Here is a 57,528-nt window from a genome sequence, read left to right as displayed (position 1 = left end):
CTGCTATGGAAGGTGGAGAATTGGCTCTAGGTCAAAATCCATTGATTGCCTTCATGACATGGAACATGTACAACTACGAAGATGCTATCGTACTATCAGAAAAACTTGTTCGTGAAGATGCTTATACTTCAATCCATATCGAAGAGTATGAATCAGAAGCACGTGATACAAAACTTGGACCTGAAGAGATTACACGTGAGATTCCTAACGTTGGTGAAGAATCACTCAAGGATCTTGATGAGTTCGGTATCATCAGAATCGGTGCTGAAGTTCGTGATGGCGACATCTTAGTTGGTAAAGTCACACCTAAGGGTGTTACTGAACTATCAGCTGAGGAACGTCTATTACACGCTATTTTCGGTGAAAAAGCTCGTGAAGTTCGTGATACTTCACTTCGTGTACCACATGGTGGTGGCGGAATTATCCAAGATGTCAAGGTCTTCACTCGTGAAGCTGGTGACGAATTGGATCCCGGTGTTAACATGTTAGTCCGTGTTTATATTGCTCAAAAACGTAAGATTCAAGTTGGTGACAAGATGGCCGGACGTCATGGTAACAAAGGTACCGTTTCAATCGTTGTGCCACAAGAAGATATGCCATATATGCCAGATGGTACTCCAGTAGATATCCTATTGAACCCAATGGGTGTTCCATCACGTATGAATATCGGACAAGTTCTAGACCTTCACTTAGGAATGGCTGCTAGAAAACTTGGAATTCACGTTGCTACACCTGTTTTTGATGGTGTTCAAGATGATGAATTATGGGATATTGTTAAAGAAGCTGATATGGACACAGATGGTAAGTCGATCCTTTATGATGGACGTACAGGTGAACCATTCAAGAACCGTGTTGCCGTTGGTGTCATGTACTACATGAAGTTAGCCCACATGGTTGATGATAAGCTACATGCTCGTTCAATCGGACCATACTCACTAGTTACTCAACAACCACTTGGTGGTAAAGCACAATTTGGTGGACAGAGATTTGGTGAAATGGAAGTTTGGGCACTTGAAGCATATGGTGCTGCTTATACACTTCAAGAAATCTTGACATACAAGTCAGATGATATCGTAGGTCGTGTGAAGACATACGAGGCTATCGTTAAGGGTGAAAGTATTCCTAAGCCAGGTGTTCCGGAATCATTCCGTGTTCTGGTTAAAGAATTACAAGCTCTAGGACTTGATATGAAGGTTCTCGATGCTCATCAAAAAGAAATCGAACTTAGAGATATGGATGAAGATGAAGATACTGTAAGTATTGACGCTCTATCTAAGTTTGCTAAACAACAAGAACAAAAACGTGCTGAAGAAGAAGCTAAGAAGCTTGAAGAACAACAATCAGCCGAATCACAAAGTACTAAATCAGAAAAATAGTAATAATTTAGATTTAGGGAGGTTACCTTTTGATAGACGTTAATAAATTTGAAAGTATGCAAATTGGTTTGGCATCTCCTGACAAGATTCGTAGCTGGTCTTATGGAGAAGTTAAGAAACCTGAAACAATCAACTACCGTACTTTGAAACCAGAAAAAGATGGTCTATTCGACGAAAGAATTTTTGGACCAACTAAAGACTGGGAATGTGCCTGTGGAAAGTACAAACGTATCCGTTACAAGGGTATTGTTTGTGACCGCTGTGGTGTTGAAGTTACTCGTTCAAAGGTTCGCCGTGAACGTATGGCTCACATCGAATTAGCTGCACCAGTTACACATATCTGGTATTTCAAGGGAATCCCATCACGTATGGGACTTGTATTGGACATGAGTCCAAGAAACCTTGAAGAAGTAATTTACTTTGCATCATATGTTGTTATCGATCCAGGTGAAACAGACCTAGAACAAAGACAACTACTTACAGAATCTGAATATCGTAAGAAGCGTGAAGAGTTTGGTAACAAGTTCGTTGCCAAGATGGGTGCCGAGGGTATCAGAGATCTTCTCAGCAAAGTCGATATGAACTCTGAAGTTAAAGAATTGCGTGAAACATTGAAGACTGCACAAGGTCAAAAACGTACACGTGCTATCAGACGTTTGGATATTATCAGTGCTTTCCAAAAATCTGGTAACAAGCCTGAGTGGATGGTAATGGAAGCTATTCCTGTTATCCCACCAGACTTACGTCCAATGGTTCAACTAGAAGGTGGTCGTTTTGCCACTTCTGACTTGAACGACTTGTACCGTCGTGTGATCAACCGTAACAACCGTTTGAAGAGATTGTTGGATCTACATGCTCCAAACATCATCGTTCAAAACGAAAAGAGAATGCTTCAAGAAGCTGTCGATGCCTTGATCGATAATGGTCGTCGTGGCCGTCCTGTTACAGGACCTGGTAACCGTCCATTGAAGTCACTCTCACATATGCTTAAAGGTAAGCAAGGACGTTTCCGTCAAAACTTACTTGGTAAGCGTGTTGATTACTCTGGTCGTTCAGTTATCGATGTTGGTCCTACATTGAAGTTCTATCAATGTGGACTTCCACGTGAGATGGCACTTGAATTATTCAAGCCATTCGTTATGCATGAATTAGTTAAACGTGAGATCGCTTCTAACGTAAAGAACGCTAGAAGAAAGATCGACCGTCAAGATGATGATATTTGGGATGTACTAGAAGACGTGATCAAAGAACGTCCAGTACTACTTAACCGTGCCCCTACACTTCACAGACTTGGTATTCAAGCCTTTGAACCTGTATTGGTTGATGGTAAGTCAATCCGTCTACATCCATTAGCTTGTGAAGCTTACAATGCCGATTTTGATGGTGACCAAATGGCTATCCACGTTCCTCTATCAGACGAAGCTCAAGCTGAAGCACGTATGTTGATGCTTGCTGCTCACCATATCCTTGCTCCTAAAGATGGTAAGCCTATCGTTACACCATCACAGGACGTTGTTTTGGGTAACTACTACCTAACAATCGAAACAAGACATATGACTGGTGAAGGTAAGATCTTCAAGGATTCAAATGAAGTTCAAACTGCATTGTTAAATGGTGATGTTCATTATCATACAAGAATTGGTTTGGCTGTTTCATCAATGCCAACTAAGCCATTTACTGATGACCAACGCGATAAGGTTATGTTAACTAGTGTTGGTAAAGTTATCTTCAATGAGATCCTTCCAGAAGACTTCCCATACTTAAATGAACCAACTGATGATAATTTGGAAAACGGTGTTCCTGATAAGTACTTCCTAGGCAAGGGTGAAGACATCAACAAACTTCTCGATGAGATGGATCTAGTTGACCCACTCAAGAGTGGTTACATGTCAGATATCATTGCTAAGGTATTCAAGGTTTACCGTGTTCAAAGAACATCATCACTACTTGATGATATGAAGGAATTAGGTTACACAATCTGTACTATCTCTGGATTGACAGTTGGTGTTACTGATGTTCCTAACTTGACTGAAAAGCCTGAAATCATCGAAAAGGCCCACAAACAAGTTGCTTCTATTTCTAAGCAATTCCGTCGTGGTCTGATCACTGATGATGAACGACATGATCGTGTTATCAGTGTTTGGAATGACACAAAAGATGAAATTCAACAATTGTTGATCGATTCATTTGATCCAACAAACCCTATCTCAATGATGTCGGACTCAGGTGCCCGTGGTAACATCTCAAACTTTACTCAGCTAGCAGGTATGCGTGGACTTATGGCTGCCCCTAATGGTGGTATGATGGAAATCCCTGTTATTTCTAACTTCCGTGAAGGACTATCTGTCTTGGAAATGTTCATGTCAACCCACGGTGCTCGTAAAGGTATGACTGATACGGCTTTGAAGACAGCCAACTCAGGTTACTTGACTCGTCGTTTGGTTGATGTTGCTCAAGATGTTATCGTTCGTGAAGAAGATTGTGGTACTGACCGTGGACTTCTCGTAAGTTCAATCATGGAAGGTACAGATATGATCGAACCATTGTATGACCGTCTAGTTGGACGTTATACACAAAAGACTGTTAAAGATCCTCAAACTGGTGACGTTCTGGCTGAGCGTGGAGTTCTTATGGACGAAAACTTGGCACAAAAGATCGTTGATGCTGGTGTTAAGGAAGTAACAATCCGTTCTGCATTTACATGTGATACAAAACATGGTGTATGTAAGAAATGTTACGGTCGTAACCTTGCTACTGGTGAAGAAGTTGAAATTGGTGAGGCAGTTGGTACAGTTGCTGCTCAATCAATCGGTGAACCCGGTACACAATTGACTATGCGTAACTTCCATACCGGTGGTGTTGCTGGTGGCGACGATATTACACAAGGACTTCCTCGTGTTCAAGAAATCGTTGAAGCTAGAAACCCTAAAGGTCTTGCAATTATTTCTGAGGTTGATGGTATTATTACAGCAATCAACGAAAACCCTGCAGAACATACTAAGGAAATCACTGTCGAAGGTGGCATTGATTCTAGATCATATAGTGTTCCTTATACATCCAGTGTTGCTGTTGCCGAAGGTGATCATGTAACTCGTGGTGGTAAGTTGACACAAGGTTCAATCGATCCTAAGGAATTGATCAAGGTTACAAATGTTCAAATAACAGAAAACTATCTACTTGCTGAAGTTCAAAAGGTTTACCGTATGCAAGGTGTTGATATTTCTGATAAGCATTTCGAGGTTATGATCAGACAAATGCTACGTAAGATCAGAATCCTTGATCCAGGTGATACTGATGTATTACCAGGTCAATTAATGGATATTTCCCAATTCACAGATCACAACCGTGAGACATTGTTCAGCGGCGGTATCCCTGCTACGGGACGTCCAGTATTACTTGGTATTACTAAGGCATCTCTTGAAACTAACAGTTTCTTGTCAGCTGCTTCCTTCCAGGAAACAACTAGAGTTCTTACTGATGCATCTATCAGAGGTAAGAACGATCCACTTCTTGGACTTAAGGAAAATGTTATCATTGGTAAACTTATCCCTGCTGGTACAGGTATGGCTAAGTATAACCACATGGAACCTAAGAAGACTGGTCCTATGGCTGATAACTCGCTTAATGGTGCTTATACAATTTCAGACATCGAAGCTCAAATGAAAGCTGAAGATGCTTCAAAACAAAGTAACAACTAGAATTAAATAAGTTATTCAAAGGATCTGAGTTTTTAGCTCAGGTCCTTTTTTGTTCACATTTTGATTTAATTTTATTTAAATTGTGAACAATACGAATCGTCTATGGTTTAATTAAGGTTATTGATTAAATATAATGTAAAAATAAATAATTAAGTTTAGAATAGATGTATAAACATCTTTATAAAGAGGCATGTTTTGAAGAAACAAACGTTGACATACAACGGTCATGAATTCGTGATCGATACGTATTGGTTAAATCCAATCGAAGATTTCGAAGCTGAAGTTAAGCATCCACTCGCAATTATTTTTCCGGGTGGAAGATTTACCTTTCAAACCGATCGAGAAGCACAGCCAATTGCTTTAAAGTTCGCCGCTGAAGGATTTCATGCGATTGTTTTACATTATCAATTAATAGAGTCTGACAGACCAGTTTATCCACTAGCATTACAAGAAACAGCTACAACTTTAAATTGGCTATCAACACAGGCCGACGGACATCATATAGATCTGAGCAAAGTGCTCTTAGTCGGTTTTTCAGCTGGTGGGCATGTAGTAGCTAATTTTAATTCGATCATGACTGATTTGAATTTACAAAATCAAATAATTTCTGAAGAACTCAAAGTTTTGCCAGCCGCCAATTTCCTATGCTATCCAGTGATTGATCTAACAGCTGGTTACCCACGTACGGAGGAACATAGAATGTCGGTCACTAAAAATGAGTTCTATTGGCGTTCACAAGATCATCTGACGGCCAGTGCTAAACCAGCATTTATTTGGCAAACGGTCAATGATAAAACCGTACCAGTGAAGAACTCACTACTGTACGCTGAAAAGATGGAATATTTAAAATTACCATTTGAGTTGCACTTATTTGCTTCTGGAAAACATGGACTGTCTCTGGGCACACCGGTCACTCAACAACCAGGAAACGAATTGCATCTGAATAAATCTGTAGCAATTTGGTGGGAATTGGGAATGAACTGGTTGAAGACGATTGATTTCTTATAGCAAATTGGAATGAAAGTCCAAGGAGATGTTCTCTATGAATACACAAGAGTTGTTATATAAAAATGTTGAATTCAGTATTGATACGTACTGGTTGGATCCCATTGCCGATTTCACTTCGGAAGTTAAACGTCCTTTGGTAGTAATCTTTCCGGGCGGGGGTTTCACTTTTCATTCAGACCGTGAAGCACAACCGATTGCCTTAAAATTTGCGGCAGCGGGTGTCCATGCGATCGTCTTACATTACAAGTTGATTGATGACGGTAATCCTGTCTATCCGTTAGCACTTCAAGAGACAGCAGCCACTTTGAATTGGATCCATAGCCAAGCGGAGGCTCATCAAATTGACTTAGACAAAGTTTTTTTGATCGGCTTTTCAGCGGGAGGTCACATCGTAGCCAACTACAATTCGTTGATGACTAATCCTGATACGTATGAAGAAATATACGGCGAACCGATAAGTGTCGATCCATGCGCAATAATTCTCAGTTACTCAGTCGTTGATTTGACGATGGGATATCCGGAGGATGTCGATTACGCGACTGAAATAAGTCCAGAGATTTTTTATTGGCAGTCGCAGGAGCATTTGACAAAATATGCCAAGCCAACTTTTATTTGGCAGACGGTGAGTGATGAGACGGTGCCAGTCATGAATTCAATCGTCTATGCACAAAAAATGGATCTATTGAACTTGCCGTATGAATTACATTTGTTCGCGACTGGACGTCACGGATTGGCACTATCTAATCATGTTACGGAGGATCCGGGTGAGAGCTCTTACGTCAACTATGCGGATTCCAAGTGGTGGAGCATGTGTTTGAATTGGTTAAAATTACAAAAAGTCCTACCAAAATAATAATCAAGAGATCAGATAGACGATCCCAGTTGCTGCAGTGATATACGGGATAAATCTAAATGATCTTTTTTTGTGTCTGAAAAAATTAGCTATGCACAGTAGGCACGCTATCAAAATGATCTTGAGAATATCTTGATAGCCAAACAGGATGGCTAGTAGACCTAGTAGCTCTATATCACCTAAGCCGATACCGTGGTAGTTATAGTTAAAGATAAACAAACCACCATAGGTTATTGACCCAGCTAAAAAATAAAGTGGCGAGTGCTGGATCAAGGTATATCCAAAGGCTGGTACCATTATTAGATAGAAAACAGGATAGATGTAGCCGTAAAAGTGATCCATCAGACTTAAAACGACTAGTGTGAGCATTAACGGAATAGCAATATAAAGATTTTTGTTCATAGTTACTATTAGGAGCATGAATAAACCGCCGATAGTCTCTGTTAGCGGGTAGAGTATCGGGATGTTGCTTCTACAATTTTTGCATCGTCCATTTAATAAGAAAAAACTAAAAACCGGAATTAATTTATACCATTGCAAAACTAGGTTACAGTTGTTACACTTTGAGCGTCGAAATGTGATTTCAGGGAAATCATATGCGATAACAGTCAAAAAAGAAACTAAGCTAGCACCTAGCGTGAATATCGTTAAATAGAATAAATATGTCATTTTATCACCTCAAGTTAAATTACGTATTTTATTTGAGTCTTTTCTTGGATAGTTCATTGACATGTTCATTTTAAGATGATATTCTAATAGACGTGCTTTTATTAGCAGAGTAGTAGTTTGTTTAAGTATAAGCTCATATCGTATGCCACTTAGGTGGTTTATTATTTTACAAAATTATGAACCACCTGGATGTGTGTACTTAAATTTTTAGGAGGAACCTTGAATGCCTACAATTAATCAATTGGTACGTAAAGGCCGTAAGTCACAAGGGTCAAAATCTGATGCCCCTGCATTGAACTACGGTTACAACAGTATGAAGAAAGTTGCTACAAAGAACCCAGCACCACAAAAACGTGGTGTAGCAACTCGTGTCGGAACAATGACACCTAAGAAGCCTAACTCAGCCCTACGTAAGTATGCCCGTGTTAGACTATCAAACCTTATCGAAGTTACAGCATATATCCCAGGTGTTGGTCACAACTTGCAAGAGCATAGTGTTGTTCTTGTTCGTGGTGGACGTGTAAAGGATTTACCTGGTGTTCGTTATCACGTTGTTCGTGGTGCTTTAGATACAGCCGGTGTTGATGGACGTATGCAAAGTCGTTCAAAATATGGTGCTAAGAAGCCTAAGAAATAATTAAATCGCAAACAATGAAATAAGTAATAACGGAGGAATTTAATATGCGTAAAGGTAGCGCTCCAAAACGTGATGTTTTACCTGATCCAATGTACAACTCAAAATTAGTTACACGTTTGATCAACCATTTAATGTACGATGGTAAGAGAGGAACTGCTTCAACTATTCTCTACCGTGCATTTGATATTATTAGAGATAAGACTGGTAATGAACCATTGGATGTCTTCGAAGAAGCTATGACCAATGTAATGCCAGTTCTTGAAGTTAAGGCTCGCCGTATCGGTGGTTCTAACTACCAAATTCCTATTGAAGTACGTCCAGATCGTCGTACAACATTAGGTCTTCGCTGGATCGTTAGTTATGCTCGTCTACGTGGTGAACATACTATGGACCAACGTCTAGCAAATGAAATTATGGATGCAGCTAATAACACAGGTGCAGCTGTTAAGAAACGTGAAGATACACATAAGATGGCTGATGCTAACCGTGCATTTGCTCATTATCGTTGGTAATTAACAGTAAATTGAGAGGAGAAACAAAGTTTAATGGCTAATAAACGTGAATTCCCACTAGAAGAGACTCGTAATATTGGTATTATGGCTCATATCGATGCCGGTAAGACTACAACTACAGAACGTATTTTGTACTATACTGGTAAGATTCATAAGATCGGTGAAACACATGATGGTGCTTCACAAATGGACTGGATGGCCCAAGAACAAGAACGTGGTATTACTATTACATCTGCTGCTACAACAGCTGAATGGAAAGGTAACCGTATTAATATCATCGATACTCCAGGACACGTTGACTTCACAATCGAAGTTGAACGTTCATTGCGTGTGTTAGATGGTGCTATTACAGTTCTTGATGCTCAATCTGGTGTTGAACCACAAACTGAAAATGTTTGGCGTCAAGCTTCAACATACGGCGTTCCTCGTATCGTCTTCGTTAACAAGATGGACAAGATCGGTGCTGACTTTGACTACTCAGTATCAACTCTTCATGAAAGACTAGAAGCTAACGCTCATGCTATCCAAATGCCTATCGGTGCTGAAGATAACTTTGAAGGTGTTATCGACTTGATCGAAATGAAAGCTGATCTTTATGACGAAGATGAGTTAGGTACAAAGTGGGATACAGTTGATGTTCCTGATGATTATCTTGAAGCAGCAAAAGCAAAACGTGCTGAATTAGTTGAATCAGTTGCTGATGTTGATGATGACATCATGGAAAAATACCTAAATGGTGACGAAATTAGCAATGATGAACTTCGTAAGGCAATCAGACAAGCAACTATTGACTTGAAATTCTTCCCTGTACTTGCAGGTTCTGCCTTCAAGAACAAGGGTGTTCAAATGTTAATGGATGCTGTTGTTGATTACTTACCATCTCCACTTGATGTTCGTCCTTATAACGCTACAAATCCTAAGGATGACAGCCAAGTAGAATTAGCTGCTGACGATAGTAAACCATTTGCTGGTCTAGCATTTAAGATCGCTACTGACCCATTCGTTGGACGTCTAACATACATCCGTGTATATAGAGGTTCACTAGAATCAGGTTCATACGTTCTTAACGCTACAAAAGACAAGCGTGAACGTGTTGGTCGTTTGCTACAAATGCATTCTAACCACCGTAAAGAAATCCCTGAAGTTTTCTCAGGTGATATCGCTGCTGTTATCGGTTTGAAGAATACTACAACTGGTGACTCACTTACAGACCCTGACGAACCATTAATTCTTGAATCATTGGATATTCCAGATCCAGTTATCCAAGTTTCTATCGAACCTGATTCTAAGGAAGATAGAGATAAGATGGATCTTGCTATCCAAAAACTTTCTGAAGAAGACCCTACTTTCCAAGCAGAAACAAATCCTGAAACTGGTGAAACATTGATCGCCGGAATGGGTGAATTGCACTTGGATATCATGGTTGACCGTATGAAACGTGAATTCAAGGTTGCCGCTAAAGTTGGTGAACCACAAGTTGCTTATCGTGAAACATTCACTAAGTCAACAAGTTCACAAGGTAAGTTCGTTCGTCAATCTGGTGGTAAAGGTCAATACGGTGACGTATGGATCGAATTTGCACCAAATGAAGAAGGAAAAGGCTTCGAATTCGAAGATGCCATCGTCGGTGGTGTTGTTCCTCGTGAATACATTCCTTCAGTTGAACAAGGCTTGAAAGAATCAATGGAAAACGGTGTTCTTGCTGGATACCCATTGATCGATGTTAAGGCTAAGTTGTATGATGGTTCATACCACGAAGTCGATTCATCAGAAGCTGCTTTCAAGATTGCTGCTTCACTTGCATTACGTAATGCTGCTAAGTCAGCTGGTGCCGTAATCCTTGAACCTATCATGAAGGTTGAAATTGTTACTCCAGAAGATTACTTAGGTGATGTTATGGGACAAGTTACAGCTCGTCGTGGTCGTGTTGAAGGTATGGAAGCACGTGGTAATGCTCAACTTATCAACTCATTTGTTCCACTTTCAGAAATGTTCGGTTACGCTACAACACTTCGTTCAGCTACACAAGGACGTGGTACTTTCACAATGACATTTGATCATTACGAGAAGGTTCCTAAGTCAATTCAAGCTGACATTATCAAGAAAAATGGTGGAAACCCAGAAGAATAATTCTAATATTCAAAAAAAGCAAATCCTGTAAAATGGGTTTGCTTTTTTTTGTGGGTCTAAGTCAAAATGAAGCACTTTACTATCGCGTTGCTACCAATGAATTTGTTAGTATAGGTAATGCAGACGAATACGTTCGTTAACCTGCAATGACATTTACTGGAGGAATTGTATGAAGAAAAGTTTGTTCGTTTTTGATTTTGACAATACCGTGGCGCAATCCTTACCACTCTGTTTTGAATGTTTTCGGATCGTATTTTATACTTACAATAAAGAGACTTTGAGTGATGAAGAGATCGAAGCCTTGTTTGGACCATCAGAAGTCGACATCATTCGCAAGCGAGTTGCAGAGGACGTGGCTGATGAGGCGGTGGAACTTTACTACTGGTTGTATCGGGATCTACACGAACACTATATGCAGTCAGCTGACAGTCAAGGAATAATCGACTTAGTTCACCAATTAAAACAACGTGACAAGACGGTAGCGATGTTCACTGGTAAAGCTAGACGGAGTTTAGAAATCAGTCTCGACAAATTAGGATTGAATCCATACTTTGACTTCGTGATTACTGATGATGAGATCGTCAAGTCCAAACCTGACCCTGAAGGTCTCTTCAAAGTAATGGAACACTATCAGGCTACTAAGGCTGAAACGGTCTTTGTAGGTGATTCGGACGGTGATATGATTGGTGCTCGAGATGCAGGCGTAACCTCAGTTGGTGTCAACTGGTTTGCCAAACGTGATTTTCAAGTTGAACCAGATATTATTTCCAATGTTCCAGAAGATTTCCTAGATAATTTTTCATAAAAAAAGAGTTACAGATCATAAAAAAATCTGTAGCTCTTTTTAATTTAGTCGAAGACGTTAATTTGAGATTCTCGCCTTTGAGTGGCGCTGATTAAGAAGTATCCAATCAAGACGAAGATGATTGCTTCTATAATAATGCCTATCCAGTCACTAGGATTAATACCATTGGTCATGATTATCTCTGAAGTCATAGCAAATTGGAGAATATCCAAGGCTGAATGAATGATCATCGTTAAGTGTATCTGTTCAGTATAAAGGTAGAGTCCAGCAAAGAAAATTCCCACTCCAAAGGCTGCTATGATTTGGGTAAGTGTATTACTAAGGTCCTGACCAGCGGATAGATTGACCAAATGTGTTAGGCCGAATAGCAGACTACTGACTAAAGCTGCCAGCCAAAGCGAATTACGATAACGTTTGAAAGCGGCAATTAAAATAGTCAGTAATCCATAACGAAAGCAGATCTCTTCAGCCAGTCCAGCCTCCAGGCCATTCATAAATTTTAAGCTGGTCAATTTGAAACCAGTGAAGTCGTACGAAAGTAATGATTTGAAGAAATTCTCGTCACCGGTGGCGTTCCAGATGACGTACCAAGTTGACAATACTAATAGAAGAAAGACGATCCATTTGTTAGCTTGTGCAGCCAGGCGAACCTTGGGTAAGGCATATCCCCAAAGGTACATGGTGAAGGGGATAATGATTAAGGCCATCAAAGCCCCGATCATATTGGCGCCAATAAGGTCAGCGAGAAACTTTAACTTGATGTTATCAGGATGTTCAAAGAGAATCTCGGTCATAGCACCACTGGTCAGGAAGGTCACTTCATATAGAAGAACCAGCAGTTGTGATAGTTTGTTCTTGATCTGCCGAAATAGTAGATAGATGAGTGGTAAGTACATAACTAGCAAATAGAGACAAATCAAGATGACGACTGGAGTAGCATAGAGACTAACATGGAAGTAATTGAGCAATAGGACAATGGATAGTGGCAATAGAATGGTTTGTACAATTAGTTGCACGATGAGATTGAGTCGATGCAAATGCTTGAAACGGGTCGGCCAATCGACCAGCAGGTTAATCAACAATAGGAAGAATAGTGCAGGTTGCTTGAGTCCAGCGAGTATGATTGCTAAAGAATCGAAACCAAGTTGAAAGTTAAAACTGTAGCGCAATATTTTATCCTGATTCAAAACGGATCCCCCAATAAAATAATTTCAATTTTTTTAGATTTATAGTGCAATGTTGTGGTGAATATTATATCATGTAAAACCGAAGGCAAAATCAGACATTTTGTCACAGCAATGATTCTCATGAAAAGCCAACTTGGCTTAAATTATTCAGTTGAATTTTAGATTTTAAAGGCTATCTGTGCATAGAGATGTGCAGTTAATTTTTTTAAATTAAAAATGAAAAACAACTTGATAATGAGGACTTCGGCGTGTATTATTATAAGAGTGCTTATTTCCAGGAGAAGTATGTGCTTAGAGGTATTTAAATAAATATCGACGGCTTAGAAGTGAGAGGTTGCGACACACCCGGCCGCTTTGCCACGGCAGGGCTGTTGGATATTTTCACGGAGCCGGTCATCTTGAAAGAGACAAAAAGGAGGTAACCCCATGGCAAGTCAAAAAATTCGCATTCGTTTGAAGGCTTATGAACATCGTATTCTAGATCAATCAGCTGACAAAATTGTGGAAACAGCAAAAAGAACTGGTGCTAAGATTTCAGGTCCAATTCCTTTGCCAACAGAACGTTCATTATATACAGTGTTGAGTTCACCACATAAGCATAAGGATTCTAGAGAACAATTCGAAATGCGTACACATAAAAGACTTATTGACATCGTTAATCCATCACCAAAGACGGTTGATTCATTAATGAAGTTAGATCTACCATCAGGCGTAGATATCGAAATTAAATTATAATTATTAAAAATAAATTATTGGAGGTGCAAACATGGCCAGAAAAGGAATTCTTGGTAAAAAAGTCGGAATGACTCAAGTTTTTACTGACAACGGTGAATTAGTTCCCGTAACAGTTGTAGAAGCAACACCAAACGTTGTTATGCAAGTTAAAACAGTAGAAACTGACGGTTATGAGGCCGTTCAACTAGGTTTTGAAGATAGACGCGAAGTTCTATCAAACAAACCTGCCAAAGGTCATGCAGATAAGGCAAACACAGCTCCTAAACATTACATTCGCGAATTCCGCGATGTTGAAATGGGAGACTACGAATTAGGTGGAGAAGTTAAAGTAGATTCATTTAATTCTGGTGATGTTGTTGATGTAACAGGTATTACAAAGGGACATGGAATGCAAGGTAACATTAAGAGATTTGGACAAGCTCGTGGTCCTGAAACTCACGGTTCTAGATATCACCGTGTAGCAGGTTCAATGGGTGCCATCATCAACCGTGTATTTAAAGGTAAGATGCTTCCCGGACGTATGGGTAACAACCGTGTTACTACACAAAACTTAACTGTTGTTAAAGTTGATACAGATCGTAATGCAATTATGATCAAGGGTAATGTACCCGGAGCAACAAATTCATTAGTTAAAATTCAAACAGCTATTAAAGCTAATCAAAAATAGGAAGGAGGAAATGAGTTATGACAAAAATCACAGCTTACAAAGATAGCGGTGCTGAAAACGGTACTGTTGAAGTAAATGATGCAATTTTTGGCATCGAACCAAACGACAACGTGATCACAGATGCAGTTATCATGCAACGTGCCTCATTAAGACAAGGTACACATGATGTTAAAAACCGCTCTGAAGTACGTGGTGGTGGAAAGAAGCCATGGCGTCAAAAAGGTACAGGTCGTGCTCGTCAAGGTTCAATTAGATCACCTCAATGGGTAGGTGGTGGTGTCGTATTCGGCCCAACACCAAGATCTTATTCATATCACCTTCCTAAGAAGGTTAGCCGTTTGGCATTGAAGTCTGTACTTTCACAAAAAGCTGCTGACGGTAACCTAATCGTTATTGACTCAATTTCATACGACAAGCCAAGTACAAAGAACTTTGCACAACTACTTAATAAGTTAGATGCAGACAAAGCTCTTGTAGTTGTAGAAGATGGTAACGACAACGTTGCTTTATCAGCTAGAAACATTGATAAAGTTACAGTTGTTGCACCAGAAGGTGTTAACGTTCTTGACGTTATTAACGCTAAGAAGTTAGTTGTTACACAAGCAGCACTTTCTAAGATTGAGGAGGTGCTTGGATAATGAGCGCAAGAGACGTAATTATTCGCCCAGTTATCACTGAAAACTCAATGGATGCTATGAGTGACAAGAAATATACTTTTGATGTTGCACTTGATGCAAACAAAGTACTTGTTAGACAATCTATCGAAGAAATTTTCGGTGTTAAAGTTAAAAAAGTAAACATCATGAATGTTGCCGGTAAGAAGAAGCGCCAAGGTCGTTATGTTGGTACAACAGCAAAACGTCGTAAGGCTATCATCACACTTACAGCAGATTCAGATGAAATCAAAATTTTTGATGAAGAATAAATAAGGAGGTCAAATAATGGCGATTATCAAGTATAAGCCAACCACAAATGGTCGTCGTAATATGACAGGTTCTGACTTTTCAGAGATCACAAAGACAACTCCTGAGAAGACACTTCTAGAATCACAAAGCCATACAGCTGGTCGTAATTCATACGGTCATATTACAGTTCGTCACCGTGGCGGTGGTCACAAACAAAAATACCGTGTTATTGATTTCAAACGTATCAAAGACGGTGTAAAAGCTACAGTTAAAGCTATTGAATACGATCCTAACCGTACAGCTAACATTGCATTACTACACTATTCAGATGGTGTTAAAGCATATATCTTAGCTCCTAAGGGTCTTGAAGTTGGACAAGTTATCGAATCAGGTGTTGATGCAGATATCAAGCCCGGTAATGCACTTCCACTAGCAAACATTCCTGTTGGTACAGTTATTCACAACGTTGAAATGAAACCTGGTAAAGGTGGTCAAATAGGACGTTCTGCTGGTACTTCAATCCAATTGCTTGGTAGAGATGGTAAGTACTCATTATTACGTTTACCTTCAGGTGAAGTACGTATGGTACTTTCAACATGCCGCGCAACCGTTGGTGCTATTGGCAATGAACAACATGAATTAATTAAGATTGGTAAAGCTGGACGTAAACGTTGGCAAGGATTCAGACCAACAGTTCGTGGATCAGTTATGAACCCTAACGATCACCCACACGGTGGTGGTGAAGGTAAAGCTCCTATCGGTCATCCATCACCAATGTCACCATGGGGTAAGAAGACCTTAGGTAAGAAGACTCGTTCATCACATGCCAAATCTGAAAAGCTTATCGTTCGTCACAGAAAAGGTAAGTAGTTATTTCGTTAGAATAATATAAGGAGGACATAAGATGAGTCGTAGTTTAAAAAAGGGACCATTCGCAGATGCACATCTTCTAAAGAAGATCAGCGCACAAGAAGATTCTGATAAGAAATCAGTTATCAAGACATGGTCAAGACGTTCAACAATTTTTCCTAGTTTCGTAGGTTACACAATCGCAGTTCATGATGGGCGTAAGCATGTTCCAGTTTATATCCAAGAAGATATGGTTGGTCACAAGCTAGGCGAATTCGTACCTACACGTACATTCCATGGTCATGGTAATGACGATAAGAAGACAGGCAAGTAATAAGAAGGGAGACTTAAAAGATGGCAGAACAAGAAATTACATCTGCAACAGCCAGAGTAAAGAATGTTCGTATTGCACCTCGCAAAGCTCGCCTTGTTATTGATTTAATAAGAGGCAAGAACGCTGCTGAGGCACTTGCAATTTTGCAATTCACACCAAGAGCAGGCTCTCCAATTATTGCCAAAGCTCTTAAGTCAGCTATTGCAAATGCAGAACATAACTTTGATTTAGATGCACAAAACCTATTTGTTAGCGAAGCATTCGTTGACGAAGGACCAACTCTAAAACGTTTCCGTCCTAGAGCTAAGGGTTCAGCATCACCAATTAACAAGAGAACAAGTCACATTACAGTTGTAGTAAGTGAAAAAGAATAGTATTGGAGGTAACTTGAGTGGGTCAAAAGATTAATCCAGTAGGATTTCGTGTCGGCGTTATTCGTGACTGGGATGCCAAATGGTATGCAGAAAAAGACTTTTCAACATTTTTACACGAAGACCTTAGAATTCGTAAGTATATTGAAGACAAACTATCAAATGCTTCCGTTTCAAGAATTGAGATCGAACGTACTGCAAAGAACGTTACAGTTTCAATTCACACCGCTAAACCAGGTATGGTTATCGGTAAAGGTGGTTCAGAAGTCGAAAAATTACGTAATGAACTAAATAAGCTAGTTAACAGAAACATTCATATTAATATTATCGAAATTAAGAAACCTGATTTGGATGCAAAACTTGTTGGTGAGAACATTGCTCGTCAACTAGAAGCACGTATCGCATTCAGACGTGCACAACGTCAAGCAGTTCAACGCTCAAGACGTGCTGGTGCAAAGGGTATCAAAGTTCAAATCTCTGGTCGTTTAAACGGTGCCGATATGGCTCGTAGAGAATGGCATACAGAAGGAACTGTTCCTCTACACACATTGCGTGCAGATATCGATTATGCTTGGGTTGAAGCAGCCACAACATATGGTAACTTAGGTGTTAAAACTTGGATTTACCGTGGTGAAATTCTTCCTGAAAAGCCAAATCGTAATCAAGAAAAAACTGAAGGGAAAGGAGAATAATCTATGCTAGTACCAAAACGTGTAAAACACCGTCGTGAATTCCGTGGCAAGATGCGCGGAGAAGCTAAGGGTGGTAAGAATGTTGATTTTGGTGAGTTTGGTTTGAAGGCACTTGATTCAAGCTGGATCTCAAACAGACAAATTGAAGCAGCCCGTGTCGCTATGACTCGTTACATGAAGCGTGGTGGTAAGGTTTGGATTAAAATCTTCCCTCATAAATCATACACCGCAAAAGGTGTTGGAGTTCGTATGGGTAATGGTAAAGGTGCACCTGCTGGTTGGGTAGCTCCTGTAAAGCGTGAAAAAGTAATGTTCGAAATCGGCGGCGTTCCTGAAGAAGTAGCCCGCGAAGCATTGAGACTTGCATCTCACAAATTACCAGTTAGAACTAAGTTCGTAAAACGTGAGGAAGTAGGTGGCGCTGATGAAGGCTAGTGAAATCAAAGAGCTAACTGCTGCTCAATTGCAAGATAAAGTTAACGAATATAAAGAAGAACTATTCAACTTGCGTTTCCAACAAGCCACAGGTCAATTGGAAAACACAGCTCGTCTTAAAGCTGTAAGAAAGAACATCGCAAGATTAAGAACTGTTCAAAATCAAAAGAATAACGAAAACTAATAAAGGGAAGGGAGATCTCAAGTTGAGCGAAAAACAAGAAAGCCGTAATAGCCGTAAGGTATATCAAGGCCGCGTTGTATCAGACAAGATGGACAAAACTATCGTAGTTGTTGTTGAAACATACAAGAACCACCCTGTATACAAGAAGCGTGTTAGATATTCAAAGAAGTACTACGTTCAAGATGAAAAGAACGAAGCAAAGATGGGCGATATTGTACGTATCATGGAAACTCGACCTTTGTCAAAGACAAAGCGCTTCCGTTTATTAGAAATCGTCGAAAAAGCAGTTATTATCTAGAAACAATTACTGATGAGAGGAGGACCAAGAAGTGATTCAACAAGAAAGTCGTCTAAAAGTTGCAGATAACTCTGGAGCTCGTGAAATTCTAACTATTAAAGTTCTTGGTGGTTCAAACCGTAAGACAGCTAATATCGGAGACGTTATCGTTGCTACTGTCAAACAAGCAACACCAGGTGGCGTTGTTAAAAAAGGTGACGTCGTTAAGGCAGTTATCGTAAGAACTGTATCTGGTGCGCACCGTACAGATGGTTCTTACATCAGATTTGATGAAAACGCTGCGGTTATTATTAATGCTGACAAGACACCTAGAGGAACTCGTATCTTCGGACCCGTTGCTCGTGAACTACGTGATAACGATTTTATGAAGATCGTCTCATTAGCACCAGAAGTGCTATAAAAAGATCAATTTAATTCAGGAGGTGCTGAATAGTGTTTATAAAAACTGGAGACAACGTTGAAATTATTTCTGGTGATGGCAAAGGCACACAAGGCGTAGTTAAACAAGCCTTTCCAAGTGCTAACAAAGTTATCGTCGAAGGCGTGAACGTTGTTAAGAAACACTCAAAGCCAACTAATACACAACCTCAAGGTGGAATTATCGACATTGAGAGACCTATTAGTATAAGTAATGTAAAAGTAGTAAGTAAATCAACTGATAAAAAAGAAGATAAATAAGAAAGGAGAAAACTAAATGGCTAATGCATTAAAAGAAATGTATGTAAAAGAAATTACACCATCAATGATGGAAAAATTCAATTACACATCAGTTATGCAAACACCAAAGATCGAAAAGGTCGTTTTGAACATGGGTGTTGGTGACGCAATTGCTAACTCAAAGAATCTTGATGAAGCAGTTGAAGAATTAGGTCTAATTGCTGGTCAAAAACCTTTAATTACAAAGGCTAAGAAATCAATCGCTGGTTTTAGACTTCGTGAAGGTATGTCAATCGGTGCTAAAGTTACTCTTCGTGGTGACCGCATGTATGACTTCCTTGATAAGTTGATCAACATTGCATTACCTCGTGTTCGTGATTTCCGTGGTGTTGGTACACGCTCATTTGATGGTCGTGGTAACTACACACTAGGACTTAAAGAACAATTGGTTTTCCCAGAAATTGACTACGATAAGGTTAATAAGATTCGTGGATTGGACGTCGTTATTGTTACAACAGCTAACACAGACGAAGAATCACGTGAATTATTATCACAAATCGGAATGCCATTCACAAAATAATAAAGGAGGTCAAATTCATTGGCTAAGACATCTCAAATTGTACGGAATCATAGACCTGCTAAGTTCTCATCACAAGAATATACTCGTTGTGAACGCTGTGGTCGTCCACATTCTGTATATCGTAAATTTAAGCTTTGCCGTGTTTGCCTTCGCGAATTGGCTCATAAAGGTCAAATCCCTGGCATGAGAAAAGCTAGTTGGTAGAAAGAACACTAATAAGGAGGTAAATTAAATGGTCATGACAGATCCTATTGCGGACTACCTAACACGTATCCGTAATGCTAATATGGTTAAACATGAATCTCTAGAAGTACCTGCATCAAACATTAAGAAGAGTATGACAGAGATTTTGAAGAATGAAGGATTTATCAAGGATTACGAAGTTATCGATGATAACAAACAAGGTGTACTTCGTATTTTCCTTAAATATGGTAAAGATCAACAACGCGTTATCTCAGGCTTGAAACGTATTTCAAGACCAGGCTTGCGTAGTTATGTTGATTCAGATAACGTGCCAAAGGTTCTTAATGGATTAGGTATCGCTATTCTTTCAACATCAAAAGGTGTTATTACTGATAAAGAAGCTCGCGCACAACACGTGGGTGGAGAAGTAATTGCTTACATTTGGTAATATTTTTTAAAGACAAGGAGGTGCACTAATTTGAGTCGTATCGGATATAAAGTAATTGAAGTGCCAGCAGGCGTTACAATTACACAAAAAGATGAAAACATCACTGTTAAAGGCCCAAAGGGTGAACTAACAAGACATTTTGATCCAAAGATCAAGTTGACTCTTGAAGGTAACGAAGCTAAGTTCGATCGTGAAAGCGACAATGACAAAGCTATTCACGGAACAATGCGTTCAAACTTATTCAACATGGTTCAAGGTGTTACAGAAGGTTATGTAAAGAAACTTGAACTTAGAGGTGTTGGTTACCGTGCACAAGTTAAAGGTAACACATTGACACTTTCAGTTGGATACTCACATCCAGTTGTTATGGATGCCCCAGAAGGTATTACAATCGAATCACCTTCAAACACTGAAATCAATATTTCAGGTATCAGCAAGCAAAAAGTTGGACAATTTGCTGCTGAAATACGCGATGTACGTCCTCCAGAACCTTATAAAGGTAAAGGTATTCGTTATGTTGACGAATATGTACGTCGTAAAGAAGGTAAGACTGGTAAATAGTTCTAAATAATTCTATGAGGTGAATATTGTGATTTCAAAACCAGATAAAAACAAAGCACGTCAAAAGCGTCAAAAACGTGTTCGTGGTAAAATCTCTGGTACTGCTGAGCGCCCACGCTTAAATGTATTTCGTTCTAATAAAAACATTTACGCTCAAGTAATTGATGACGTAAAGGGTGTAACGCTAGCAAGTGCCTCAACTCTTGATAAAGAAGTCAAAGACGGTTCAAAAGTTGAACAAGCTACAGCTGTTGGTGCATTAGTTGCACAAAGAGCTAATGAAGCTAAAATCAGTAACGTTGTATTTGATCGTGGAGGATACCTATACCATGGTCGTGTACAAAGTCTTGCTGAAGCAGCTCGTGAAAATGGGCTAAAATTCTAGAAGGAGGAAACCAAATTTATGACATATATCGATCCATCTCAATTCGAACTAGAAGATCGCGTTGTCTCAATCAACCGTGTTACTAAGGTTGTTAAAGGTGGACGCCGTCTACGTTTTGCTGCTATCGTAATCGTTGGTGACAAGAATGGTCACGTAGGTTTCGGTACAGGTAAAGCTCAAGAAGTTCCTGAAGCTATTCGTAAAGCTGTTGAAGATGCCAAGAAGAACTTAATCAATGTTCCTATGGTAGGTTCAACAATTCCTCACGAAGTTATCGGTAGATACGGCGCTGGTAGAATTATGTTGAAGCCAGCTGTTGAAGGTTCTGGAATCGCCGCTGGTGGTTCAGTTCGTGCCGTTCTTGAATTAGCCGGTGTTGGTGATATTACAAGTAAGTCACTTGGAAGAAATACACCAATTAACGTAATTCGTGCTACAATCGAAGGCTTAAAAGAAATCAAGACTGCTGAAACTGTCGCAGAAATGCGCGGAATTTCAGCTCAAGACTTGCTTAACTAGAAGAAAGGTGTGTAATAATGGCTAAACTTAAGATTACTCTTATTAGAAGTGCAGCTCACCGCCTTCCTGCTCAACGTACAATTGTTAAGGAACTAGGACTCGGAAGAGTTAATAGCTCTGTTGTTAAGCCGGATGATCCTGCTATTCGTGGTGCTGTATTAAAGATCGCTCACTTAGTAAGTGTCGAAGAAGTTAAAGATTAATAATTTTTAAAGATTAGGAGGTGCAATAATGGAACTAAACGAACTTAAACCAAGTACAGGCTCAAGACATTCAAGAAAACGTCTAGGTCGTGGTACTTCAAGTGGCCAAGGTAAAACTGCTGGTCGTGGACAAAAAGGTCAATTAGCTAGATCTGGTGGTAAAACACGTATTGGTTTTGAAGGTGGACAAATGCCATTGTTCCGTCGTATGCCAAAACGCGGATTTAATAATTTCAACCGCAAGGAATACGCTATTGTAAACCTTAAAGACCTTAGCAAGTTCAATGACGGTGCTGAAGTTAATATCGATACATTAAAAGAAGCCGGAATCGTTAAGAAAGAATATAACGGTGTCAAATTACTTGCAAATGGCGAAGTTAGTGCTAAGTTAACTGTAAAAGTTGCTAAGAGCTCTGACGCTGCTACTAAAGCAATCGAAGCTGCTGGTGGAACTGTAGAGGTGATCTAATGCTTAGAACTATCAGAGATGCTCTAAAGGTGAAGGAGATCCGTAAAAAGATTCTATTTACCTTGATGTTACTTGTGATATACCGTTTAGGATCACAAATTACGGTCCCTGGTGTTAACGCTGCTGCGATGGACAAGGTTAGTTCCACAGGGTTAGTTCCCCTGCTAGATACCGTAACTGGTGGTGGTCTTTCAAACTACTCAATTTTCTCAATGGGTGTTTCACCATTCATTACCGCTCAAATTGTTGTTCAACTATTACAGATGGATATTGTTCCTAAGTTTGTTGAATGGAGTAAACAAGGTGAAGTCGGTCGTAGAAAACTAAATCAGGTAACGAGATATTTGACGATTGTTTTAGGCTTTGTTCAATCAATCGGTATCACTGCCGGATTTAACCAATTGAGTGGTTTGGGACTAGTTAAGTCACCGAATTTAAGAGCATTTATTACAATTGGTGTCATCTTAACTGGTGGTACGATGTTGCTTACTTGGATTGGTGAACAGATCACAGATAAAGGTCTAGGAAATGGTGTTTCGGTAATTATCTTCGCTGGTATTATCGCTAGATTCCCTAATGGAGTTTATGAGATTTTCCGTGATAATGTTATCAATGCTAGTTCTTCAGATTTAGCAAAAAATATTGGATTCATTGTTGGATTGACCATCGCTATTTTGGCAGTTGTTCTATTCGTTACGTTTGTTCAACAAGCTAATAGAAAGATTCCAATCCAATATACAAGACGTGCAGCCGGAAGTGGTAGCGAAAGTTTCCTACCATTAAAAGTTAACGTTGCTGGTGTTATTCCAGTTATCTTCGCTAGTTCGTTTATTGTTACTCCTCAAACAATTTTGATGGCGTTCCAAGCAAATCACAGTGAAGATACATGGTATCAAGTATTGACTAATATATTCAGTATGCAAACGACAACAGGATCTCTACTATATACATTGTTGATTGTGTTATTCACATTCTTCTATGCATTTGTTCAAGTAAATCCTGAGAAGCTTGCAGAAAACTTGCAAAAACAGGGAGCTTATATTCCTGGTGTATGGCCTGGTAATGAAACTATCAAGTTCATGTCAGGTGTTCTAATGAGACTTTCAACTGTTGGTTCAGTGTTCCTAGGACTTGTTTCGTTGCTTCCATTATTAGCAGCTAACTTGTTCAATTTACCTCAGTCCATCGGATTAGGTGGTACTAGTTTATTGATCATCGTTGGTGTTGCTTTGGAAATGGATCGACAATTGAGAGGTCTATTGATGAAACGTGAATACGTTGGATTTATTAGATAATTGGAGATGTGACGATGAATATTGTATTGATGGGATTACCTGGTGCCGGTAAGGGTACTCAAGCTGAAAAGATTGTTGAAGATTTTAAGGTAGTTCATATTTCTACTGGAGATATGTTCAGACAAGCTATGTCTGATAAAACAGAAGTTGGTCTTAAAGCCAAGAGTTTTATCGACAAAGGTGCTCTTGTTCCTGATGACGTTACCGAAGCTATCGTTGAAGAACGCTTAGCTAAAGAAGACGTTCAACAGAATGGATATATGCTAGACGGATTTCCGAGAACTCTTGAACAGGCAAATGCTTTACAGACAATTGCAAAGAATGTAAACAAACCTATAGATGCTGTCATCTACATAGATGTAAAGCCTGAGGCATTAGTTGATCGTTTATCTGGAAGATATATCTGTTCCACATGTGGAGCTACATATCATAAAATTTATAATCCTACTAAGGTTGAGGGAACATGTGACGTCTGTGGCGGACACGAGTTCTTCCAACGTGAGGATGATAAGCCAGAAACAGTTAAGAATAGATTAAAAGTTAATATTGAAATGAATACACCATTAATTGATTTTTATGATAAGTTAAACTTATTGCATAAAGTCAACGGTGAACAAGAAATAGATGAAGTTTATAACGAAGTAAAGAAAGTTTTACAAAGTCTGTAAGACTTTTTACTTTTATTTGTTTACATGGACGCAAGAATATTGTATAATCTTGCGGTATATGCGAATGAATTTCATCCCGATGGAGGTTAATATCTTTGGCAAAAGAAGATGTCATTGAAGTAGAAGGTACAATTTCAGAAACATTGCCTAACGCAATGTTTAAGGTAAAGCTTGAGAATGGTGCAACCGTGTTGGCCCATGTGTCAGGTAAAATCCGTATGCACTACATTAGAATTTTACCCGGTGATAAGGTTACCGTGGAATTATCCCCTTATGATTTAACCAAGGGAAGAATTACATATAGATATAGATAATATGATTTTAATGGAATGGAGGTTCCAACATGAAAGTAAGACCATCCGTTAAACCTATGTGCGAACACTGTAAAGTAATTAAGAGACGCGGTCGCGTCATGGTTATTTGCTCTGCAGATCCAAAGCACAAACAAAGACAAGGATAATAAAACATAGGAGGTGCAATTAATGGCTCGTATAGCAGGTGTAGATTTACCTCGTGATAAGAGAATCGTTATTGCCTTAACATACATTTTTGGTATTGGTAATACAACAGCCCAAAAAGTGCTAAAAGATGCCGGCGTATCTGAAGACGTACGTACAAGAGACTTAACTCCTGATCAAGAAGATAAGATTCGTGCAGAAGTTGACAAGGTACGTGTCGAAGGTGACTTACGTCGTTCAGTAAGCATGGACATTAAGAGACTACAAGAAATTGGTTCATACCGTGGTATGAGACATCGTCGTGGTTTGCCAGTTAGAGGTCAAAACACAAAGAATAATGCAAGAACTCGTAAAGGTAAGAAAGTATCTATCGCGGGTAAGAAGAAGTAATTAACAGTTAGGAGGTTAATTCATGGCACAAAGTAAAGGTCGTAAGCGCCGTACTAAGAAGCATATTGAATCTGGTGTTGCACATATCCACTCCACATTCAACAACACACTAGTTATGATCACTGATGTTAACGGTAATGCCGTTTCATGGTCATCAGCTGGTGCACTAGGATTCAAAGGAAGCCGTAAATCAACACCATTTGCTGCACAAATGGCTGGTGAAGCAGCTGCTAAAGAATCAATGGAACATGGTATGAAAACAGTCGAAGTAGCTGTTAAGGGTCCTGGTTCAGGTCGTGAAGCTGCAATTCGTTCATTACAAGCTACTGGATTGGAAATCACAGCTATTCGTGACGTCACACCAGTTCCTCATAACGGCTCACGTCCTCCAAAGCGTCGTCGTGTATAGAATGGTTTTATACCCATATGAACTAAGCTACACACATTTCGTTTTGAAAGGGGAACTAACCGAATGATCGAATTTGAAAAGCCAACTATCACTGCAGTTGAAGAAAGCAATGATTACGGTAAATATATTATCGAACCGTTGGAAAGAGGTTATGGTACAACATTAGGTAACTCTTTACGTAGAGTCCTATTAGCATCATTACCAGGAACAGCGGTCTCAGATATTCAAATAGATGGTGTATTGCATGAATTTTCAGCTATTGATGGTGTAATCGAAGACGTTACACAAATCGTGCTAAACGTCAAAGATCTAAACCTTAAATCTTATGCTGAAGACAGTTTAAAAGCTGAAATCGACATTGTTGGTCCTGCTACTGTAACAGCAAAAGATATCAAGGCTGATGATGATTTGGAAATCCTCGATCCAGAACAATTTATTTGTACTGTTGCTGAGGGTGGACACTTCCACATGCAAATGACAATTAAAAATGGTCGTGGATATACTCCTGCAGAACAAAATAAAACAGATGAGACACCTATCGGTGTTTTACCAGTTGACTCTATTTTTACACCAGTAGATAAAGTTAACTATCAAGTTGAAAACACTCGTGTGGGTAAGAGAAACGACTTCGACAAATTAACAATTGATATCTGGACAAATGGTTCAATTGGACCACGAGAAGCTATTAGTTTATCTGCTAAGATCCTAACAGAACACTTAACTAGTTTTGTTAACCTTACAGAAGAAGCTAAGAGCGCTGATATGATGATCGAAAAAGAAGAAACACAAAAAGAGAAGAAGCTTGAAATGACAATTGAAGAATTGGACTTATCAGTTCGTTCATACAATTGTTTGAAGCGTGCCGGTATTAATACTGTGCAAGAGCTTACTGAAAAATCTGAAGCTGATATGATGAGAGTTCGTAATCTTGGACGCAAGTCATTGGTTGAAGTTAAAGAAAAGCTCGCTGATCTTGGATTGTCATTAAGGCAAGAAGACTAATAGTCTGAAATTCAAACAGGAGGTATAGACATGGGCTACCGTAAATTAGGACGTACAAGTTCTCAAAGAAAAGCAATGTTACGTGATTTAACTACTGATTTAATTATTAATGAACGTATTGTTACAACTCAAACTCGTGCTAAGGAAATCAGCCGTACAACTGAAAAGATGATTACCCTTGGTAAGCGCGGAGATCTTCATGCTCGTCGTTTAGCTGCTGCATATGTTAGAAATGAAATTGCTAACATCTCAGAAGAAGACGATGCAGTTGTTGTTCAATCAGCACTTCAAAAGTTGTTTAGTGATATTGCACCTCGTTACAAAGAACGTAATGGTGGATACACACGCATCTTGAAGACTGCACCTCGCCGTGGCGACGCAGCTCCAATGGTTATTATTGAATTAGTTTAATAATAAGTTTATTAAAATCAGTCATTCTGATAAATTAGTGAGTGTTAAGATGATGGTTATCATATAGCCAAGTCTATCTCTGAGATTTCGGTAAAACGGAACACTAATTTGTCGAATGATTTTTTTTTACCCAAAATAGATTTTTTTCGCTATGATATAACTAGCAGATATCGAGGAGAAATAAGTGGATAATATAATTTCTATAAAAAATATAACGTACACGTATCCTGATTCAGAAACTTCCGCAATCAATAACTTGTCGTTAGATATACATACAAATGAATGGCTTTCGATCGTCGGTAAGAATGGTAGTGGAAAATCTACGCTTACTAAGTTGATCGATGGTCTAATTGAGTGTGACTCTGGAACGATTCAAATTGCTGGTCAAACTATCAACGAAGATAATATTTGGGAAGCTAGGGAAAAAATCGGTATTATTTTTCAAAACCCTGATCATCAATTTGTCGGTGCGACCGTAGAAGATGACGTTGCTTTTGGGTTAGAAAACCAAGGTGTACCTAGAGAAGAAATGATCACCAAGGTTGAAGAAGCTCTGGAAATGGTGGATATGCAAGAGTACAAGACGCGTGATCCTCAATCTCTTTCTGGTGGACAAAAACAACGAGTGGCAATTGCAGGTGTGCTGGCCACTAAACCGCAGATTATTATTATGGACGAATCAACTAGTATGTTGGATCCAAACGGACGTAAAACGGTTTTAGACTTAATCGAACGCCTTCGTCAGGAACAAGATATCACGATAATTTCGATCACGCATGATATTGAAGAGACTCAATTGTCAGAGAGAATTGTTGTTTTAAATAACGGACAAGTTGTGAAGGATGCTGATCCTAAGAGTATTTATGATCTAGGGTCTGAGCTGGCTGATTTTGGGCTTGAGGAGCCATTTTCAAGTCAAGTAGCCTCATCACTAAGAGATACGATAAAACTGCCTGAGGGCTATTTAAATGAAGAGGAGTTAATCGATAGCATATGGAAATCATCTTCAAAAATGTAACACACGCATATGAAGCAAATAATCCTCTCGCAGCACTCGGACTGGATGATGTATCTGTTAAGATCCGTGATCAAAAATTCACGGCTATCATTGGTAAAACAGGTAGTGGTAAGTCGACTTTGGTCAGACATATCAATGCATTATTGAAGCCAACTAGTGGTACTATCACTGTCGGTGATCGAGAGATCAATTCAGAAACTAACAATAAAAATTTGAAACCACTGCGTAAGAATGTCGGAATGGTCTTTCAATTTCCTGAAAGTCAGTTGTTCGAAGATACTGTGGAAAAAGATATTATGTTTGGACCAATGAATTTTGGTATCCCAGAAGAGGAAGCAAAAGCCTCAGCTCATGATATGATTAAACTTGTGGGTTTAGACGAAAAATATTTGGATAAGTCACCATTTGACTTGTCTGGTGGACAAATGCGCCGTGTAGCTATTGCTGGTGTATTGGCAACGCATCCCGAAACAATCATCTTAGATGAGCCGACAGCTGGATTGGACCCAGTCGGACGCAAGGACATAATGGAGTTGTTCAAGAAGCTACAAGCTGAAGGTAGGACGATCATTTTGATCACTCATAATATGGATGATGTGGCTAACTACGCTGACGAAGTAGTTGTTATGCATGACGGTAAAAAAGTGGCTGAGGGAACTCCTAAGGAAGTTTTCAACAACCAGCAGTTATTAGATGACGAGATTCTAACACTTCCTCAAAGTGCGATTTTTGCCCAAAGATTAGCAAAAAAATATTTTCAATTCGATCAATTACCTATAACTATCAGTGACTTATCGGCTGAAATAAAACAACAAATTGGTGATTAAATGAACAAATTAATTCTTGGACGTTATTTACCTGGAGATTCGTTCCTCTATCGGTTGGATCCCCGTGGAAAATTTCTTATTACATTTTATTTTATTGGTATCGTATTTTTGGCGAACAATGTCGTTTCATATGGATTTTTATTATTGTTTGTTTTATTTGCGGTTTATTTGTCAAAGATAAATCTAGGATTTTTCCTCAAAGGTTTGCGACCGATGTTTTGGCTGATATTGTTCACCGTCATACTGCAAATGTTTTTTACGCCCAGTAAAGATCCACTATGGAGTTTTGGAATACTGACCCTTTCTAGAGAAGGTCTAGTTGTTTCTGGTTATATCTTTATCAGATTCGTACTGATTATCTTTGTTTCAACGTTACTGACGTTAACAACGACACCAATCGAGATTTCTGATTCAATCGAGAGCATTTTAAAGCCTTTGAAGGCAATAAAATTTCCTGTCACACAAGTTGCTTTGATGTTGTCGATTGCATTACGGTTTGTGCCGCTGTTGATTGATGAAACGACGACGATAATGGATGCCCAAAGAGCACGTGGAGTTGATTTTGGGGAAGGTGGATTGATCAAGCGGATCAAATCATTTGTTCCTATTTTGATTCCACTATTTGTCAGTAGTTTTTCTATCGCTTATGACTTGGCGATTGCCATGGAGTCTCGTGGCTATAAGGACGGAGAAGGTCGAAGCAAGTATCGAATTTTGAAATGGTCCAAACGAGATACTTGGACTGCTGTAGCCATGCTTGCCGTCACAGTTATTTTATTATTTATTCGGAGTTATTAATTTATGACAAGATATAAACTTACGATTGCCTATGATGGTACTAAGTTTCACGGCTTTCAACGTCAACCTGACATGCGCACGGTTCAAGGTGTGGTCGAGAAGGCATTGGCGAAGATGACCAAGGGTGTCCACGTGGAAGTCTATGGGTCAGGACGAACAGATGCCGGTGTACATGCCTTTGGACAAGTGATCCACTTTGATTATCCCGGTCAGATGCCAGCTATCAGCATGTTAAAGGCCATCAATTCACTGATGCCATTGGATGTTATCGTCAAAGATTCGGAAATCGTTGATGACAATTTTCATGCGAGATTTGGAGTAAAAAGAAAAACTTATCAATATCGCGTTGACTGTGGACATTATACAGATCCCTTCAAGCGGTTTTACACCGGACACTACCAATATCCGATCGATGTTAATCTGATTCAGACAGCTCTCAAGGATCTTGAGGGTGAACATGATTTTACTAGTTTTGCGGCATCTGGTGGAGTGATCGAAAATAAAGTTCGCACTATTTACTCAGCTACGGTAAAATATGTAGCATCAGAAAATGAGTTGATTTTTGAATTTACTGGAAATGGTTTCCTATATAATATGGTGCGCATTCTCGTAGCTACGTTACTGGAAATCGGTAATGGTAGACGAGATGTTCATGATTTTTTGAGATTATTTGAAATAAAAGACCGTCAAGAGGCGCGTGGTACAGCACCGGCAAGTGGCTTATATTTGAAACAAGTATTTTATGAATAAAACCTGTGGATAATTATTGACTTATGGCAAATTACCAAGTATTATTGTTGTTGGTATTGTTTGCCCCACGATGAGCCCCGGAAACTTATTGAGTGTCAAACAGACGTAGAAACTGGAGGAATTTAAAGTGCGTACAACACCATTAGCAAAAGCAAGTGAAGTTGAACGTAAATGGTATGTGATTGATGGTGAAGATGTCGTTTTAGGTAGACTTTCATCAGTTGTAGCTTCAATTCTTAGAGGTAAGAACAAGCCAACTTACACACCTAACGTTGATACAGGTGATAATGTTATTATCATCAATGCAGATAAAGTAAAATTAACAGGTAAAAAAGCTAAGGGAAAGATTTATTATTCTCATTCAGATCATCCAGGTGGTTTGAAGAGCATCAGTGCCGGCGAAAAGAGAGCAACAAAACCTGAATTGTTTGTTGAAGACTCAATCCGTGGTATGCTACCTAAGAATAGCCTTGGTCGTCTAGAAATCAAGAAGTTGTATGTTTATGCAGGTCCTGATCACAAACACCAAGCACAAAATCCAGAAGAGTTGGATATCAACAAACTAATTTAAGGAGGAAAAACATTTTGGCACAAGTATCATATGCTGGAACAGGCCGTCGTAAAGATTCAACAGCCCGTGTTCTATTAGTTCCCGGAAACGGAAAGATTACTATCAACAAGCGTGATGTCAAAGACTACATTCCTTTTGACAATTTGATTGCTGATATGAAACAACCATTAGATATTACTGAAACAGGCGCTAACTATGACGTTATTGCTAACGTTAATGGTGGTGGCTTTTCAGGACAAGCTGGAGCAATCAGACATGGTATTGCTAGAGCACTTCTAGAAGTTGATCCAGACTTCAGACCTACTCTTAAAGCAGCCGGATTCTTAACACGTGACCCTCGTATGAAGGAACGTAAGAAACCAGGTCTTAAGAAAGCTCGTAAAGCTTCACAATTCTCAAAACGTTAATATATCCAGATATTACACTTTGGACATCCACTTATGTGGGTGTTTTTTTTTGCTTATTTTTTAGATATTGATCAAAATCGACAATAAATTGGCACATTTTTATCTCTCATGACAATAAAATCATCGTAGTATTAATTTTATTCATATAGGTATGATTATTATTTGTTTTACTAATTAATGAATCTGCTATACATTATCATTGTAAAGATAACAAATAACGAAAGAATATAAGGATGTGTTCATATGTCAAAGGTAGTAATTACAGGTAAAATTCCAGAACAAGCGCTGAATATTTTGAAGGGTGCTCAAGTAGATATAGATATGTATGATGATAGTGATTCTCTGATCACTACCGAAGAACTTATTAGTCAGGTGGCGGATGCTGATTTCTTGATAACCCCTCTCTCAACAAAAGTTGATTCGAGTGTGATCGATGCTGCTCCGAAGTTAAAATTGATTGCAAACTTTGGTGCCGGTTTTGATAATATTGACATTAAATATGCGAAAGAAAAAAATATTCCCGTTACCAATACACCAAAGGTCTCTACTGTTTCTACGGCAGAAGTGACTTGTGGATTGATTATCGCGTTGAGCCATAGGATTGCAGAGGGAGACACATTAATGCGTCACGCAGGCTTTAGCGGATGGTCACCACTATTCTTCTTAGGACATGAACTATCTGGGAAAAAATTAGGAATCATCGGTATGGGACAAATTGGTCAAGCAGTTGCTAAAAGAATGCATGCTTTTGATATGGATATTTTATATAGTCAGCGTCATCCACTAGATTCTGCAACTGAACAAGAATTAGGCGCTACTTTTGTTACTCAAGAAGAGATCGTAAAAAACGCTGATGTCATTACACTACACTTGCCATCAATACCTGCAACTCACCATCTGCTAGATGCTGAACAATTTAAGCAGATGAAGAGTACAGCCTTGTTGATCAATGCCGCTCGTGGACCAATTATCAACGAAGCCGCACTTTACGATGCGTTGACAGAAAAAGAGATTGCTGGAGCGGCACTAGATGTGTATGAACAAGAACCGTACGTGGATGAACGCTTCAAAGAACTGCAAAATGTTATCTTGACTCCACATATTGGAAACGCGACTGTGGAAGCACGGGATGCAATGGCTGAGATTGTTGCTAATAACGTTTTGAAGGCTAAGGCAGGCGAGCTACCGGATAATATTGTTAATGGTTAGGATTCGGTTGTTATTTGAAATAATGGCAAGGACCCAAAGTTCCTGTCATTATTTTTTTGCCTTATTTTAATTTTTTTCCAAAAAGAGCTTGCCTTGAAGCTCACTCAAAGGTTTAAAGTGTGCTTATTGATAAGCAAGAGATATAAAAATTAAAGCGAATTTTAGGGGATGAAATAATGTGAAGAGCCCAGATTGTGGTTGAGTAATTTTAAACAAGGATGAATTATTCTAAAAATTTAAATCAAAGAGGCTTTGTTATGGAAATTGTATTAATGCTGTTGCCGGCATTAGCTTGGGGAATTTTGCCACTAGCAGTTGCACGGATAAATGGGAAACCAGTTAATCAAATTTTTGGTACAGCAGTTGGAACTTTATTAGTTAGTTTTGTAGTTTACGTAGTTTTACGACCAACGATTTCATTGCCAAGTTTTATCCTCGCTGCCTTAGCTGGGGGCTTTTGGATCATTGGTCAATTAGGTCAGTATAATGCATATCGATCAATTGGAGTTTCACAGACAATGCCGATTTCCACTGGATTACAGTTGATCGGTACATCATTGATAGGTGTTTTGGTTTTTGGAGAATGGGCTACAAATAATGCTCGAATCTTTGGTGCGATCGGTATCTTACTACTGATCATCGGTATCTTTTTGACGGCAGTACATGATCGAGGGGTTCAAAATACTAATCAAAAGAATCAAACAGGAACCTTGATCATGCTAGTTTTAACGACTATCGGATTTTTGATCTATAATGCTATTCCTAGAGCGATGACAGCTTCTGGTCTAGCAATATTCTTACCGGAATCAGTTGGTATGGTCATTGCTGTGTTGCTGTATATACTATTTACTCGCCAACCTGAAGTGTTGCGTGCAAAGGCAAGTTGGCAGAGTTTATTAGCAGGGATTATTTTTTCTTTCGCAGCCATTACTTATATTTTGTCAGTGCGTAATAATGGTGTGAATTCAGCATTTGTTGTATCCCAATTGTCGGTTGTTCTTTCGACAGTCGGCGGGATGGTATTCTTACATGAAAACAAAAGTCATCGTGAGTTGATTTTTACTATTATCGGTTTAGTGCTAATTGTCATTGGTGCTATAACTACTACTATTTTTTAAAAATAAAAAAGTCTTGCTATGAAGTGCGAACCAAGGTTTAGACTGATTTTGAAGTTAGAAGATATATTTTGAGGAGGAACATAACATGTATACAGATTTAAAACAAAAAGTAGCCGTCATTACTGGAGGCTCAAAAGGTATTGGTAGTGCAATTGCTAATCGATTTGGTCAAGAACAAATGGCTGTCGTCATTAATTACAATAGTGATCCAGTAGGTGCACAAAAGGCTGCCGATCAAGTGATCGACAATGGTGGTAAGGCTGTCACAGTTCAAGCAAATGTTTCAACCGAAGAAGGTAATCAAGAGTTATTGCAAGCCGCTTTGGATAATTTTGGAGATTTAGACGTTTGGGTCAACAATGCAGGCATGGAAATCAAGTCACCAACTCATGAGCTTTCCTTAGATGATTGGAACAAAGTGATTTCGATCGATCAAACTGGTGTTTTCTTAGGTTCAAAGACGGCATTAGCTTATTTCAAAGCACATGACAAAAAAGGTAATATTATCAATATGTCATCCGTTCATGAACAAATTCCTTGGCCAACTTTTGCAAGCTATACAGCTGCCAAGGGTGGTGTAAAGATGTTCACTCAGACAATTGCGATGGAATATGCTAAAGACGGCATTCGTGTGAATGCTATTGGTCCTGGCGCAATCAATACACCAATCAATGCAGAAAAATTTGCTGACAAAGAACAGTATGACCAAACGGTTTCAATGGTACCAATGAATCGAATCGGTACACCTGAAGAGGTTGCTGCAGGTGCAGCTTGGCTAGCTTCAGATGAATCAAGTTATGTAACAGGGGTTACATTATTTATTGATGGTGGCATGACCTTATATCCAGCCTTCAAAGATGGTCAAGGGTAAGATTTATGCATTAGTAAATTGTAAAATATAACCGAACACTAGAAGATATAAAAATTTTTTTGGTTAGTCATATTTAATTTATTGACAGTGTGTAATAGGGATGGTGAATTTAGACCACCGTTATTCTTCTAGTTTTCATATATCCAAAAACATCCTTTAACACTAGCTGATTAAGCAAGTGATTAAGGGATGTTTTTTTATCTATCAATTATTTTTAAATATCTGCTAATTTTTCTCTTTGAAAAGGTACAGCAGCACCAATAGCCACAGCATGCTCTGTTACTTGACCGAGTCGTAAGTATCCGTTGGTCTCAGGGAAAACGGATATTTTGTCCAAACGTTTTTTTAATCTATTCAGATGTGTTTGATTTAAATGCTTAGCGATGTCACCAGCAATTACGATAGGGATGTCTAAGAACATGTGGAGATTGTAGATGGACTGGCTCAGATTATCGAGATAGGTTTCAAACCGTTCAGTGATCCCAGTGTCACCATGGTCGAGTGACTTGAAAAATTCGCTTGGTGTTTCATTTTTCTTTAACAATGAGGTCAATGAACAGTAAGTTTCGATACATCCGCGGCGTCCACAGTAACAATGTGGGCCAGAAGTTTCATTGAGTGTTATGTGTTCCATTGTTCCTGAACGACCAGTGAAAGTCTTGAGAATCTGGCCGTCAAACATCACTGCGGTGCCTAAGTGTTCACCTATGGATAAGTACATGGCGTCCTCAGATTTGATGACATTTTCGGCGACCGCAACACAGTCAGCGTCGTGATAAAAACGCAGAGTAAAGGGGAGATATTCTTTGAAGTCATCTATTTGCATACCTGTGCATTCGAGGATTTTTCCGTATAAAACTCGGGATCCATCATTTGAAATCAATCCTTGAATTCCCATGCCAACTCCCAGAACTTGTCCGCGAATGATTGCGTTGTCGCTAATAAAGGTCATTATTTGGTTGGAAAGAGCCGCATAGTAATCCGGATTTTTTTTGAACTCAAGGTCAATGCTTTTTTTGAATAAGATTTTAAATTTCATGTTAATGACACTGATCGTTACCCGGGTGCGGAATATTTCGACACCGATACTGAGCCATAAGTTGGGATCGATGGCATATGCAGTGGCTCTGCGACCGATGCTAGATTGAAATTGACCACTTTTATTGATTAGTCCCTTTTCAGCCAATTTCACTATATTAGAACTGACTGTTGGCAGGCTTATACCAAGTTGATCGGCGATTTCTTGCTTTGATAGACGTTCATTCATGTACAGTAATTTATAGATGTCTGAGTAATTACTGTGTTGAATACTCTTCATGTTGCTGCTCATGAGCGCTCCTCCGTATTCTTAAATACGATTAGTGTAACACAATTTAGAAAATGCCAAATATAAATGTTAATTGTACGATTGCTCAATATATATCTTAGTTGATGATTTTCTAATTAATTTAAATATTTTAAAGATGATTAAAGATACTGATGCCAACTATTCCACTAAAAAATAAAATTTAATTTCAATTGTGAATAATATCTTTAACGTGTCGAACTATTGCAATTAAAAGCGGTTACATATATACTGAACCCCGTAATTAAGTAAAGTCATTTTACAAAATGCATTTTGATTATAGAGAGGTGAGTTTATCGTGCGACAGTACTTTTCATATGCGTTTGGAACGTTTGGTCATGATGCGTTCTATAACACATTAAGCATTTATTTTATGATGTTTTTAACTAGTCAACTTTTTACTAATTCTGGTGACGAAGGGATGGTTGGTATCGTTACAACCATCGTTGTTATTATTCGGGTTGGAGAGATCATGTTTGATCCGATGATCGGTGGAGTTGTGGACAATACAAATACTCGATGGGGAAAGTTTAAACCGTGGATCTTGATTGGTTCAATTGTAGCCTCAATTGGGTTAATATTTCTATTTTCTGACTTCTTTGGATTTGCATGGAGTAATCCAGTCATCTATTTGGTTCTGATTGCAGTAACGTTTTTGGTTATTGACGTATTCTATTCGTTCAGTGATATTGCCATCTGGTCGATGTTACCTGCCATGAGTCTTGACGGTAAGACCCGAACAAAGTTCGGGACCGCTTCAAGAATTGGATCAACGCTAGGTGCGCAAATTATTATTGTTATTATAACGCCGGCTATTATGTTTTTTAGCCACATTTTCTCAGGTGTTGATTTTGGTGTTCAGACTCGTGCCGGTTGGACGGGTTACGTCATTATTATTGCCATACTATGTTCTGGCGGGGCGCTGATTACTTGTTTGAACTTGAAAGAAACTCATAACGTGATTCGCTCCAATGTGAAACATACTACTTTGACAGATATTTTTAAGGCCATTGGTCGTAATAAACAATTATTATGGATCGCTGCATCGTACTTTTTGTTTGCATTTAGTTACGTAGTTACCAATTCGCTGTTGATGTATTACTTCCGTTATCGGTTGGGAAATGCCGGTGCATATACGTGGGTCGGAATCATCACCTGTATTTTAGGCGTCATCTCAGTTGCTTTGTTCCCCGCACTGGAAGCCTTAATCAAACGAAAGGCTATTTACGTTGGTGGAATTGCCTTCATGCTGATAGGTTATGGATTGTTTCTATTTGCGGGACAAAACTTATTCATGGTACTTCTTGCCGTGTCCTTTTATTTTTTCCCATATCCATTGATCTTCTTGGCTACGTTAATGACTATTACAGACAGCGTGGAATACGGTCAATTGGTCAACGGAACGAGAAATGAGTCTGTGACTTTGTCGGTTCGACCGCTCATTGATAAGTTAGCCGGCGCAGCTTCAAATGGAATTGTTGGGATCGTTGCTGTGATGGCTGGTATGACTGGAAACGCCAAGCCAGAAGATATTAGTGCCGCAGGGATTCAACAGTTCAATATGTTTATGTTCTATATTCCAATTATTTTGCTCATATTGGCTGCAGTAATCTTCTATCGCAAGGTAACACTTACCGAAGAGAAGCACGCTGAGATTGTCCGTGAACTTGAACTGAAGTTGGGCGGGAACAGTGACAAAAATGATCTCATCCCTGATCTAGTGTCAGATTAGGCTGAAATTGTGATGTATAGCGCTTACAAAAAAAACTTGACAATTTTAATTGTCAGGTATAGATTAAGTTTTGTAATTAAGTAAAGTCGTTTTATAAAATGACCAGATGAAAAATAGGAGGCATTCAAAATGGGAATTTTGGATCGTATGAGTTTAGACGGTAAAAAAATATATGTTACAGGTGGAGCTCAAGGTTTGGGTAAAGCAATGGCTACTGGATTAGCTGAAGCAGGTGCTGATATTGCTATCGTAGATATCAATGGTGAAAAGGCGCAAGCAGCGGCTGATGAAATTGCTAAAGCAACGGGTCAAAAGACTATTGCAGTGACTACCGATGTGACGAACCCTGAGCAAGTCCAAAATATGGTTGATACCGTAGTAGACAAATTGGGTGGTTTGGATGCCGCATTCAACAATGCAGGAATCTGCATGAATATTCCTGCTGAAGATATGACTTTTGATGAATGGAATAAGGTAGTTAACTTGAACCTTAACTCCGTATTCCTATGTTCACAAGCTGCCGGTCGCTATATGATCAAGCAAGGTAAGGGATCAATTGTTAACACTGCCTCAATGTCAGCTCATATCGTCAATCGACCACAACCTCAATGCTCGTACAATGCTACTAAGGCTGGTGTTATTCAATTATCGAAGTCACTTGCAATCGAATGGGCAAAGAAAGGTGTTCGCGTGAATACGATGAGTCCAGGATATATGGGAACTGATTTGACGCTTAGTTCACCTGATTTGAAACCGCTAATCGAAACTTGGAATGACTGGGCACCACTTGGTCGTATGGGACGTCCCGATGAATTACAAGGAATTGCAGTTTACTTAGCTGGCGACACCAGCAGCTTCTCAACTGGTGATGATTATCTCATTGACGGCGCCTTCACTGCATGGTAATCAAACGAGGTTAAAGGGGAATTTAGATATGGATTATTTGATTGGTACAGATATTGGAACTTCAGGAACTAAGAGTATTCTGATGGATACGAATGGAAAGCTGATTGCACAAGATCTTGAGGAATATGATGTATTAACACCACGACCACTTTGGGCTGAGCAATGGCCAGACGTTTGGTTAAAGGGTGTTAAGGATTCTATTCGCGCAGTTGTTAAAGACAGCGGCGTAAATCCTCACGATATTCGTGGTATTGGACTGAGTGGATTGTATGGTGGCTCGGGTATTCCGGTCGATAGTAACATGGAACCAGTAAGACCAGCACTCATTTGGATGGATCGTCGGGCCGCCGAAGAAACTCAATGGGTTAAAGACAATGTGAATATGGAAAGATTATCTGAGATTACTGGCAATGACGTGGTTGATCCCTATTACGGATATACCAAAGTATTGTGGATTAAGAACCATGAGCCAGAAAATTGGGTTAAGACAGCGATGTTTTTACCACCTAACAACTATGCAATCTACAAGTTGACTGGCGAAGTATCGATTGATTACTCTGCTGCGGGAAACATCGGAGGATTCTACGATATCAATAAGGGTGAATGGTCACAAGAAATGATGAGCGCCATGGGTGTTCCGATGGATAAGATGCCACAGAAATTTGTGGATGCCACTGAAGTGGCAGGTCGTTTGACTGAAGAAGTGGCTGCTGATCTAGGATTGAATGCTGGTACACCAGTTATTGCTGGTGGAGTAGATGTCGGAGCTGCCAATGTTGGTATGGGAGTCTTTGAACCCGGACGCTATGTGGCCGCTATTGGTTCATCAATGAATGCGGCGCTGGTATCGGAAAAGCCAATCAAAGGTAAAGGTTTAATTGTTTGGCCATATCCATACAAGTCACGTAATCTGGTATACAATTTTAGTGGATCGGCAACTGCTGGAGCCATTACCAAGTGGTTCCGTGACAATTTTGCAGAAGCTGAAGTCACCGTACAAAATAACGGAGGGCCCAATGCATACGTATCGTTAGGTAAAGAGGCTAAAGATGTTCCCGCTGGGAGCCAAGGGCTAGTCGTCCTGCCATACTTTATGGGTGAGCGAGCACCAGTCTGGAATTCAGACGCTAAGGGTACGATTCTAGGCTTGTCACTGGTCCATACTAAAGCTGATATTTTCCATGCATTTCAAGAAGCTGTCTGTTATGCGCTTCGTCATAGTATCGAGAGTACAGGTCGTGATCTCGGTGATTATATTGTTATTGCTGGTGGAGTTACCCATTCCAAGGAATGGGTGCAGATGTTTGCGGATGTAACTGGTTACGCAATACGGACACCGCTTGATGATGCTGAGGCCAATTTAGGAGATGTCATGTTAGCGGGTCTGGCAACTGATACTTTGACAGTTGATCAAGTTCAATCTTGGCAAGTGCTTGGAGATAAGGTTGAGCCACGACAAGACAAACATGAAATCTATAACCAATATTATGATCTCTATCGTGATTTGTATCGCGATCTGGGCGATGATATGCACCGTTTGTCAGAGATTTCAGGAATTTAATAGACATGGTAAAAAAATAAAAAGGCAGTATTAACTAGCCTTAAAAAGTGAAAATGAGACGAAAAACTAAATTTTAGTTTTTCGTCTCATTTTCACTTTTTAAGTATATTTTTTAAATGGGTTACTGTTAGTGATTTTAGGCTTGTAAGTTGGGATAGGGTACTTTTTTTACATCAAAATTGATGATTATAGAGTTGAAGGTTTACTGCATCAAAAAAATATGGAGTCATCAATGGAACGGAGGTGATTTATTATTTAGAAATTTTCATAAATTATCCATCTAAATTTAAGGAAATTACAATATGAATCGTTCATCATTAAGTGGCTTTATATTATAAATACTTTCTGAAACTGATTTCTGCGCACATTCTATAACACGGTTTACTAATGGAGCGTTAATTTTTTTATCATTGTTCCAAGTAAGTCCTATTTATCAACCACTCCCCACTAAAGTAGGAAATTTGTGAGAATACCACTCAATAGTGATACGACCACAATTAGCTTAGATACAGCGATCGCCCAATGGGTCTTACGTGCTAATTACCAAAGCCTTTATAGTCCACAGGTTGCCGATGGACTGTTGTTTTTTTAAGCTAAGCCTTTGATCAAAATGTTTTGAGCAGCGTTGTGATCACGAATATGAAAGGTGTCGCAGTTAAGACATGTCCACTCTCGGTCAGCTAAGGTCAGCTTATCTGTGTTATTGGTTCCCATAATGAATCCACATTCACTACATGTTTGCGTGGTATTTCTAGGGTCAACCGTGACAAACTTTTTTCCGTAAAGGTCAGCTTTATAGCTAAGCATATCTAAGAATGTCCGCCAACCGACGTCAGCGATACTCATTGCCAGTGCGTGGTTCTTTAATAAGTTTTTACTCCTCAATTCTTCCGCAACGACCAAGTCGTGGTTCTTGACCAGTGTAGTTGAGGTTTGATGTAAGAAGTTTTTCCGTTGATTGGCTATCTTGATATGGAGTGCGGCAACTACTCTACGTTGTTTCTGGTAGTTCTTAGAATCGATCAGTTTGCGGTGTTCCTTTTTGGCTCTTGTAGCTCTTCTGGACAACTTCCGTTGCTCTCTAGCTAATTTACCTTTGATAGAACGATAATAACGTGGATTAGCTATTACGTTACCGTCTGAATCAGTCAGGAAGTTGTCAGTATTCAAGTCGATTCCAATAGAAGACTTGCCTGAGTTTTCTGCAATGGTAACGAAAGGTTGTTCAGAAGCAAGTTGAAGTGAAACATAATAATTTTCGTTAGAGTCCATTGAGATCGTGACTGTACCGATACGAATAATATCAGCTTTTTTCCACAATTTAGCTGGCATACCACTAAAACGTACCCGTCCAATTTTAGGCAAGTGTATCCGACTCTTATCTAATAATCGGACACTACCCGTCAACATGTTGGATACTTTTACCTTTGTCGAATACAAGCATGAAGTTTGGTATTTTTGTTCAGTAGTTTTTTTATGAAAAACTGGTGTACCTGAACGATGCACCTTACAAAAAAGATTCCAAGCAGCACGATAATTCTGGATCGCATTAGCTTTCATCAAACTGTCTAGATCACTATCGTTGAGCCAACCATGAATGTTCGATATCCCGGTAGAAGGTCTCTTCAATCTTTGTTCTAATGTCTCTATACGTTTTTGAACGACTTCAATTGGTATTTGAACTTGACGAAGGGTGAACAATTCTTTGTTCATACCGTTCATCTCATTATAAATAAATCGGCTAGCGTTACTATTTCGTTTGATTAGTCGCTTCTGTGCAGTCGATGGAAAGATCCGCACTTTAACACCATAGTGATACGGAAGTTGTGCCATCGTTTTACTCATATCGCTTAACCTCCTTACTTGTATTTTATTATTATAATATAGGATTAATACCAAATCACGTCATACGCAAGATGTTGTAGAACATTATATCGAGAATCAAAAAACGCCTCACGGCGTTAATTATCAAGCATTCATCTACCTGATTAAAATCAGGAGATTTCTGCCTCAATTTTTAGTTAAAGTAAAGGGGCATGACACATATTTTTCTGGAACCATTTTATATTCTTCAGTAATAGATGACTGTGGTAGGAGCGCGATTACAATCCCATCTTTAGCACTTGTTTCGATGTTATCCATACTGGTACTAGTGAAGACAACATTAAATTTCATTTTACATTTTCGTAGCGAATAAATGGAATAGTCATTGATAACACAATTATCTGAGAATAATGCGATTGGTAGGCACTCTAGATTACTCAAGTTGAAATTTCGAGAGCAAACCCATTTTAATGGTTCTTCCCATAACAGAATATCGTCAGGATACTGCTGTTCGGAAGCAACTATTGAAAAATCTACGGTCCCTTCTTTATGTTTTTAATTAACACTGTAATTACTCCGTCTCTTTTGCCGTTTTATGATAGTCAATCAATTGCCGAATATCACCACAGTTAGCCAGTTCTCGTTCATAAATTTCTCGGGTGTTAGAATCGACATTCCCAGCTTGATCAAAATGAACTTGTTCTGTTCCGGCCTCCAATGATGTTTTATAATACCACTTCTTATACCGCAGAAAATCTAACTGTTGCTGGAGGGTTTCGATCTTTTCCATCAGAACCCGTTCTTCACGATCAAGAAAGTTATAGCGATCTTCCAGCGTCATATCACCTTGCATGCACATCTCAACAAAGTCACGAATCTGTTCAATTTTAAGGCCACTCTTCTTCATACATTCAATTACTTGAAGAAAGTTAAAATCATTATCCTTAAACTGCCGGCGCCCTGCTGAATCACGGTCAACAAACGGCAATAAGCCCCGTTTTTCATAATAGCGGATGGTCGACTGGGCAATCCCCATAATTTCTGCTACATCACCAATTGAATAAGTCATTTTAATTCACCTCATACGCAAAAAGACTGGGAATATACTCAGCCTTTAATATTTATTTACTATTACAACATAACACTTATTCATCTAAATGCTTAATTACCTTTGTTGGAACTCCAGCAGCGATACTATTATCTGGAATATCGTGTGTAACTACCGCTCCCGCAGCAATCACAACATTATTACCCACCGTCACGCCGGGAAGGATAACTACGCGACCACCGATCCATACATCATTACCAATATTGACTGGTGTCGCCTGGGCCAGGTACTTTCTACGACCGATTGCTGTTGTTGGATGGTTAACAGTGTAAATATCAACATTGGGACCAATCATCACATTATGACCAATATTGACTGGTGCAATATCGAGAATTGTTAGATTATAGTTGCTCAAGAAGTCTTCACCAACATGAATGTTCTTCCCGTTATCAAAGTGAATTGGCGCCTGCATCGAAACTCGTTTCCCATGGGAACCCAGGATTTATTTTGCTTTTTTCTCTTGAGCAGCTAGGTCACTTGAAGAAATTGCGTTAAATTCTTCCGATACCGTTGCACTCTTTGCTTTCCGTTCGACAACTTCTGGATCGAGAAAATAATATTCTTGCCCAGCATCTAACTTTTCAATTTCACGCATCGTAGTCAGTCTCCTTATTTTTCTGGTTGATCAGCCGAGATTGATAGATCACGACTCTTCTTAAATTCTTTGAGAGTATTTTCATATTTTTCAATTGCCGTGTCAACTGAAAACTTCCCGAGTGGCAACCGCAATGGTAAGTCAGCAAAGTTATCCGTTACTTCATCATAGATGATCTTAGCAGCGGCCTTAGGGTCACCGGGTTCGTGGTGGGCACCTTCTGCGTTAGTAGTAATGTCTTTAGCAAACTTTTGGTAGTCGTCGTGCGTTGGCATAGTCTTCTTTGAGGAACGACCAGCCCAATCAGTCCGAAAACCACTAGGTTCCACAATCATAATCTTAATACCAAGGTCAGCGGTTTCCTTTGCAATGGACTCACTGATTCCTTCAACGGCATACTTAGTTCCGTGGTAGAAAGACCAAATTGGGAATGAAGCCAATCCACCAATTGAAGAAAAGTTAACAATGGCACCAGACCGTTGTTTCCGCATTGTGGGCAATACGGCTTGGGTCATTTCTGCCAGTCCCCAAACATTAACATCAAACATGTACTTTGCTTCCTTTAAGTCACTTTCTTCAAAGGTGGCAAAGTAACCAAGTCCAGCATTATTAACTAACACATCAATCGTGCCGAACTTTTCCAAAGCATTATTAATAGTATCCTTAATCTCATCAGAGTTAGTAACATCTAAGGTCTGCTTCAAAATTTGCCCATGGTCATATTGATCTAGATAATCTAATTGGTCAGTGTGCCGAGCCGTTGCCACTAAGTTGACATCTTCTTGTTGAGCTAACAGAGTAGCGAGTTCCTTACCAAAACCAGTTGAAGTACCAGTAACAATCCATGTGTTATTTGACATAAAAATTACACTCCTTTTTAATAGTTGTGGTTAGTATAGGACTTAAACCATAGTTTAAGTCAAGAGCATAATTCAAAGAATTTAAATTAAATATCATGCAATTAGAACAATCAATCTAATGCTAGACAAATTAGTTATTATGCGTGTTACACATATCTTGTTAGTGTTATTAATTCTGACAAACATTCTACTGTTTTCTAAAACTGATAATATTTAGAGTTAAACCTAGTCCTATTCAGTTAAAATAATTTCCTAGTTTTCCCATTAAATTACTTGCTTTTATCATCGAAATTGCAAAAAATAAGCCAATATCTTTGAATAGCATTTTTTTGTTTCCAAACCAATATCTAAATTTCGTCTCATAAAAAAGCCTGACACTTTTGTAAAAATCATCAGGTTACACTTAGGTTGTTTCATTCTTGTCAATAGCTTAATTTAACAACTGTAGCTTTGTTAACAATTTCACTTGACAACGCTTACACCCTATTTTATATTATACATAGATAATCATCTATATTTAAAATACACAGATGATTGATAGATATTATTACTTCAATTAGCACCTGTTTTCATAGTAGTAAGTTTGTTTTTTTTGCTTGGACAATAAATACATAAAAGGGGAAGATACATATGAAAAAAATAGAATTGTTTGAACGTGCATTATGCTGTTCCACCGGAGTATGTGGACCATCTGTGGATAAGACTCTACTGATGATCACTTCAGCTTTTGAAGCAATGGATGAAGCTGATAATATTGATGCAGATCGTCATAATTTAAGAAGTGATCCGGCAGCGTTTGTTAATAATCCCTTAGTTTTGAAGGCTATTCAGGATGAAGGTAGAGATATTTTACCAATGACATTAGTTGATGGTAAGGTCGTTAAATCTGGAGAATATCCAACTAAAGAAGAATTGACAGAATATACTGGCTTAGAATTCGCTGAACCAGAGGTTGAACAAGTAAACGCAGAAGGTGGTAAGTCTGACTGCTGTTAGGAGGTGTGCGGGATGAAGCTATATGAACCGACCAATATTGAACTGACCAAATATTTATTTTTCACCGGAAAAGGTGGCGTTGGTAAAACTACAACGGCATGTGCCACGGCCATTCAGTTAACTGATGCTGGCTTTAAAGTGATGTTGGTCAGCACTGATCCAGCATCTAACTTACAAGATGTTTTTCAAACGGAGCTTACTAACAAGCCCAAGACCATTTCAGGAGTTCCTAATCTCAAAGTTGCAAATTTCGATCCGGTAACGGCTGCTAGCGAATATCGTGAGAGTATTGTCGGTCCATATCGTGGCATACTGCCTGACAGTGCTTTGGAAAACATGGAAGAACAACTTTCGGGTTCATGTACAGTGGAGATCGCAGCTTTTAATGAGTTCGCAAACTTCCTGACTGATACGACGATCGAAGATGGGTATGACTACATTATTTTTGATACTGCACCTACTGGTCATACTTTGCGGATGTTACAGTTGCCATCAGCTTGGAGTAGTTTTTTGAACGAAAACACCACAGGTACTTCTTGCTTAGGTCAATTATCAGGGCTAGGTGACAAGAAGGAAATGTATACAAACGCTGTCGATACTCTGAGTGATGGACAGTTAACTACATTAATGTTAGTTACTCGTCCACAAAAGGCTTCAATTATCGAAGCTAAACGTTCTTCGGATGAATTGAGAAATATTGGTATTTTGAATCAAAAATTAATTGTAAACGGTCTGCTGGAAAAGGCCGATGATAATATTTCTCAAGCAATCTACGGTCAACAACAGACTGATTTGGCAGAGATTCCCGCAGAATTACAAAAATTCGATACGTTCTATGTTCCTTTACGTCCCTACAATGTCACCGGGATAGATAAGCTACGAATTTTGTTGAATAAGAATCAACCAGAGATCGTGGAACAAAACAATCCTGAAATCGAATTCCCCAAGCTACAAGCTATCATTGATAACTTTATTGCAACTGATAAGAAGATTATATTCACGATGGGAAAAGGTGGCGTTGGTAAAACTACGATTGCCATACGAATTGCTAAAGAATTAGCTAAGGCAGGGAAAAAAGTTCGCTTGGCAACTACTGATCCAGCTGACCATTTGAACCTGTATTTGTCAGGGACTGAGGATATCTCTGTCAGCCACATTGATGAAAAAAAGGAATTAAAGAATTATCAGGATGAAGTTATCGATAAGGCGAAGGAAACGATGAACGACAATGATGTCGCCTATGTTGAGGAGGACTTACGATCACCTTGTACACAGGAGATCGCAGTCTTCAGAGCTTTCGCGGAAATAGTCGATGCATCCGAAAATGAAGTGGTAGTGATCGATACGGCACCAACTGGTCACACGCTATTGTTACTTGATTCGACCCAGAGCTATGCTAAGGAATTGAAACGTAGTTCCGGGGATGTTCCGGAATCGATCCAGAAATTACTCCCTCGTCTACAAGACAAAAATGAAACCGAAGTTTTGATGTTAACACTGCCAGAGACGACGCCGGTTTATGAGTCAATGCGCTTGAATGAAGATTTAAACCGTGCCAGTATCGCTCATACGTGGTGGTTGGTCAATCAAAGCATGTATGCGACTAACACTTCCAATGAGATTTTAGAAGCCAGGGCGGCTAATGAAATTGAATGGATCAATAAAGTAAAAGAAATTTCCCACGACCATTTTGCAGTTTCCGAATGGATTCCTAATTTTGATAAATCGGTCGTACTTCAATAATATTCACTTAATTGCACTCGTAAGGGTGCAATTTTTTTTGCAAATTACGACATCAAGAAAACTAATAGTCTGAGCCAGTATACTACCTAATATCAAAGCTTGTTAATGCTGAGCATCGGTGCAGTCTTATTACGAATTAGTACAATTCAAGCTACGAATAAGAATTATTAAATATCTACTTGATGTATATTATTTTTCCACAAGATATTTATTTGTTAAAATTATCTGTAAATAAGTATCAACAGGAGTTCAAATATGTGTGGACGTTTTACATTTCAACCAGATGATAATGCGGAGATCAACAGAATTTATCAGTTAGCTGTGGAAAACGGTTATCAACCTAAGACTGGAGAAGTTTTCCCCACTGATCCGACCGCTATTGTCAAAGCTGGAAATCAACAAGTACAAGTAGTAACGATGAAATGGGGATTCCCGGGATTCAAAGCTGGGCAAAACATCATCAACGCTCGATCTGAGACGATCATGCAGAAGCCGATGTTTGCGGACTCTTTTTTGAATCGACGTTGTGTTTATCCGACTACGGGATTTTTTGAGTGGTCCGCTGACAAGGTCAAGCATCGTTTCAACTACGGTGATGATACAGAAACCTTATATATCGCCGGATGCTATAAGGTATTTGAGGGGGAGACTCGCAGTGTCCTGTTAACGACTGCTCCGAATGAATCTATGATCGAGATACATGACCGCATGCCATTGATCTTGCAAAAGAATCAGATTAAATCTTGGATCTACGATCAACAATTTGCGATGGAATTTTTACAATCAGCTATGCCGTTATTAAAATCTCATACGGATGAGTAATATTTTTTAATTATTTTACGCGGTATTTTTACGTTTCTTTTTATATAACCTTATACGATAATATAATAACGTATAAAGAATCATACTTAGAAATGCAAGTATAGCAAGGAATTAGGACCTGTCAAAAGTTATTCGCCTATCGAGTGATAAATTGACAGGCCTTTTTGCATCCTGTAATCTGTGGTAGTCCTAAAGCAGCGGATGATATATCACAAGTGAAACATTTTTTGGAACAATACAATATTGCAGGGGGACGCGTATGCGTTGAGAAGGTCTTTGACCTGACCCTTTGAACCTGTTGGCCAATACCAGTGTAGGGAGCGTGTCATTTATTGACTAGTCAAGCATTTTCCCTATTCTGGGAAAATGCTTTTTTAATTCAGAGAAATGGGGAAGATAGATGGAAGCAAGTGTAGCGATTCAAGTTTTACCAATAGTTAAGGATGAGGACAAGTTGATCAGTATCGTGGATGAGGTTATTGCCTACATTTCCGGTACGGGACTAAATTATCAAGTAGGTGCTTTCGAAACTTCGATTGAAGGTGACTATGATGAATTGATGGAAATCGTCAAGCAATGTCAGCTTATCGCCATCAAAGCGGGCGCGCCTAGTGTTTCCGCATATATCAAAGTGATCTATAAGCCAGAAGGGGAAGTCTTGAGTATTGAGAAGAAAACGAAAAAGCACCAACATTAATGCTTATTCGATTTTTTCTGTCGTATCGATAATTGTACTCTGGCAAATCATCAGCCTTTTCAAGTTAGTACCAGATTTCATGTTGCCATCGCCAGTGCAAGTTTATCAGGCATTTGTTAATGACTTTTCGTTATTGATGTTTCATGCCAAAGTAACCTTGTTAGAAGCGGTAGTCGGATTGATCTCTGGTGTGACTTTGGGGATCATTGCGGCAATCGTGATGGATCATTTCAAAAAAATGAAAGATGCACTCTATCCAGTTTTGGTGTTAACACAAACCATTCCGACAGTTGCCATCGCACCATTATTGACGATTTGGTTTGGTTTCGGGATCATGCCCAAAGTAGTGTTGATCATTATCACGATTTTCTTTCCCGTATCAGTAGCAATGCTGAATGGATTTTCATCAGTCGATAAAGATGAGATAAGGTTATTGCAGTCCATGGGAGCCAATCAATTTCAGATTTTTCAGCACATCAAAATGCCGGCTAGTTTAGGTGATTTCTTCTCAGCGATGCGAATCGCTGTTACCTATGCCGTTATTGGTGCGGTGATTTCGGAATGGCTAGGTGGATTTGAAGGCCTGGGAGTGTACATGACGCGAGTACGTAAGTCTTATGATTTTGACAAAATGTTTGCCGTTATATTTTTGATTTCGATTATCAGTTTGTTGCTAGTAGCATTAATCAATACCATAGAAAAATATAGTATGCCTTGGAAAAGGGATTAAATAGGGAGTTAATATGAAATTCAAATGGAAAATTTTATTAGTTTTAAGTTTGTTTACGATCTTTGCAGGATGTAGTAGTCAAAAGAGCGCCAAAAGTGATACTGATTTGAAAAAAGTAACGATTGTATTAGATTGGACACCAAATACTAATCACACTGGATTATACGTTGCTAAGCAAAAAGGATACTTTAAGAAGCAAGGTTTGGATGTGAAAATCGTTCAACCTTCAGATGGGGATGCCAGCTCGATCGTAGCTGGTGGCAAGGCTGATTTTGGTATCTCAGCACAGGATACCTTGGCAGCTAATTATGCTTCGAAAAAACCACTACCGATCACTGCCGTAGCGGCAATTTTACAACACAATACTTCCGGTATCATGTCACGCCAAGGCGACGGTATCAACCGTCCAAAAGGTCTTGAGGATAAGACATATGCCACATGGGATTCACCAATTGAACAGGCCATGATCCAGAATGTTATGCAACAAGATGGTGGGGACTATAAAAAGTTAAAGATGATCCCTAATAATATTGTTGATGAACCAAAAGCCTTAAAAGAAAAACAAGCGGATGCCATTTGGGTCTTCTACGGTTGGGGAGGAATCTCTGCTAAAGAAGAAAAAGTTCCAGTCGACTATTTCTACTTCAAAGATTTAAATGCAACATTTGATTATTACACACCAGTCATTATTGCTAATAACGACGCATTGAAGAAGGATCCAGAGACAGCTAAAAAGTTCTTGAAGGCAACTACTCAAGGTTACGACTACGCTGTTAAGAATCCTAAGGATGCCGCAAATATTTTGACGGAACAAGTACCAGAATTGAATAAGAAATTAGTTAATGCCAGTCAAGAATGGATCTCGAAGCAATATACAGCTGAACAATCACGCTGGGGTTATATTGATCCACAACGCTGGAATGCCTTTTACACTTGGTTGGATGAGAACAAGTTGATCAAGAAGAAGATTCCTAAAGATACTGGTTTTACCGATAAGTATTTGCCGGAGTAATTGAATGCATAAATTAGTAATTGAACATATTTCCAAAAGCTTTGAGTACAAAAAGATTTTGAATTACCTATGTTTTTATGTGGATGCCAACGAGATAGTTAGTATCGTTGGTCCTAGTGGAGTTGGTAAATCAACCTTGTTCAATATCATTGCTGGTCTCTTGGAGCCAAATCAAGGTGAAGTTTATTTAGATGGTAAGTCGATCTTGAATCAACCCGGTAATGTTTCATACATGCTACAAAAAGATCTGTTATTACCATATAAGACTGCCGAGCAGAATGTAGCTTTACCATTGCTATTAAAGGGCTACAAGAAGGAACGGGCACTGTTGGAAGCAGATGATATATTAAAGAAATTCGGATTAGAAAAAGTTGAAAAAGCCTATCCAAGTGAATTGTCGGGTGGAATGCGCCAAAGAGTGGCGTTATTGAGAACGTATTTATTTTCCGATAATTTAATTTTGCTGGACGAACCATTCAGTGCTTTGGACCCATTCACGAAGTCAGAGATTCAATCTTGGTATTTGAAGATTCATAAAAAATTAGGATTAACGACTTTATTCATAACTCACGATATCGATGAGGCAATCAAACTGTCGAGTCGGGTCTATGTGTTAAAAGGTAGTCAGAACGATAGCTTGGAAAAAATCGAGATAGATAGTAAAGCACAAAAAAATGATAACTTTTTGTTATCATCAGATTTTTTGAAGTATAAGAAACAAATTATCAATGGTTTAAAAAATTAGAAAAGATCTCTGCTGACAAAATTCAGCAGAGATCTTTTCTAATTGACCATCTGTTCGTTTACATATTGGGCATATAATTTATGATCTTGTAGTAATTCACCGTGAGTTCCATGTCCAGTTACTTGACCATGTTCAATGAAATAAATTTGATCTGCACCAACGATAGTGGATAGTCGGTGGGCGATGACTAAGGTAGTTCGACCGATCATCAATTGTTCCAATGCTCGTTGAACTTTTTCTTCCGATTCAGAATCCAAACTTGCCGTTGCTTCATCTAGCATGAGTATTTTGGGATCACGTAAGAAAGCACGGGCAATGGCGATGCGTTGTTTCTGACCACCGGATAATTTTACACCACGTTCACCGATCGTAGTATCTAATTTCTCAGGGAATTCTTTGACAAATTGGTCGGCATAAGCTAATTCTAATCCATGCCAGAGTTCATCGTCAGATAAGGTTTTATTCAATCCATATTGGAGGTTATCACGGATACTACCAGCGAAAACGGCACTATCTTGTGAAACGTAGCCGATTTGTGAGCGCCAATTGGAGATATTGACGTTACTAATGTCATGTTCACCAACGGTTATCACACCACTTGTAGGAGTATAAAAGCGTTCGAGCAGTGAGAATAGTGTCGACTTACCACCACCGCTGGGTCCGGCAAAGGCAATGACTGTGTTTGGTTTTGCTTCAAACGACACGTCTGTGAGAATAGGGTGTTCAACTTCATAACTAAATGAAAGTTTGTTAGCCTTGATAATCTTACCTTCGACAGCGATTATTTCTCCGTCGTCAACTGGTTCGATTTCAGTATCTAGGATTTCTTGGATACGTGCAGTTGAACCCATAGCCTTTTGCACTTGAGAGAAGAAAGTGGCAAAGCTAGTTACCGGAGCGATGATATTGAATAGGTAGAGCAGGAAGGCTACTAATGAGCCACTTGACATTGTTCCAGCCTGAACCCTTACAGCACCGTAACCTAATATACCGACGAAAATACCTAATATTGCGGTCATCATGATTGGTTGGAGCACTGCTTCGACTTTGGCATCTTTAACACCGAGGGTGAATATTTTCTCGATCAAATTCCCACCGGTAGTTTTTTCGAAGTTTTCACCATTACTTGATTTGATCAAGCGAACTTCGGACAATTTTTCACTGGCATCAGCATTGAAGTCAGCGGTGGCCGCCTGCAGTTGACGTCCCAATTTAGAGAGGATGCGTCCAACTGGCAGTAATATCAGTATGAAGATAGGAACGGAACTGAACATGATAGCCGCCATTTTCCAATCCATCAAAAACAATATGATCATCGAGCCGATCAACTGGATGCCACCAGTGATAAAATTGGGAAATTGTGATGTCACAAGATCCTTGATGATCGAAGTATCATTGACTAGGCGGGAACTACTTTCGCCAGATTTATGATCATCAGAATAGCTCACTGGTAATTTCAGCAGGTGATTCCAAAGTTTCTCTCGTAAAGTTTTTACCGCACTTTCACCGACATAGCGGAGTAGGAATCCACCGATAGTACCAAAACCTAATTGCACGGCGAAAGCGAGTAATAGAATTGCCAGCATTTTGCCGTCGATCTTCGTCAATTGACTAGTATCGACCAAACCTTTGGTTAATTGTGGAACGACCAAACTGGCACCACTGGTGACTAAGCTCAACAGCAATCCAATTATAAAGATACCTTTTTTGGGATTAACACTATTGATCAATTTTAAAAATTCTTTGAACTTGAGATTTCCCTTTTTAGCCGGGATGTTTTCTCTCATGACTGCTTCACTACGCATTATCAATGCCCTCTATATTAATTCTTTGATTCTGATTTTAAAATCTAAATTGGCTCATCCGTGGATTTTCATGACCCATATGATGGCAACCTTTGCCACGCATCATTTGTGGCATGAATCCATCAGGCAAGTCACCATTTCTCCTGGCTTGGCGCATTTGCTTGCGCATATGGTGGCGCATTTGTTCAGGTGACATGTCTTGCCAATCATCACCGAATTTTGCCATCATAGTCTCATGAACTTTTTGCATTTGTTGCATTCGGTCCATTGGATCGACGAACTTATCAGCTTTTTGTTTGAAGTCATTATCCCAACCGCTGGCAATTTTTGTCAAGCTATCGCTAAATTGTTTTTGTTCATCATCATTTAATCCAGCGAAAAAGACTTCACTATAATCTTCATTCTTGAGTGACGCATTCTCGTCAGCCTTTTTACGTCCTTCATCGGTCAAATAAACTAACTTTGTTCGTTTGTCGTTTTCGTCTTCTTTGCGGATTACGTCCCCGTTGTTCTCTAATTTCTTTACCAATTCAGCAACTGAACTTGGTCGAAGGTCTAAAACTTCAGTTAAATAACTCTGGCTTAAACCATCCTCCAGTCTTAAAATAGCTAGAACGCGTTGTTGTCCTGATAAACGTTGCTTCTTTTGGCTCATGAAGTTATTGCTAGCTTCACTGATAAAATGTAATTGTTTCATTAAATCATCTGTTAATGTACTCATAATATATTCCTCATTTCGTTATTATTTTTAGTTCGGTACCGAACTGTTAATTCACAAATGATTATAGTTCGGTACCGAAGTAATGTCAACTAAATAAATTAAAAAAAGTACCACTGAAAATTTCAGTGATACTTCTTCTAATAGACGATTGCAGTCATGGCAGGCATTTGAACCATTTGTGTAGATGAAATAACTCGACAATAGATATTATTCAGAGTGGCTTTTAGCATTAGCTTATTCTGATCGATCGAGTATGAATCACCATTGTTGAATGAAATCAGCGACTTCACGCGTTTTTCGTTTAGAGCATGTTCGATGCTGTCGATATCATTCAAAATTTTATTCTGGCGTCCGGCTTGATGATATTCTTTGATCAGAGCTTGGGTTTGAATTGCTCTTTGATCATGAAAGACTTGATCGATCTTCTTTGATAATTCATTTGTAGGTAAGTTTGCGATCGAACTGTGGATAACATTGTAGATATAATTTGAATTCCCATAATTATTCAAGTAAGTGTCAAGAACTTCAGGCAATCCTGAAATGATGAATTGAAATTTCTCAGTTTGATATAATTTGGATAATTCACTGTCCAAATAGCGATAGTAGATCAATTGATCTTTTTGCTGCTCGGCATCCTTGGAACGGTGTCCATGGTAATTTCCTTGTAAACCACCATATGAACCGACATTCAAATTAGAATTAGCATCGAAGTCAGCGTAGTAGTCTGAGAATTTATTATGAATACTTGCTAAACTGGTTTCTTTGAGATCAAGCAAGTCGATAATATGAATGCGGTCACGCCCCAAGTTGATCAGGTATTGTGGTTTAGTCGTTAATTCGTCTTGATTGAATAAATCTTGAATCAAAAAGGTGCTGCCGACGTGTGACTTTGGATGAACTGGCTGATCCACTTGGCAAATTTGGATATCATCGTTATTAGCAAGGATCAATAGTGACTTCCGATGCGAACTCAATAAATTACGATCTAAGAGCAGTTGCTCTAATCTTTCGATGATAGTATTCCAGTCACGGCGAGGATAGTTCAATTCTAGATCTTTTTTGATATCCTTAAGTAGATTTTTGTAGGTCAACATATTATTTTCAATTTGAGGAGTTTCGGGATGAATGGGCAGAACGATACTGATTTTTGGTTCTGTCTTTGAGGACAAAAGTCGTAATAATTCTTCTGATAGATTTGCTTTCATGAGTCATCTCCTAATCGTTATTATAATTTTTTAGTAATATAAGAATATCATGTCACTGGTTAAGTTGGCTAATAATAACTTTCGAATAAATATTCAGAACGGCGATTCAATGGTAGACTTAAACAAATATATTTATCTTGGAGACAGAATGAAACTTTATAAAATATTTACACATTCTACTAATGATGCTAGTAAATTTGTCAAAGCAGTTTACGTTATTTATCGCTTGATCGCCCTCTCTATGTTGATCAGCGAAGCGATAATGGATCGTGGCAATGAAATGTTTATTGTGATCTTAACTTTGATTTTATTTGAAGTGCCGGCATTGATCGAAAACAGATTTAAAATCATGATCCCAGATATTTTGGAATTCGTGATCATTTCGTTTATTTTTAGTTCAACGATACTCGGAGAACTAAGTGACTTTTATGGACATTTACGATTCTGGGATACAGGTTTGCACACGCTGAATGGCTTCTTAGCGGCAGGGGTAGGGTTCTCGTCAATTTATTTATTGAATGAAGGGATCACTTCGATCAAACTCACACCGATTTTCATTGCCCTAACATCTTTTTGTTTTTCGATGACGATTGGCGTGATGTGGGAATTCGGTGAATTTACCGCTGATCAGTGGTTGAATACTGATATGCAAAAAGATAGGATCGTTCAAGAAGTTAACAGCGTTGAATTATCCCCAGTTCCTAATACAGTGCGGCATATCAAGCAAATTGATAAGACTGTTATCCATACGGAAGATAATCAAAATATCACGGTAAAAGGTGGTTATTTGGATATCGGATTGATGGATACGATGAAAGATCTTTTCGTTAATTTGATTGGAGCCATATTCTTTAGCATTTTTGGATATTTCTATTCCTATTCCCACAGTAAAAAATACCAGTTTATTCGTAATTTTGTCGTCTCAAAAGGTAAATGATCGATCGGAAATAAATATTTAGGTGAAAAGTAAATTCTTCTCGTATTTTAGTTTGTAAGAAAATTTCTTATAAATTTTAATTACGAGGAGAATTTTTTGATTATGTTCGATAACATCATGGAGATTCAATTAGAAAAAATTGGCGTACAAATTGAAAAAATATTGACTGAAAAAAATCTACTGCTTTCAGAATTAGCTGATAAGACGGGCTTGATGACAGAAGATCTGCGGGGATATGTTTCTTGCCGTCGAATGCCATCAAAGAATATCATTCGCTCGATTGCCAATTTTGCTGGGAAACCAGCAGGTTGGATTTATTTTGGAGAGATCAACGAATATATTTATGATTATTTAGTTCTGCGTGGGTACGAGGCCATGTTGAGCGATTATCCGGATATTCCTCGACAGATCGAGTACGATTATTTGAATGGTGAATTCAAAAATCCCGGTTGGGAAAATGAATATGGCTATCCTGAAGAAGTATTCATTGATGATTGCTTTTTTGATATCGAAAAAGAATGCATGGATGACCATGTTAGAGTTTCAGCAATCAGATATTTAGAAAATCACAACGTCTCGTTTGAAAGCACTGAAGCAAAGGAATTAAGCATCCGCAATGTTGTTAATATCGTAGCAGAAATAAAAGAATATACTGGTGAATTGAACTATGAAGATCAAGATGATATTGACTTTATCATCGAAGATCACTTCAAAAGAATTTAATTACAAGTGAACTACTCGTCACTAAAGTAACGAGCTTCTAGGAACACTCCAAACTTGCCGATCAGTATTTCAACTAATCAGTAGAGGTTAAAGCTAATTTACTAAGGCTTGTTCCAAGCCCTTTAATTCTATATTTTTGGCAGCGTTTATATCTCTATCATGTTTGGCATTGCATTTAGGACATCGCCACTGTCGGATATCCAATGTGTGTTTGCCGTCATCGTAACCGCAATTAGAGCAGTTCTGACTGGTCTTGAATGGATCAACAACAATAAGTTGCTTTCCGTACCATTTACACTTGTATTCAAGCATCAATCTGAGTTCTCGCCATGATTGATTAGCGATAGCTCTTGCTAGTTTATGGTTCTTGATCATGTTCTTAGTCTTTAAATCTTCGATAACGATAATGTCGTTGTCTTTGACTAGTTGAGTAGTTATCTTATGCAAGTAATCGTTTCTTTGATTAGCTATCTTCTCGTTATACTTAGCTACCATGATTTTAGCCTTCATGTAGCTTTTGTATTGAGAGATGTCTTTTGGGGCTGTTAGTCCATACTTTTTATGATATTGGATATCCTTTAAAGCAAAGTTGCGGCGCCTAGCCAGCTTCCTTTCCCAGGCATGTTTCTTACTAGCGAGTATCTTATCGAAACGAATAGTAGGATATTTCTTTCCATCAGAACCGATCATTAGATCAGCTACTCCCATATCCAGACCGATAGTCTTATTAGTCTTATCGAACGTTTGGTTTTCACATTCAACAAGAAGAACTGCATAATATTTACCAGTGAATGATTTTTTGATTGTGACAGACTTTATTGTTTCTGGAACATTCTTACCAGTTTTGTATTTCATACAACCAAGCTTTGGTAGCTTTATCAAATCATCCATAGTTTCGATATTGTGATT

The 57,528-nt window shown here is 38.9% G+C and carries 68 protein-coding genes, 2 pseudogenes and 1 riboswitch (1 of these 71 only partly in view); of the genes and pseudogenes, 58 read left to right on the top strand and 12 right to left on the bottom strand.

Annotation, left to right across the window (positions count from 1 at the left end; translation table 11 throughout):
* From rpoB to AC27FM_RS04215, 4 genes are all read left to right on the top strand, one after another.
* On the top strand, positions 1–1,376 hold the end of the coding sequence (rpoB, locus tag AC27FM_RS04230; protein WP_487086183.1) for a DNA-directed RNA polymerase subunit beta. Its footprint begins 2,230 nt before the window's first position; only the last 1,376 of its 3,606 coding nucleotides appear in the window; the start codon falls outside the window, past its left edge; the stop codon is at positions 1,374–1,376.
* A 29-nt stretch (positions 1,377–1,405) separates the two neighbouring features.
* Positions 1,406–5,074 carry a DNA-directed RNA polymerase subunit beta' gene (rpoC, locus tag AC27FM_RS04225; RefSeq protein ID WP_487086182.1) on the top strand — a complete coding sequence of 1,223 codons (3,669 nt, stop codon included), beginning with the start codon at positions 1,406–1,408 and terminating at the stop codon, positions 5,072–5,074.
* 195 nt (positions 5,075–5,269) lie between these two features.
* Positions 5,270–6,082, top strand: a complete 813-nt coding sequence (locus AC27FM_RS04220) for an alpha/beta hydrolase (RefSeq protein WP_487086181.1) — start codon at positions 5,270–5,272, stop codon at positions 6,080–6,082.
* Positions 6,083–6,116: 34 nt separating this feature from the next.
* Positions 6,117–6,935 (top strand): alpha/beta hydrolase, encoded by an 819-nt coding sequence (locus tag AC27FM_RS04215; RefSeq protein ID WP_487086180.1) that lies wholly within the window; start codon positions 6,117–6,119, stop codon positions 6,933–6,935.
* Positions 6,936–6,938: 3 nt separating this feature from the next.
* Here the strand turns inward: AC27FM_RS04215 and AC27FM_RS04210 are convergent, their stop codons facing one another.
* Positions 6,939–7,604: a prepilin peptidase gene (locus tag AC27FM_RS04210; protein ID WP_487086179.1), complete on the bottom strand. Its 666-nt coding sequence runs from the start codon at positions 7,602–7,604 to the stop codon at positions 6,939–6,941.
* Positions 7,605–7,827: 223 nt separating this feature from the next.
* Between AC27FM_RS04210 and rpsL the strand changes: the two genes are divergently transcribed.
* The 4 genes from rpsL (at position 7,828) to AC27FM_RS04190 (ending at position 11,688) form a co-directional block, all read left to right on the top strand.
* Positions 7,828–8,241 (top strand): 30S ribosomal protein S12, encoded by a 414-nt coding sequence (gene rpsL / locus AC27FM_RS04205; protein ID WP_487086178.1) that lies wholly within the window; start codon positions 7,828–7,830, stop codon positions 8,239–8,241.
* Between the two features lie 44 nt (positions 8,242–8,285).
* On the top strand, positions 8,286–8,753 hold the full coding sequence (gene rpsG, locus AC27FM_RS04200) for a 30S ribosomal protein S7 (protein ID WP_487086177.1): 468 nt from the start codon (positions 8,286–8,288) through the stop codon (positions 8,751–8,753).
* A gap of 33 nt (positions 8,754–8,786) precedes the next feature.
* Positions 8,787–10,883 (top strand): elongation factor G, encoded by a 2,097-nt coding sequence (gene fusA / locus AC27FM_RS04195; RefSeq protein ID WP_487086176.1) that lies wholly within the window; start codon positions 8,787–8,789, stop codon positions 10,881–10,883.
* A gap of 169 nt (positions 10,884–11,052) precedes the next feature.
* Entirely contained in the window at positions 11,053–11,688 is a 636-nt protein-coding gene (locus AC27FM_RS04190; protein ID WP_487086175.1) for an HAD family hydrolase, read from the top strand.
* A gap of 44 nt (positions 11,689–11,732) precedes the next feature.
* Here the strand turns inward: AC27FM_RS04190 and AC27FM_RS04185 are convergent, their stop codons facing one another.
* Positions 11,733–12,875, bottom strand: coding sequence for a CPBP family intramembrane glutamic endopeptidase (locus tag AC27FM_RS04185; RefSeq protein WP_487086173.1), 1,143 nt, complete (start codon positions 12,873–12,875; stop codon positions 11,733–11,735).
* Between the two features lie 426 nt (positions 12,876–13,301).
* Between AC27FM_RS04185 and rpsJ the strand changes: the two genes are divergently transcribed.
* From rpsJ to AC27FM_RS03995, 38 genes are all read left to right on the top strand, one after another.
* Positions 13,302–13,610 (top strand): 30S ribosomal protein S10, encoded by a 309-nt coding sequence (gene rpsJ / locus AC27FM_RS04180; RefSeq protein WP_025023858.1) that lies wholly within the window; start codon positions 13,302–13,304, stop codon positions 13,608–13,610.
* 31 nt (positions 13,611–13,641) lie between these two features.
* A complete protein-coding gene (gene rplC / locus AC27FM_RS04175; protein WP_487086171.1) occupies positions 13,642–14,277 on the top strand; it encodes a 50S ribosomal protein L3 in 636 nt (211 codons plus the stop codon).
* A gap of 17 nt (positions 14,278–14,294) precedes the next feature.
* The gene (rplD, locus tag AC27FM_RS04170; protein ID WP_487086169.1) at positions 14,295–14,915 is read left to right on the top strand and encodes a 50S ribosomal protein L4; all 621 of its coding nucleotides are present in this window, start codon (positions 14,295–14,297) and stop codon (positions 14,913–14,915) included.
* Positions 14,915–15,202 carry a 50S ribosomal protein L23 gene (gene rplW / locus AC27FM_RS04165; protein WP_487086167.1) on the top strand — a complete coding sequence of 96 codons (288 nt, stop codon included), beginning with the start codon at positions 14,915–14,917 and terminating at the stop codon, positions 15,200–15,202. The genes rplD and rplW overlap by 1 nt, the downstream gene beginning before the upstream one ends.
* Before the next feature lie 16 nt (positions 15,203–15,218).
* On the top strand, positions 15,219–16,052 hold the full coding sequence (gene rplB, locus AC27FM_RS04160) for a 50S ribosomal protein L2 (RefSeq protein ID WP_487086165.1): 834 nt from the start codon (positions 15,219–15,221) through the stop codon (positions 16,050–16,052).
* A gap of 34 nt (positions 16,053–16,086) precedes the next feature.
* Entirely contained in the window at positions 16,087–16,365 is a 279-nt protein-coding gene (gene rpsS, locus AC27FM_RS04155; protein ID WP_487086163.1) for a 30S ribosomal protein S19, read from the top strand.
* Positions 16,366–16,385: 20 nt separating this feature from the next.
* Complete coding sequence (gene rplV / locus AC27FM_RS04150; protein WP_487086161.1) at positions 16,386–16,739, top strand: 50S ribosomal protein L22; 354 nt, start codon at positions 16,386–16,388, stop codon at positions 16,737–16,739.
* Between the two features lie 17 nt (positions 16,740–16,756).
* Positions 16,757–17,428, top strand: coding sequence for a 30S ribosomal protein S3 (gene rpsC / locus AC27FM_RS04145; RefSeq protein ID WP_487086159.1), 672 nt, complete (start codon positions 16,757–16,759; stop codon positions 17,426–17,428).
* 3 nt (positions 17,429–17,431) lie between these two features.
* A complete protein-coding gene (gene rplP / locus AC27FM_RS04140) occupies positions 17,432–17,863 on the top strand; it encodes a 50S ribosomal protein L16 (RefSeq protein ID WP_487086157.1) in 432 nt (143 codons plus the stop codon).
* Entirely contained in the window at positions 17,853–18,047 is a 195-nt protein-coding gene (rpmC, locus tag AC27FM_RS04135) for a 50S ribosomal protein L29 (RefSeq protein ID WP_025023849.1), read from the top strand. Before rplP ends, rpmC begins: the two co-directional genes overlap by 11 nt.
* A 22-nt stretch (positions 18,048–18,069) precedes the next feature.
* A complete protein-coding gene (gene rpsQ / locus AC27FM_RS04130; protein WP_487086154.1) occupies positions 18,070–18,345 on the top strand; it encodes a 30S ribosomal protein S17 in 276 nt (91 codons plus the stop codon).
* A 31-nt stretch (positions 18,346–18,376) separates the two neighbouring features.
* On the top strand, positions 18,377–18,745 hold the full coding sequence (gene rplN / locus AC27FM_RS04125; RefSeq protein ID WP_057766345.1) for a 50S ribosomal protein L14: 369 nt from the start codon (positions 18,377–18,379) through the stop codon (positions 18,743–18,745).
* A 32-nt stretch (positions 18,746–18,777) separates the two neighbouring features.
* Positions 18,778–19,023 (top strand): 50S ribosomal protein L24, encoded by a 246-nt coding sequence (rplX, locus tag AC27FM_RS04120; protein ID WP_487086152.1) that lies wholly within the window; start codon positions 18,778–18,780, stop codon positions 19,021–19,023.
* 16 nt (positions 19,024–19,039) lie between these two features.
* The gene (rplE, locus tag AC27FM_RS04115; RefSeq protein ID WP_487086150.1) at positions 19,040–19,582 is read left to right on the top strand and encodes a 50S ribosomal protein L5; all 543 of its coding nucleotides are present in this window, start codon (positions 19,040–19,042) and stop codon (positions 19,580–19,582) included.
* 18 nt (positions 19,583–19,600) lie between these two features.
* A complete protein-coding gene (locus AC27FM_RS04110) occupies positions 19,601–19,786 on the top strand; it encodes a type Z 30S ribosomal protein S14 (protein ID WP_487086148.1) in 186 nt (61 codons plus the stop codon).
* Positions 19,787–19,814: 28 nt separating this feature from the next.
* Positions 19,815–20,213 (top strand): 30S ribosomal protein S8, encoded by a 399-nt coding sequence (gene rpsH, locus AC27FM_RS04105; protein WP_487086147.1) that lies wholly within the window; start codon positions 19,815–19,817, stop codon positions 20,211–20,213.
* Positions 20,214–20,243: 30 nt separating this feature from the next.
* A complete protein-coding gene (rplF, locus tag AC27FM_RS04100; RefSeq protein WP_487086146.1) occupies positions 20,244–20,774 on the top strand; it encodes a 50S ribosomal protein L6 in 531 nt (176 codons plus the stop codon).
* 19 nt (positions 20,775–20,793) lie between these two features.
* Positions 20,794–21,159 carry a 50S ribosomal protein L18 gene (gene rplR / locus AC27FM_RS04095; protein WP_487086145.1) on the top strand — a complete coding sequence of 122 codons (366 nt, stop codon included), beginning with the start codon at positions 20,794–20,796 and terminating at the stop codon, positions 21,157–21,159.
* 18 nt (positions 21,160–21,177) lie between these two features.
* Positions 21,178–21,678, top strand: coding sequence for a 30S ribosomal protein S5 (gene rpsE / locus AC27FM_RS04090; protein WP_487086143.1), 501 nt, complete (start codon positions 21,178–21,180; stop codon positions 21,676–21,678).
* A gap of 17 nt (positions 21,679–21,695) precedes the next feature.
* Positions 21,696–21,881 (top strand): 50S ribosomal protein L30, encoded by a 186-nt coding sequence (gene rpmD, locus AC27FM_RS04085; protein WP_057766328.1) that lies wholly within the window; start codon positions 21,696–21,698, stop codon positions 21,879–21,881.
* Positions 21,882–21,909: 28 nt separating this feature from the next.
* Positions 21,910–22,350, top strand: coding sequence for a 50S ribosomal protein L15 (gene rplO, locus AC27FM_RS04080; protein ID WP_487086141.1), 441 nt, complete (start codon positions 21,910–21,912; stop codon positions 22,348–22,350).
* On the top strand, positions 22,350–23,645 hold the full coding sequence (gene secY / locus AC27FM_RS04075) for a preprotein translocase subunit SecY (protein WP_487086139.1): 1,296 nt from the start codon (positions 22,350–22,352) through the stop codon (positions 23,643–23,645). Before rplO ends, secY begins: the two co-directional genes overlap by 1 nt.
* A gap of 14 nt (positions 23,646–23,659) precedes the next feature.
* Entirely contained in the window at positions 23,660–24,313 is a 654-nt protein-coding gene (locus tag AC27FM_RS04070) for an adenylate kinase (RefSeq protein WP_487086137.1), read from the top strand.
* Positions 24,314–24,408: 95 nt separating this feature from the next.
* A complete protein-coding gene (gene infA / locus AC27FM_RS04065; protein ID WP_010018544.1) occupies positions 24,409–24,627 on the top strand; it encodes a translation initiation factor IF-1 in 219 nt (72 codons plus the stop codon).
* Positions 24,628–24,656: 29 nt separating this feature from the next.
* The gene (gene rpmJ, locus AC27FM_RS04060; protein ID WP_010018546.1) at positions 24,657–24,773 is read left to right on the top strand and encodes a 50S ribosomal protein L36; all 117 of its coding nucleotides are present in this window, start codon (positions 24,657–24,659) and stop codon (positions 24,771–24,773) included.
* Positions 24,774–24,795: 22 nt separating this feature from the next.
* Entirely contained in the window at positions 24,796–25,161 is a 366-nt protein-coding gene (gene rpsM / locus AC27FM_RS04055) for a 30S ribosomal protein S13 (RefSeq protein ID WP_125587930.1), read from the top strand.
* 22 nt (positions 25,162–25,183) lie between these two features.
* Positions 25,184–25,570, top strand: coding sequence for a 30S ribosomal protein S11 (rpsK, locus tag AC27FM_RS04050; protein WP_025023834.1), 387 nt, complete (start codon positions 25,184–25,186; stop codon positions 25,568–25,570).
* A 63-nt stretch (positions 25,571–25,633) separates the two neighbouring features.
* On the top strand, positions 25,634–26,572 hold the full coding sequence (locus AC27FM_RS04045; RefSeq protein ID WP_487086134.1) for a DNA-directed RNA polymerase subunit alpha: 939 nt from the start codon (positions 25,634–25,636) through the stop codon (positions 26,570–26,572).
* A 30-nt stretch (positions 26,573–26,602) separates the two neighbouring features.
* Positions 26,603–26,983, top strand: coding sequence for a 50S ribosomal protein L17 (gene rplQ / locus AC27FM_RS04040; RefSeq protein ID WP_487086133.1), 381 nt, complete (start codon positions 26,603–26,605; stop codon positions 26,981–26,983).
* Positions 26,984–27,167: 184 nt separating this feature from the next.
* Positions 27,168–28,001, top strand: coding sequence for an energy-coupling factor transporter ATPase (locus AC27FM_RS04035; protein WP_487086131.1), 834 nt, complete (start codon positions 27,168–27,170; stop codon positions 27,999–28,001).
* Complete coding sequence (locus AC27FM_RS04030) at positions 27,977–28,828, top strand: energy-coupling factor ABC transporter ATP-binding protein (protein ID WP_487086129.1); 852 nt, start codon at positions 27,977–27,979, stop codon at positions 28,826–28,828. The genes AC27FM_RS04035 and AC27FM_RS04030 overlap by 25 nt, the downstream gene beginning before the upstream one ends.
* Positions 28,829–29,626, top strand: coding sequence for an energy-coupling factor transporter transmembrane component T family protein (locus AC27FM_RS04025; RefSeq protein WP_487086127.1), 798 nt, complete (start codon positions 28,829–28,831; stop codon positions 29,624–29,626). It abuts the gene before it with no gap.
* Between the two features lie 3 nt (positions 29,627–29,629).
* A complete protein-coding gene (gene truA, locus AC27FM_RS04020) occupies positions 29,630–30,376 on the top strand; it encodes a tRNA pseudouridine(38-40) synthase TruA (protein WP_487086125.1) in 747 nt (248 codons plus the stop codon).
* A 127-nt stretch (positions 30,377–30,503) separates the two neighbouring features.
* On the top strand, positions 30,504–30,947 hold the full coding sequence (gene rplM, locus AC27FM_RS04015) for a 50S ribosomal protein L13 (RefSeq protein WP_487086123.1): 444 nt from the start codon (positions 30,504–30,506) through the stop codon (positions 30,945–30,947).
* A 14-nt stretch (positions 30,948–30,961) separates the two neighbouring features.
* Positions 30,962–31,354, top strand: a complete 393-nt coding sequence (rpsI, locus tag AC27FM_RS04010) for a 30S ribosomal protein S9 (protein ID WP_334329121.1) — start codon at positions 30,962–30,964, stop codon at positions 31,352–31,354.
* A 243-nt stretch (positions 31,355–31,597) separates the two neighbouring features.
* Positions 31,598–32,563: a 2-hydroxyacid dehydrogenase family protein gene (locus AC27FM_RS04005; RefSeq protein WP_487086121.1), complete on the top strand. Its 966-nt coding sequence runs from the start codon at positions 31,598–31,600 to the stop codon at positions 32,561–32,563.
* Positions 32,564–32,820: 257 nt separating this feature from the next.
* A complete protein-coding gene (locus AC27FM_RS04000) occupies positions 32,821–33,681 on the top strand; it encodes a GRP family sugar transporter (protein WP_487086119.1) in 861 nt (286 codons plus the stop codon).
* Positions 33,682–33,766: 85 nt separating this feature from the next.
* Positions 33,767–34,552 (top strand): glucose-1-dehydrogenase, encoded by a 786-nt coding sequence (locus AC27FM_RS03995; RefSeq protein ID WP_487086117.1) that lies wholly within the window; start codon positions 33,767–33,769, stop codon positions 34,550–34,552.
* Between the two features lie 214 nt (positions 34,553–34,766).
* Here AC27FM_RS03995 and AC27FM_RS03990 read toward each other — a convergent pair whose 3' ends face one another.
* Positions 34,767–35,882 (bottom strand): ROK family transcriptional regulator, encoded by a 1,116-nt coding sequence (locus AC27FM_RS03990; RefSeq protein WP_487086115.1) that lies wholly within the window; start codon positions 35,880–35,882, stop codon positions 34,767–34,769.
* A 313-nt stretch (positions 35,883–36,195) separates the two neighbouring features.
* Here AC27FM_RS03990 and AC27FM_RS03985 point away from each other — a divergent pair, with 313 nt between their 5' ends.
* The 3 genes from AC27FM_RS03985 (at position 36,196) to AC27FM_RS03975 (ending at position 40,096) form a co-directional block, all read left to right on the top strand.
* Positions 36,196–37,629, top strand: a complete 1,434-nt coding sequence (locus AC27FM_RS03985) for a glycoside-pentoside-hexuronide (GPH):cation symporter (RefSeq protein WP_487086114.1) — start codon at positions 36,196–36,198, stop codon at positions 37,627–37,629.
* Positions 37,630–37,758: 129 nt separating this feature from the next.
* Positions 37,759–38,535 carry an SDR family oxidoreductase gene (locus tag AC27FM_RS03980; RefSeq protein WP_487086112.1) on the top strand — a complete coding sequence of 259 codons (777 nt, stop codon included), beginning with the start codon at positions 37,759–37,761 and terminating at the stop codon, positions 38,533–38,535.
* Positions 38,536–38,563: 28 nt separating this feature from the next.
* Entirely contained in the window at positions 38,564–40,096 is a 1,533-nt protein-coding gene (locus AC27FM_RS03975) for an FGGY-family carbohydrate kinase (protein ID WP_487086110.1), read from the top strand.
* A gap of 588 nt (positions 40,097–40,684) precedes the next feature.
* Here the strand turns inward: AC27FM_RS03975 and AC27FM_RS03970 are convergent.
* The 5 genes and pseudogenes from AC27FM_RS03970 to AC27FM_RS03950 all read right to left on the bottom strand — a co-directional run bounded on the left by AC27FM_RS03970 (position 40,685) and on the right by AC27FM_RS03950 (position 44,483).
* Entirely contained in the window at positions 40,685–41,941 is a 1,257-nt protein-coding gene (locus tag AC27FM_RS03970; RefSeq protein WP_487086108.1) for an RNA-guided endonuclease InsQ/TnpB family protein, read from the bottom strand.
* A gap of 165 nt (positions 41,942–42,106) precedes the next feature.
* Positions 42,107–42,457, bottom strand: a pseudogene (locus tag AC27FM_RS03965) (LysR substrate-binding domain-containing protein); the annotation flags it as partial.
* A gap of 34 nt (positions 42,458–42,491) precedes the next feature.
* Positions 42,492–42,989, bottom strand: a complete 498-nt coding sequence (locus AC27FM_RS03960; RefSeq protein ID WP_487086106.1) for a MerR family transcriptional regulator — start codon at positions 42,987–42,989, stop codon at positions 42,492–42,494.
* Between the two features lie 76 nt (positions 42,990–43,065).
* A pseudogene (locus AC27FM_RS03955) lies at positions 43,066–43,623 on the bottom strand (sugar O-acetyltransferase).
* A 14-nt stretch (positions 43,624–43,637) separates the two neighbouring features.
* On the bottom strand, positions 43,638–44,483 hold the full coding sequence (locus tag AC27FM_RS03950) for an oxidoreductase (protein WP_487086104.1): 846 nt from the start codon (positions 44,481–44,483) through the stop codon (positions 43,638–43,640).
* A gap of 630 nt (positions 44,484–45,113) precedes the next feature.
* Here AC27FM_RS03950 and arsD point away from each other — a divergent pair.
* The 7 genes from arsD to AC27FM_RS03915 all read left to right on the top strand — a co-directional run bounded on the left by arsD (position 45,114) and on the right by AC27FM_RS03915 (position 51,228).
* Positions 45,114–45,479, top strand: coding sequence for an arsenite efflux transporter metallochaperone ArsD (gene arsD, locus AC27FM_RS03945; protein WP_487086102.1), 366 nt, complete (start codon positions 45,114–45,116; stop codon positions 45,477–45,479).
* Between the two features lie 12 nt (positions 45,480–45,491).
* A complete protein-coding gene (gene arsA / locus AC27FM_RS03940) occupies positions 45,492–47,222 on the top strand; it encodes an arsenical pump-driving ATPase (RefSeq protein WP_487086101.1) in 1,731 nt (576 codons plus the stop codon).
* 255 nt (positions 47,223–47,477) lie between these two features.
* Positions 47,478–48,044: an SOS response-associated peptidase gene (locus AC27FM_RS03935; protein ID WP_487086099.1), complete on the top strand. Its 567-nt coding sequence runs from the start codon at positions 47,478–47,480 to the stop codon at positions 48,042–48,044.
* Between the two features lie 237 nt (positions 48,045–48,281).
* Positions 48,282–48,381, top strand: a riboswitch (TPP riboswitch).
* Between the two features lie 63 nt (positions 48,382–48,444).
* Positions 48,445–48,741: a thiamine-binding protein gene (locus AC27FM_RS03930; protein WP_487086097.1), complete on the top strand. Its 297-nt coding sequence runs from the start codon at positions 48,445–48,447 to the stop codon at positions 48,739–48,741.
* Positions 48,710–49,471 (top strand): ABC transporter permease, encoded by a 762-nt coding sequence (locus AC27FM_RS03925; RefSeq protein WP_487086096.1) that lies wholly within the window; start codon positions 48,710–48,712, stop codon positions 49,469–49,471. The genes AC27FM_RS03930 and AC27FM_RS03925 overlap by 32 nt, the downstream gene beginning before the upstream one ends.
* A gap of 13 nt (positions 49,472–49,484) precedes the next feature.
* A complete protein-coding gene (locus tag AC27FM_RS03920) occupies positions 49,485–50,483 on the top strand; it encodes an ABC transporter substrate-binding protein (protein ID WP_487086094.1) in 999 nt (332 codons plus the stop codon).
* Positions 50,484–50,487: 4 nt separating this feature from the next.
* Positions 50,488–51,228, top strand: a complete 741-nt coding sequence (locus AC27FM_RS03915; RefSeq protein ID WP_487086092.1) for an ABC transporter ATP-binding protein — start codon at positions 50,488–50,490, stop codon at positions 51,226–51,228.
* 38 nt (positions 51,229–51,266) lie between these two features.
* On the opposite strand, the gene AC27FM_RS03910 is transcribed toward AC27FM_RS03915, so the two are convergent.
* The 3 genes from AC27FM_RS03910 to AC27FM_RS03900 all read right to left on the bottom strand — a co-directional run bounded on the left by AC27FM_RS03910 (position 51,267) and on the right by AC27FM_RS03900 (position 54,959).
* Positions 51,267–53,033: an ABC transporter ATP-binding protein gene (locus tag AC27FM_RS03910; RefSeq protein WP_487086090.1), complete on the bottom strand. Its 1,767-nt coding sequence runs from the start codon at positions 53,031–53,033 to the stop codon at positions 51,267–51,269.
* A gap of 37 nt (positions 53,034–53,070) precedes the next feature.
* The gene (locus AC27FM_RS03905; protein WP_487086088.1) at positions 53,071–53,754 is read right to left on the bottom strand and encodes a MarR family winged helix-turn-helix transcriptional regulator; all 684 of its coding nucleotides are present in this window, start codon (positions 53,752–53,754) and stop codon (positions 53,071–53,073) included.
* 137 nt (positions 53,755–53,891) lie between these two features.
* Positions 53,892–54,959: a baeRF8 domain-containing protein gene (locus tag AC27FM_RS03900; RefSeq protein ID WP_487086087.1), complete on the bottom strand. Its 1,068-nt coding sequence runs from the start codon at positions 54,957–54,959 to the stop codon at positions 53,892–53,894.
* A gap of 148 nt (positions 54,960–55,107) precedes the next feature.
* Here AC27FM_RS03900 and AC27FM_RS03895 point away from each other — a divergent pair, with 148 nt between their 5' ends.
* A complete protein-coding gene (locus AC27FM_RS03895; protein ID WP_487086086.1) occupies positions 55,108–55,896 on the top strand; it encodes a DUF2238 domain-containing protein in 789 nt (262 codons plus the stop codon).
* Between the two features lie 102 nt (positions 55,897–55,998).
* A complete protein-coding gene (locus AC27FM_RS03890; protein WP_487086085.1) occupies positions 55,999–56,619 on the top strand; it encodes a hypothetical protein in 621 nt (206 codons plus the stop codon).
* 93 nt (positions 56,620–56,712) lie between these two features.
* On the opposite strand, the gene AC27FM_RS03885 is transcribed toward AC27FM_RS03890, so the two are convergent.
* Positions 56,713–57,528 (bottom strand): RNA-guided endonuclease TnpB family protein (locus AC27FM_RS03885; protein WP_487086084.1); only part of this gene is annotated, 816 nt, incomplete at its 5' end.

The sequence above is a fragment of the Companilactobacillus sp. y65-5 genome, assembly GCF_057541095.1.
This window is presented reverse-complemented; position numbering and strand designations above follow the sequence as displayed.

What these genes read in the sequence shown, in the direction of transcription:
- rpsS (WP_487086163.1), top strand. Translation starts at nt 16,087, where the DNA reads ATGAGTCGTAGTTTAAAAAAGGGACCATTCGCAGATGCACATCTTCTA.
- rplO (WP_487086141.1), top strand. Translation starts at nt 21,910, where the DNA reads ATGGAACTAAACGAACTTAAACCAAGTACAGGCTCAAGACATTCAAGA.
- AC27FM_RS03960 (WP_487086106.1), bottom strand. Translation starts at nt 42,989, where the DNA reads ATGACTTATTCAATTGGTGATGTAGCAGAAATTATGGGGATTGCCCAG.
- arsD (WP_487086102.1), top strand. Translation starts at nt 45,114, where the DNA reads ATGAAAAAAATAGAATTGTTTGAACGTGCATTATGCTGTTCCACCGGA.
- rplB (WP_487086165.1), top strand. Translation starts at nt 15,219, where the DNA reads ATGGCGATTATCAAGTATAAGCCAACCACAAATGGTCGTCGTAATATG.
- AC27FM_RS03975 (WP_487086110.1), top strand. Translation starts at nt 38,564, where the DNA reads ATGGATTATTTGATTGGTACAGATATTGGAACTTCAGGAACTAAGAGT.
- rpmJ (WP_010018546.1), top strand. Translation starts at nt 24,657, where the DNA reads ATGAAAGTAAGACCATCCGTTAAACCTATGTGCGAACACTGTAAAGTA.
- AC27FM_RS03970 (WP_487086108.1), bottom strand. Translation starts at nt 41,941, where the DNA reads ATGAGTAAAACGATGGCACAACTTCCGTATCACTATGGTGTTAAAGTG.
- rpsG (WP_487086177.1), top strand. Translation starts at nt 8,286, where the DNA reads ATGCGTAAAGGTAGCGCTCCAAAACGTGATGTTTTACCTGATCCAATG.
- rplW (WP_487086167.1), top strand. Translation starts at nt 14,915, where the DNA reads ATGAGCGCAAGAGACGTAATTATTCGCCCAGTTATCACTGAAAACTCA.
- fusA (WP_487086176.1), top strand. Translation starts at nt 8,787, where the DNA reads ATGGCTAATAAACGTGAATTCCCACTAGAAGAGACTCGTAATATTGGT.
- rpmC (WP_025023849.1), top strand. Translation starts at nt 17,853, where the DNA reads ATGAAGGCTAGTGAAATCAAAGAGCTAACTGCTGCTCAATTGCAAGAT.
- rplC (WP_487086171.1), top strand. Translation starts at nt 13,642, where the DNA reads ATGGCCAGAAAAGGAATTCTTGGTAAAAAAGTCGGAATGACTCAAGTT.
- AC27FM_RS04215 (WP_487086180.1), top strand. Translation starts at nt 6,117, where the DNA reads ATGAATACACAAGAGTTGTTATATAAAAATGTTGAATTCAGTATTGAT.
- AC27FM_RS03980 (WP_487086112.1), top strand. Translation starts at nt 37,759, where the DNA reads ATGGGAATTTTGGATCGTATGAGTTTAGACGGTAAAAAAATATATGTT.
- rpsL (WP_487086178.1), top strand. Translation starts at nt 7,828, where the DNA reads ATGCCTACAATTAATCAATTGGTACGTAAAGGCCGTAAGTCACAAGGG.
- rpsE (WP_487086143.1), top strand. Translation starts at nt 21,178, where the DNA reads ATGACATATATCGATCCATCTCAATTCGAACTAGAAGATCGCGTTGTC.
- AC27FM_RS03910 (WP_487086090.1), bottom strand. Translation starts at nt 53,033, where the DNA reads ATGCGTAGTGAAGCAGTCATGAGAGAAAACATCCCGGCTAAAAAGGGA.
- rplE (WP_487086150.1), top strand. Translation starts at nt 19,040, where the DNA reads ATGGCTAATGCATTAAAAGAAATGTATGTAAAAGAAATTACACCATCA.
- AC27FM_RS03900 (WP_487086087.1), bottom strand. Translation starts at nt 54,959, where the DNA reads ATGAAAGCAAATCTATCAGAAGAATTATTACGACTTTTGTCCTCAAAG.
- AC27FM_RS03915 (WP_487086092.1), top strand. Translation starts at nt 50,488, where the DNA reads ATGCATAAATTAGTAATTGAACATATTTCCAAAAGCTTTGAGTACAAA.
- rplQ (WP_487086133.1), top strand. Translation starts at nt 26,603, where the DNA reads ATGGGCTACCGTAAATTAGGACGTACAAGTTCTCAAAGAAAAGCAATG.
- AC27FM_RS04030 (WP_487086129.1), top strand. Translation starts at nt 27,977, where the DNA reads ATGGAAATCATCTTCAAAAATGTAACACACGCATATGAAGCAAATAAT.
- AC27FM_RS03995 (WP_487086117.1), top strand. Translation starts at nt 33,767, where the DNA reads ATGTATACAGATTTAAAACAAAAAGTAGCCGTCATTACTGGAGGCTCA.
- AC27FM_RS03895 (WP_487086086.1), top strand. Translation starts at nt 55,108, where the DNA reads ATGAAACTTTATAAAATATTTACACATTCTACTAATGATGCTAGTAAA.
- AC27FM_RS03990 (WP_487086115.1), bottom strand. Translation starts at nt 35,882, where the DNA reads ATGAGCAGCAACATGAAGAGTATTCAACACAGTAATTACTCAGACATC.
- AC27FM_RS03905 (WP_487086088.1), bottom strand. Translation starts at nt 53,754, where the DNA reads ATGAGTACATTAACAGATGATTTAATGAAACAATTACATTTTATCAGT.
- AC27FM_RS03890 (WP_487086085.1), top strand. Translation starts at nt 55,999, where the DNA reads ATGTTCGATAACATCATGGAGATTCAATTAGAAAAAATTGGCGTACAA.
- AC27FM_RS04210 (WP_487086179.1), bottom strand. Translation starts at nt 7,604, where the DNA reads ATGACATATTTATTCTATTTAACGATATTCACGCTAGGTGCTAGCTTA.
- rpsM (WP_125587930.1), top strand. Translation starts at nt 24,796, where the DNA reads ATGGCTCGTATAGCAGGTGTAGATTTACCTCGTGATAAGAGAATCGTT.
- AC27FM_RS04190 (WP_487086175.1), top strand. Translation starts at nt 11,053, where the DNA reads ATGAAGAAAAGTTTGTTCGTTTTTGATTTTGACAATACCGTGGCGCAA.
- AC27FM_RS04025 (WP_487086127.1), top strand. Translation starts at nt 28,829, where the DNA reads ATGAACAAATTAATTCTTGGACGTTATTTACCTGGAGATTCGTTCCTC.
- arsA (WP_487086101.1), top strand. Translation starts at nt 45,492, where the DNA reads ATGAAGCTATATGAACCGACCAATATTGAACTGACCAAATATTTATTT.
- rplP (WP_487086157.1), top strand. Translation starts at nt 17,432, where the DNA reads ATGCTAGTACCAAAACGTGTAAAACACCGTCGTGAATTCCGTGGCAAG.
- AC27FM_RS03935 (WP_487086099.1), top strand. Translation starts at nt 47,478, where the DNA reads ATGTGTGGACGTTTTACATTTCAACCAGATGATAATGCGGAGATCAAC.
- AC27FM_RS04005 (WP_487086121.1), top strand. Translation starts at nt 31,598, where the DNA reads ATGTCAAAGGTAGTAATTACAGGTAAAATTCCAGAACAAGCGCTGAAT.
- AC27FM_RS04045 (WP_487086134.1), top strand. Translation starts at nt 25,634, where the DNA reads ATGATCGAATTTGAAAAGCCAACTATCACTGCAGTTGAAGAAAGCAAT.
- rplV (WP_487086161.1), top strand. Translation starts at nt 16,386, where the DNA reads ATGGCAGAACAAGAAATTACATCTGCAACAGCCAGAGTAAAGAATGTT.
- AC27FM_RS03950 (WP_487086104.1), bottom strand. Translation starts at nt 44,483, where the DNA reads ATGTCAAATAACACATGGATTGTTACTGGTACTTCAACTGGTTTTGGT.
- AC27FM_RS03920 (WP_487086094.1), top strand. Translation starts at nt 49,485, where the DNA reads ATGAAATTCAAATGGAAAATTTTATTAGTTTTAAGTTTGTTTACGATC.
- AC27FM_RS03930 (WP_487086097.1), top strand. Translation starts at nt 48,445, where the DNA reads ATGGAAGCAAGTGTAGCGATTCAAGTTTTACCAATAGTTAAGGATGAG.
- rpsJ (WP_025023858.1), top strand. Translation starts at nt 13,302, where the DNA reads ATGGCAAGTCAAAAAATTCGCATTCGTTTGAAGGCTTATGAACATCGT.
- AC27FM_RS04000 (WP_487086119.1), top strand. Translation starts at nt 32,821, where the DNA reads ATGGAAATTGTATTAATGCTGTTGCCGGCATTAGCTTGGGGAATTTTG.
- rpmD (WP_057766328.1), top strand. Translation starts at nt 21,696, where the DNA reads ATGGCTAAACTTAAGATTACTCTTATTAGAAGTGCAGCTCACCGCCTT.
- truA (WP_487086125.1), top strand. Translation starts at nt 29,630, where the DNA reads ATGACAAGATATAAACTTACGATTGCCTATGATGGTACTAAGTTTCAC.
- rpsK (WP_025023834.1), top strand. Translation starts at nt 25,184, where the DNA reads ATGGCACAAAGTAAAGGTCGTAAGCGCCGTACTAAGAAGCATATTGAA.
- AC27FM_RS04070 (WP_487086137.1), top strand. Translation starts at nt 23,660, where the DNA reads ATGAATATTGTATTGATGGGATTACCTGGTGCCGGTAAGGGTACTCAA.
- rplD (WP_487086169.1), top strand. Translation starts at nt 14,295, where the DNA reads ATGACAAAAATCACAGCTTACAAAGATAGCGGTGCTGAAAACGGTACT.
- secY (WP_487086139.1), top strand. Translation starts at nt 22,350, where the DNA reads ATGCTTAGAACTATCAGAGATGCTCTAAAGGTGAAGGAGATCCGTAAA.
- rpsH (WP_487086147.1), top strand. Translation starts at nt 19,815, where the DNA reads ATGGTCATGACAGATCCTATTGCGGACTACCTAACACGTATCCGTAAT.